We start from the raw sequence: 57,671 nt of genomic DNA on the forward strand, positions 1-57,671 counted from the left end.
ATAACGGTGAGCGTAAGATTTCATGGATGGAAATCTACACCGGTGAGAAGTCCACCAAGGTATATGGTGACGATCAGTGGCTGCCAGCTGAAACCCTCGACTTTATTCGCGAATACAAAGTGGCAATCAAAGGGCCACTGACGACCCCAGTTGGCGGTGGTATTCGCTCATTGAACGTGGCGCTTCGTCAAGAACTCGACCTCTACATTTGTGCGCGTCCGGTACGTTACTTCACTGGCGTTCCTAGCCCACTGAAAAAGCCAGAAGATACTGACATGGTGATCTTCCGCGAAAACTCAGAAGACATCTACGCGGGTGTTGAGTTTAAAGCCGGCACGGCCGAAGCGGATAAAGTGATTAAGTTCCTGCGTGAAGAAATGGGTGCCAACAAAATCCGTTTCCCTGAGCAGTGCGGTGTAGGCATTAAGCCAATCTCAGAAGAAGGCACCAAACGTCTGGTTCGCGCCGCTATCGAGTACACCATCGATAACGACCGTGACTCACTGACTATCGTCCACAAAGGTAACATCATGAAGTTTACCGAAGGGGCGTTTAAAGATTGGGCCTATGAAGTGGCCAAAGAAGAATTTGGCGCCGAGTTGCTGGACGGCGGTCCGTGGATGACGATGAAAAATCCAAAGACTGGCAAACAAATCACCATCAAAGACTCCATCGCGGATGCCTTCTTGCAGCAAATTCTGCTGCGTCCCGCGGAATATGATGTGATTGCCACCATGAACTTGAACGGTGACTACGTATCTGATGCGCTTGCCGCGCAGGTTGGCGGTATTGGTATTGCCCCGGGTGCCAACATTGGTGACGGTGTGGCGCTGTTTGAAGCGACCCACGGCACGGCGCCGAAATACGCTGGTCAAGATAAGGTGAACCCAGGCTCACTCATTCTGTCTGCAGAAATGATGCTACGTCATATGGGCTGGTTTGAAGCGGCTGACTTGGTGATCAAGTCAATGGAAAAAACCATCGCCAATAAGACAGTGACCTATGACTTTGAACGTTTGATGGAAGGCGCGAGCCTGCGTAAATGTTCTGAGTTTGCTGACGAGATGGTCAAGCAGATGTAATCACTGATTCTCAGTGAGAAACGAAACCCGGCTCAGTTGCCGGGTTTTTTTATGAATATGCTCCAGCTAGTCTTCGATATCTTCCCACGACAATGCGGTGCCTTTGGTTAACGCGCGTGTTGCGCGCTTTCCGAGCACGGCATCATAGTGTTTCGGTGCCAACCCAAAGCCAGGGCGAATACTGCGCACATTAGCGGGCGTCAGTGGCTCACCGGGCGCGATATCCTCACAGACGTACAGAGAGCGCCTAAATTGCCGGTTGCTAGACTCGGCCTCTCGTGTGGTTAGAGCGCTTTGTCCTAACGCTCGCCACGCCGCGTGGGTTTGCTCACAAAGCGCACTGAGTGCCGGTGGCGTAAGCGAGAAAGCAGCATCCGGACCTCCCGAATCTTCAGAGAGCATCACATGTTTTTCAATCACGCACGCGCCGAGTGCGACGGCTGCGATCGCGGCGGTGTTGGTCAGCGAATGATCGGATAAGCCCGCCAAGGTTTGATAGCGGGTGGCTAAGGTTGGAATGGTTCGCAGATGGCTCTGTTCAATCGGCGCAGGGTAGGCGCTGATACAATGAAGCAACACCAGCTCACGACAGCCGTTATCACGGGCGGTCGCCACCGCCTCGGCGATCTCTGTCTCGTCAGCCATGCCGGTTGAGATGATCATCGGTTTACCGGTTTGCGCGGCATACCGAATCAAGGGCAAATCAATCGCCTCGAACGAGGCAATTTTATAGGCGGGTGCGTTAAGATCCTCGAGCAAGTCAATCGCTGAGCAATCAAAGGGAGAAGAGAATAGAGTAATGTCCTCTTTTCTCGCGTGATCAAATAACGGCTTGTGCCACTCAAACGGGGTTTGTGCCCAGCGATATAGCTGGTGGAGATTATAACCATCCCACAGTCCGCCTTTGATCTGAAACTCATCGTGGTCGCAATCAAGGGTAATGGTATCGGCGGTATAGCTTTGCATTTTGACCGCATCGGCACCGCAGGCTTTGGCCATGGAAATGGTTTGTTTGGCAAGCTCAAGGCTACCATTATGGTTCGCCGACATTTCGGCAATGATATAGGGAGGATGCTGGGGGCCGATCAAACGGCCTGCAATCTTAATGTCTTTGTTCATAAACCGCGTCGATATTCAGTTTGGTTTGAAGGGCGCTGGCGCCTTGCTGCCACTCATCAGCGGACAAAGACAGGCACACAATCTCGACTGTTTTTCCCTCAGGTAGGGAAAAGGTGCGTTGCCGACTTTGCGGCGTCTCACGAAAGCCAAAGCGTTGATGCAGCCGAACCACTCCCTGATTATGACTGAGCACTTCACAGTTCAATTGGGTCACGCCCAAGGTTTCAAATGCTAAGCTTAATGCGCCAAACTCCATGAGCGCACCGCTGCCACGTGGTGCATCGGGGGCGGCGTAAAAAGCCCAGGTCGCACTTGTCCTATTCCCGCTATCGAGGTCAAGGTTGACCACGCCAAGTGGCTTCTCCGATTGGTCGTCTACGCGTTTGTAGACGATATAGAAATAACGGTGTGTGTTGGCGAGCATATGGCTGAACCATGCTTGGTGCTCATCATGGCTAATTTCATGTTGGGTGTACATAAACTGGCGGACAGCGGGACGATTGCGCCAATGCCATAAAGTGTCACTGTCCGCGTGAGTCACCGCGCTAAAAATCAGTTGCATAAGTCATGCTCCAAGGCTGCGACGACACGCTCTGCGCCTTTTCCATCAGTGATCGCTGGCAAGATAGGAAGCTGATGCCAGTTTGCCGCAAGATGCTGCAGTGCAGACGCGTAATCTTGCCAGCGGGTGTGCTCACCGCGTCCTAAGTATTGATAGCCCGGCTGTCCGGCGAGATACTCGGCCATGGCGTGTTGGTTTTCCGCCACACACACCAAGGTACTAGGCACTCCCAAGCAGCTGCGCTCAATGGCAGTAACGCCGGCGGCTCCAAATGCGTAGCGTGCCCGTGCCATGTGGGCATCAAAGTCCGACAGTGCTTCCACCACACGAACTCCATCGGAGACAGACGCTTTACACAATGCGTCGCGGTCTGGGTTACGCCGTCCGGTGACAATTAATAGCGAAAAAGGCAGCCTCTCGAGCTTCTGCTCTTGTTCTAGGTGTTTCACCGCGTCCACGAGCTTGACGCTTTCACCGGTCGGATCCGTGCCGGAGAAAAAGGCGATCACCTTGTTTTCTCGCGGCGGCGGAGACTGATGTAAGGCGGCAAATGCTGGACGCAATAGTGCATAGTCAGGCCCCAACAAGCATCGGGTCTGTGGATTTAAAAGCTGTGACGCGTAGCGCGTAGTCAGGTCAGGCCAAGGGTTTTGATCGAGCAAAAACGCGCAATCGTGGGGCCTATTGGCTAAATCATCAACCACCATCACCGGACAGCCCAATTGGGTGTGAATCGATTGTTCCCAGTGGGCATCGAGGGCGTAATGGTCCACTACCATCAAATCCACCGGCTGGTTAGCCACGTATGCGGTTGTCTCTTCGGCATCTTGCTGCTGGCTCACACCAAGCCAATCGGTGTTGCTGAGCGAGTTTTTTGGGGCAGGCAACACCGCCACCGTTAAGCCTTGTTCATGGCTGACCGCTATCAAATTGCCGGGCAGGTCGCGACATACCAAGGTTACCTGATGACCCGACGCTTGTAGCATGCTAGCCAACACGTGCATGCGGCTGACGTGCCCGGTGCCTATCGCTTGGGAGGCATCGACTCGAATGGCAATATGGCTCATAGCAAGGCCTGTTGCTCCAACAGTTGATACATTAGCTCAGCGCGTAGCCAGTCATCCGGCTCATCAATGTCTTGCACGCGGTAATGAGGGATCAACACAGCTTTCGAGTGGGGCGCAAAAACCGGCTCGCGCGCTAAAAACGCACTTGGCGTGCCCCAGTAAAACATTCCCGCATCGTGGTACGCCGGTTGTAGGTCTTGTGAGCGCGTAGTGAAGTGCTCCGGCCATAACATGCTGACACTGCCATCGGCATCGACATGAATACTGCGCTGAATCGGAAAGGCGTAGCGGGTGGCGGCAAAACTGTATTTGACGGTGTCGCCGTCCAGTAACGCTAAGCCTTGGCGCAAGTCATCCGAGGTGACAAAGGGGGTGGTAGCATACAGGCAGCATACCGCGTGCAAAGGCGTTTGCTCTGGCGACGGGTTGAGCCACTGGATAGCATGCTCAAGCACATCCAAGGTCGTAGCGTGATCGCCGGCAATCTCGGCGGGGCGCACAAAAGGCACCTCAGCCCCTGCATCGCGCGCCACACTAGCAATGTCCTCGCAATCGGTGGAAACCAAGACGCGATCGAATAGTCCACTTTGACGTGCTGTCGCAATGGCATAAGTAATAATGGGCGCCCCGTTAAACCGTTTGAGGTTCTTGCCCGGAATGCGTTTGCTGCCACCGCGGGCGGGAATAATACATACATTCATCGGTCACGCATCCTCAATGGCTTTTTGTAGCGCAGCAATCACTGTATCTTGCTGTTGCTCGGTTAAATCGGGGTAAAGCGGCAAAGTGAGTGCCCGCGCGTAATACTGCTCGGCAAGCGGGAAGTCTCCGGGCTGGAAGCCCTGTGCCTGATAGTAAGGTTGCGTATGCACAGGAATATAGTGCACGTTCACGCCAATGCCTTGCACACGCATTGCCTCAAAAACGGTGCGGCGTGTGTCGGCGTGCTCAAGCTCAATCAAATACAAATGCCATGCCGACTCAGGATCTAAAATGGGTTGCTTAACGGGCAAATCCGCCAGCGCTTGGTGGTAGCGTTCAGCGAGTGCAAACCGTCTGGCAATAAAGGAACGAAGCTGGGTTAATTGTGAACGGCCAAGCGCGGCATGAATATCCGAGAGGCGATAGTTCATCCCCAATGCATGCTGTTCATACCCCCAAGGTGGCAGGGCAGCGTGGCTGTCTTCTGCATCACGGGTGATCCCGTGGCTACGCAACTGACGCAGCGCTTTCGCCAATGTAGCACGTTGGGTGGTGGCAACCCCGGCTTCTCCCGCGGTAACCACTTTGACCGGATGAAAACTAAACACGCTAATATCGCTGTACTGGCACCCACCCACTGCCGCGCCTTGATAGTGTGCGCCCATCGCATGTGACGCATCCTCAATAATGGCCACCTGATAACGCTTAGCGAGCGCGGCAATCTCAGCCATTGGTGCACTGGCACCGGCCATATGTACCACCACCAGCACCTTGGGTAAGGTGTAAGTAGCAGCCGCTTGCGCCAGTTTTTTCGCGAGCTGCTGAGGGCATAGGTTACGCGTGTGCGGGTCGATATCGACAAAATCCACTTCGGCACCACAGTATCGACCACAATTGGCTGACGCGACAAAGGTAATGGGCGAGGTCCATAAACGATCGCCTGGGCCTAACCCTAACGCCAGACAAGCGAGATGCAGGGCAGATGTGGCGCTATTAACAGCGACCGCATGCGCAGCCCCGGTGAGTTCGGCGACGGCGGCTTCAAAAGCCGGAACTTGCGGGCCTTGCGTCAGATAATCACTTTTTAGCACCTCAAGCACAGCGGCATAGTCTTGCTCACTAAGATGCTGCTTTCCGTATGGGATCAACGCCATACTCCTTTACTGCTCGGTGTCGAGTTGCAAAATGGCCTCGACGGTTAACACATCTGGGTTAGTGCCTGATTGATACTCAAAGCCCTCTGGCACGGGCTGTCCTTTTTCGCCCAACGCATTTTCTCGATAGTCATCATCGGCATCGTAGAACTTGATGGTGGGACAAATCACGTAATGGTCGGCAAATTCGAGCGTCAGATGCGCATCGTCAGCCGGACACATCACTTCATGCATTTTTTCGCCGGGGCGAATGCCTATCACCTTGACGTGTGTGTTTGGGGCATAGGCGCTGGCGAGATCCGTCAGACGAACTGATGGGATCTTAGGAACAAATATTTCCCCGCCATACATGCGCGAAAAGTTTTTCAGCACAAAATCCACCCCTTGTTGCAAGGTAATCCAAAAGCGGGTCATTTCAGGATGGGTAATGGGCAAATGATCCGCGCCTTCCGCTGCCTTTTTCTTAAACAAAGGCACCACAGAGCCGCGCGAGCCGACCACATTGCCATAGCGCACCACCGAAAAACGTGTCTTTTGGCCCCCGGTCATATTGTTAGCGGCGACAAACAATTTATCTGAACACAGTTTGGTGGCGCCATAGAGGTTATTGGGGCTGGCGGCTTTATCGGTCGAGAGCGCAATCACCTTTTCGACTCCGTTGGCAATCGCGGCACGAATCACATTCTCTGCGCCGTGAATGTTGGTCTTGATACACTCCATCGGGTTGTATTCGGCGGCAGGTACCTGCTTGAGCGCAGCAGCATGAATCACATAATCAATGCCTTGCATCGCTTGCATTAAACGATCGCCATCACGCACATCGCCAATAAAATAGCGCATGCAAGGGGCGTTAAAGGTTTGCTGCATTTCATATTGCTTGAGCTCATCGCGAGAGAGCACCACGAGGCGGCGTGGTTGATAGCGTTCAAGCAGGGTGCGGACGTACTTTTTACCAAAAGAACCAGTACCGCCGGTGATCAGAATGGATTTGCCGTTAAACATAGGACGCCTTGTCACTAACTGTCGGGAATACAGGCAGTTTAACTGATCTGAGCAGGATTTGGCGATCTGCTACGGCTATGACGCGCGATTAAGCGACATCAAGCGGTTTTATTTTTGCTACCTCGTGTTTAATTGATTGCGACGCCTCCCAAAGATCAACGGCCCTTTGCGCATTGAGCCAAAACTCAGGCGAGTTACCAAACAGACGTGCGAGACGAAGCGCCAGCTCCGGGCTCACGGCTTTACGCTCATCCAATACGGCAGTCATCGATTGATGAGAGACGCCCAAAGCATCAGCCAATTGTTCTACGCTCAAGTCGTAATCGGGCAGAAAATCTTCGCGCAACATGGCTCCAGGATGCGTCGGTTGGCGTTGCATGCCAGCTGTGTTGAAAATCGTCATCACTGTTACCTCATTAGTGGTAGTCGCAAACCTCGACGTCATACGCGTCACCGTCTTCAAAACGAAAGCAAATGCGCCACTGTTTGTTTATCGCTATTGCATGTTGCCCTTGTCTGTTTCCTGACAAAGCGTGAAGGCGATTACCGGGCGGTACCGTGAGATCATCGAGTTGTGTGGCGAGATCGATATACTCCAACTTTCTTGCCGCACGTACCGCCAGCTCGGCAGGGAACCTCTTTGACGCTCCCTTTGAGTATAGTGCCTGCGTTCGTTTATCTGCGAATGATTTGATCATGCATCAAACGTATTTTCGCATGGGATGGGCGTCAATCAAAGGCGTGTATTATCTCTTAAATTGCGAGTGAGATAACTTGCGTCACACAAAGCGCCGCATGTGGGCGGCGCTTTGAAGGGGCCTTGTTTACGCTAACGTGCGTGGTCGTTAGCCTTGATGGCGAGAGGCGAGGACTTCGGTCACTTGATGGAGGCTAAGCTCTTGGTCTTGCAGCAATACCAACAGGTGATAGAGCAGGTCGGCGCTTTCGTTTAATAGCTCGGCTTTATCGCCTGCCGTGGCAGCGAGGGCGACTTCGACCCCTTCTTCCCCCACTTTTTGCGCGATACGCTTGGTGCCTTTGGCAAATAAGCTTGCGGTGTAAGAGTCATCAGGCGCGGCATCTTTGCGGCTGGCAAGCACTTGCTCTAGGCTCGACAAAAAGCCGGGCCCCGTGTGTGGTGGTTTATTATCACTGTCAAAGCAGGTGGTCGTGCCGAGGTGACAGGTGGGCCCGTGTGGTGTCGCCGTGACCAACAAGGTGTCTTGATCGCAATCGAGTGCAATGTGCTCAAGGCTTAATACATGGCCGGAGCTTTCGCCTTTTACCCAAAGACGCGATTTACTGCGCGACCAAAAGGTGACGCGACCGGTTTCGAGCGTCGCGTTCAGTGCATCGGCATTCATGTAGCCCAGCATCAATACTTGGCCGCTATCGCTGTGTTGGATAATCGCAGGCACCAAGCCGGCGTTTTTCTCCCAATCGATACGTTCTACCCACGTCGCCGTCATACTCTTACCTCGATCCCTTGTTGCTTTAATGTTTGTTTTAATTCGCTTATCGCGATGATTTGCTTGTGAAACACCGAGGCGGCCAGCGCGCCATCGACATTCGCTTGTAAAAAGGCGTCGGCGAAATGCGACATTTCCCCCGCACCGCCGGAGGCAATCAGGGGCACCTGACAGCGCTCTCTCACCATTTTGAGTTGGGTTAAGTCATAGCCTTGGCGCACGCCATCGCGGTTCATCATATTGAGTACGATTTCGCCTGCGCCTCGCTGTTGGACTTCCTCAACCCAGGCAGCGGTTTGCCAAGGCGTGGCCTGAGTGCGGCTTTCATCGCCAGTAAATTGATAGACGTGATATTGCCCGGTCGCTTCATCGAAGAAAGAATCAATCCCGACCACCACGCACTGCACGCCAAACTTATTGGCCAGCCGCGTGATCAAACTTGGGTCGGCCAAGGCCGGTGAGTTAACCGATATTTTATCCGCGCCGAATTCCAAGATTTGTTGGGCATCGGCTTCGGATTTAATTCCACCGGCGACGCAAAAGGGGATATCAATTACTTCCGCGACGCGACTAACCCAGCTTTTATCGACCACCCGGCTGTCACTGGAGGCGGTGATGTCATAAAACACCAACTCGTCAGCACCTTCTTCGGCGTAGCGTTTTGCGAGCGGGACGATATCGCCGATGATTTCGTGATTGCGAAATTGCACGCCTTTCACCACTTGTCCGTCGCGGACGTCCAAACAAGGAATTATCCGTTTTGCCAGCATGCGATCGCCTCCTCTGCGCTAAAGTTGCCTTCCAGTAGGGCGCGGCCGACGATCACGCCTGCGACGCCAGTGTTGCGTAAGGCGCGAATGTCTTCGAGACTGCCAATGCCGCCTGATGATTGAAACGCAATGCTCGGATAGCGCTGACACAAGTCGCGGTAAAGCGCCACATTACTGCCTTGTAAGGTGCCATCGCGGGAAATGTCGGTGCATAGCACATGCTTGAGCCCGACGGACAAATAATCGTCGAGGAGCGCTTCAATGGTGACGCCGGAGTCTTGTTGCCAGCCGGACACCGCCACGCGTCGCGTCCCGTCGCTGTCGATATGAATGTCGAGTGCCAATACAATGCGGTCAGGGCCGTAGGTTTGCATCCAGCCTTTGACTAAATCGGGGGATTTGACCGCGGTGGAGCCGATCACTACGCGCTGCGCGCCGGTATTCAGCAGCTCAATCACGTCCATTTCGGTGCGCACGCCACCGCCAATTTGGATGTTGGCAGGCGTTGATTGCAAGATCTCGGTGATTAAATCGACCTGACGCGCGGTCGGATCTTTGGCACCGGTTAAATCCACGAGGTGCAACCAGTCCGCGCCTGCTTGATGGTAACGTGCAAACTGCTCACGCGGGTCAAAACCGTAGTCGGTTTTTTGCTGATAATCCCCTTGATAAAGGCGCACCACTTGGCCGTCTATCAAGTCGAGTGCTGGTATAATCATCCTTGCTTACATCTCCAAAAAATTCTGAATCAAACGCGCGCCTACTTTGCCAGAGCGCTCAGGGTGAAACTGAACCCCGTAGTAGTTGCCTTGATTGATTGCTGCACTGAACGCATGGCCATAATGACATTGTGCCAAGGTGTAATCGCCGACCGGCATCGCGTAACTGTGGACAAAGTAAAAGTGGCTACCCGCGACAATGCCATCGAACAGAGGATGGTCATTAAAGGTGGCAACCCGGTTCCAACCCATATGAGGCAGAGGCTGCCCCGCGGTATCCATCAGTTTGGTGGGAGCGGGGATGTGGCCGAGGCACTCGACCGGGCTGTCGCCTTCATCCGAGTAAGTGCCTAGCATTTGCATGCCAAGGCAAATCCCCAGCAGCGGTTGCTCCACTTGCTTAACTAAATCCACCAAGCCGCGTTCGGTCAAGTTTTTCATCGCTTCGCTGGCCGTGCCGACACCGGGCAAAAAGAGCTTATCCGCCCCTAGCACCACGTCTGGATCGCGGCTTAATGTGGCTTGATACCCCAAACGCTCAACAGCAAAGCGCACCGAGGAGACATTGGCGCAGCCGGTATCGATAATGACAGTCTGTTTGCGCATTACAGCACTCCTTTACTGCTTGGCAGGGCGTCGCCCTCGACCTTGATGGCTTGACGCAGGGTGCGGCCAAAGGCTTTAAATAAGCTTTCCACCAAGTGGTGGGTGTTTTCGCCCGACACCGTCAGATGCAGGGTACAGGCCAAGGTGTCGGTCAATGAGCGGAAAAAGTGTCCCACCATCTCGGTAGACATATCGCCCACTTGTGGCTGTGGGAAGCTGGCTTCAAATTTCAAATAGGGGCGTCCGGACAAATCCAATGCACATTGCGCCAAGCATTCATCCATCGGCAGGCTAAAGCCAAAGCGGCCAATACCGCGTTTATCTCCCAGCGCCCGTTTGAGTGCGTCGCCCAACGCGAGGGCGGTATCTTCAATGGTGTGGTGGTCGTCGATGTGCAAATCGCCTTTGACGCGAACGTTGAGCTGAAAGCCGCCGTGGGTGGCGATTTGATCCAACATGTGATCAAAAAAGCCCAGTCCGGTTTCAATGCGACTGCCGCCACTCTTATCCAGGTTAACATCCACCTGAATATCGGTTTCTTTGGTGGTGCGAGTGACGCTGGCCAGTCGCGGCTGCTGGGTGAGACGCTCGACAATCTGTGACCAGCCCATCACGTCACGTTGATATTTGATGCCTTGTAGCGCCATATTGTTCGCTAAGGTGATATCGGTGTCGCGATCGCCAATCACAGCCGATTGGGCGAAATCAATCCGGCCTTGCTGCAGATAGTCTTTCACCAAGCCTAATTTGGGCTTGCGGCAGCTACAGTCATCGCTGTCAAAGTGCGGGCAAATCAGTACGTTTTCAAAATGGATCCCTTGCGAGCGAAACAGCGCCATCATCATGTTGTGTGGCGCATCAAAGTCCGCTTGCGGGAAGCTCTCGGTCCCTAAGCCGTCTTGGTTGCTCACCATCACCAAGGTGTAACCCGCCGCTTGCAGGCTCAGCAATGCAGGGATCACGCCCGGCTCAAGGGCCAATTTATCGAGGCGATCCACTTGATAGTCTTCAGGCGGCTCCACAATTAAGGTGCCATCACGGTCAATAAATAAAATCTTGTCTTTCACAGTGGTTGTCCTTATTCACTGAGTTGCTGGCGGATAAAGGCCAACACTTTTTCACATTCGTCACGGTTACCAATACTGATACGCAAGCTGTTGGCCACGGCGGTCTGGCGCACAATCATGCCTGCACGTCCTAAACGTGCGAACACCGCGTCGGCATCATCCAGCGTGATGAGTAGATAATTACCAAAGCCCGGATGTACCTCAACGCCCGGCAGCATACTAAGGCCGGCTTGCAGGTAGGCACGGTTGGCGGTCAAGTCCAAAACCTGATATTTCATCCGCGCCAAACCGGCCTCGGAGAGCGCTTGCTCGGCAATCTCTGCCACCGGTACCGGCACGGGATACGGCGGGATCACCTTAAGCATCAAGTTAATAATAGCGGGGCTGGCGAGGGTAAAGCCGCAACGCAGTCCCGCCAGAGCGAACGCTTTGGATAGGGTGCGCAAAATAGCCAGATTCTCAAAGCGTGCGAGCAAGTCGGTGCAGGTCGCTTCTGGACTAAATTCAATATAGGCCTCATCCAGCACCACAATCGCGCGATCTTGAGTGCGGGTGAGTAGCGCCTCAATGTCGTCGCGGTTAATCAGATTGCCGGTCGGATTATTGGGGCTACACACGAAGATAAGCTTGATGTTGGCATCTGCCTCCAATGCGCTATCAATACCTGCCATGTCCAGCTGCCAGTCGGCGGTGAGCGGCACTTGGGTGGTGGCGATCCCTTGATTTTCCGCACTGACCGCATACATGCCATAGGTAGGTGGACAAATCAGCACGCTATCTTGGTTTGGCTCGCAAAAGGCACGCAGCAACAAATCAATCCCTTCATCGGCGCCACGAGTGGTGATGACTTGGTTCGTTTCGACGCCTGCATAATCCGCATAGGCATTGATCAATGCATTGGGCTGACAGCTGGAGTAGCGATTGAGTCCCTGACCGCTTACGGTGTAAGCGTTGTCAAAGGGTGACTCGTTAGCATTGAGCCAAACATCCCCGCTACCGCCAATGCGGCGGGCTGACTGATAGGGAGTAAGCGCTTGTACTTGCTCACGGGCGAGTTTTTCGATGCTCATACTAATGGATCCTCCGAAGCTTGAGCTTGTTGCAGCTTAGTGAGACGAATCTCGACTGCTTGGCGGTGTGCATCCAAGCCTTCTGCTTCGGCAATACGCATCACTGTCGGGCCCAGTGTTTGCAAACCGGTGTCGCTAAGCTCTTGCACCGTCATTCGCTTGGTAAAGTCGGCTAGCCCAAGGCTGCTGTAGGTGCGCGTATAACCATAGGTGGGGAGCACGTGATTCGTGCCCGAGGCGTAATCGCCCACAGACTCGGGCGAGTATGCGCCCAAGAAAATCGAGCCAGCATTATCCAACAGGGGTAACAAATCCCTTGGTTGTTGGGTTTGCACAATCAAGTGCTCCGGCCCATAGCGGTTAGAAATCGACACGCATTGGGTGAGAGTATCGGCAATAATAATCACACTGCTGCCCAGCGCTTGCTTGGCAATTTCCGCACGGCTGAGCGTGGTTAACTGCTGCTGCACCGCATCCGCCACTTTCTCTGCCATCTCTGGCGCCGGGGTCACCAGCACCACTTGCGAATCGGGGCCGTGCTCCGCTTGGCTGAGTAAATCGGCGGCAACAAAGTCTGGATCCGCGCCGGCATCGGCAATCACTAACACTTCCGAGGGGCCGGCAGGCATGTCCATGGCCGCGCCATTGGCGGCAAGGCTCACTTGACGTTTGGCTTCGGTGACATAGGCATTACCCGGGCCAAAGATCTTATCCACCTTGGTCACGCTTTGAGTGCCAAAGGCCATCGCCGCCACCGCCTGTGCGCCGCCCAGGGTATAAATTTCATCAATCTCACACAGTTTGGCACAGTATAAGATTTCATCGGCCACCGGCGGTGGGGTACACAGCACTACTTTTCGGCAGCCAGCAATTTGTGCGGGCACGCCTAACATCAATACGGTCGAGGGCAAGGGAGCGCTACCGCCAGGAATATACAGCCCCACGCGGTTAATCGGGCGGGTAATGGATTCGCACACCACCCCCGGCATGGTTTCGACTTTCAATGGCTGCGCTTTTTGCGCACGGTGAAAGGTGCTGATGTTATCGTAGGCTTGGCGCAGGGATAGCTTGATATCTTCATCCAAGCGCGCTTCGGCGTCGGCCAAGGTCGCTTTGTCGAGTTTGATGCTATCGAGTTCGACACCATCGAACTTTTGGGTCAATGCTTTTAAGCTTTCATCTCCCCGCTCACGGACATCGGCGATGATCTCGCTGACACTGGCTTGGGTTTGCGCGCCGGTTGTGATAGCCGGACGGCGCATTAAGCCTTCTTTTTGTGATTCTCCGAGTGATTTCCAGACCACAGTACGCATCGTGATTTACTCCATCATCTTTTCAATCGGCAGGACCAAAATTGAGCTTGCACCCAACTGCTTCAGTTTTTCCATGGTTTCCCAGAACAGATTTTCGGTACTGACTAAATGCACCGCGACACGGCTCTTTTCGTGGGCTAATGGTAAGATGGTGGGATCTTCCGCGCCGGGGAGTAGCTCGACCACTTGCTCTAAGGTTTCGCTGGGCGCGTGGAGCATGATGTATTTGGACTCTTTGGCTTGGATGACACCTTGCATGCGGGTGAGCAAGCGTTCAATCAATGCGGTTTTCTCTTCACTGAAGCTGCCTTCACGCTGGATCAATACCGCTTTTGAGCGGAATATGACTTCGGCTTCTTTCAAGCCATTGGCTTCTAAGGTGGCACCGGTTGAGACTAAGTCACAAATCGCATCGGCTAGTCCCGCACGCGGCGCGACTTCGACGGAGCCATTGAGCATACAGGTGCTAAAGTTTACCCCCTGTTTGTCCATATAGGCTTTGAGAATATTGGGGTAGGTGGTGGCAATCCGTTGGCTGGCCAGATCTTGTGGACCGTTATAGCTTTGGTCTTTATCGAGGGCGATAGAGAGACGGCAGCCGCCGAAATCGAGTCGGCGCAGCAGTTGATATTGGCTCGGCTCGCCCAGCTTGATGCGCTCAAGGCGTACTTCTTCTAATTCGTTTTCGCCAATCACCCCTAAATCAACCACGCCGTCCATGATAAGGCCCGGGATATCATCGTCACGGACCAGCAGCAGATCGATGGGCATGTTTTCGGCGTGGACCACTAAACGCTCACCGGTGTAATTGATTTTTACCCCGCAGCGTTTAAGCAGCTCTTGGCACTCCTTGGCGAGGCGGCCCTTTTTTTGGATGGCGATACGTAAGCGTTGTGTTTGCATGTGTGCTTCCTTGTCTAAAAATGAAAAGCTAAAAAAGAAAAAACCCTCGGAAGACGGTGCTCCCGAGGGTCTGAATCTGTTAGCTGGCTAATGACCGACGGAAGCGCTTTTTACTCGTCTTCCAGTCGAAACCATTCCTCCCGAAAGACTAGTCAGGATGATGGTGGTGATGCATTGTCATTAGCGATGAAGTCATTTTTTGATGTCCATTTACGTTGGTCAATCTCGTTTCTTTTTTGACAATATCAAAGTCAGCTTAGATTGCAACTACAAACATGGAGATTTTTTCACCGCCTAGCATGACAAGCGGCGACGCCTAGACATAAACATCCAGCGAGCCATCATCTTTTTTGCGTGGCGCGCTCTCTTTTTCGGCCTGCGGCGACGCATGGTGATCCGATGGGTCATCTAAGCGACGCTGCTTGCGCTCTTCAATATGGGCTTGTTTTCGAATTGCCCATACTTTAGTTGGCGGTGCATGTGGTGTGCGATACACGGGACTGAGATTGCCGAGCCAATTCATGATTCATCCTCCTCTGGTCTTACTATCAGTATCGACCAAGGAAAAGAATTCTTGATTGATTTTTGACCAGCTTTTGGTCAGAGGGTGAAAGAAACTAGCCGCAACACTTTTTAAACTTACGTCCGCTGCCACACGGGCAGGGATCGTTGCGCCCCGCTTTGACATGGCCGGGAAACACACCATCGATATATCGCCACTGACGCTGTCCATCGATCGTCTCTTTGACAAAACGAGAGCGCTCATGCAGAGATTGGGGCTGGCCGTGCGCGATAAAGTGGGCTTTAAAGGTGACAAAGCCAAGTTCACCTTGTTGCAACACCTCGCTATCTACGACCTCGAGCGACTGCCACTGGTGCTGGGTCATGTTGGTGATGTCATCACGAAACGATTCGGCGCCGCATTCACTGTGGTAGGTCTCAACAATAAAATCCACCAAGCCTTTGGGGTGTGCGCTGTAACGTGCACGCATCAATTGCTCCGGATGGATAGCATTGGCGGGGTTCTGATGAATGGGCGCGCAGCAATCTTGATAGGGTTTATGGCTGCAACAAGGGCATAAATCAGTTTGCATAACTATCTCTTAACCAGTCGCTGAACGGTTTAAAAATGGGTAAAGTCGCGGGTTTGCAAGTCACAATCTTGTTCATTGCACACCAACACAGAGCCGTGTTGATACCAATCGCCTAGCACAATACGTCGGTACTCGGTGCCGTGTTGGTGCCACTGGTGGATATGAGGGCGATGGGTGTGGCCGTGAATCATATGGCGTACATTGGCGTTATCCAACTGGCGCTGCACCTCTTGCGGCGTGACATCCATGATGGAGGTTGACTTTTGTTGGTTGGCATTGGCACTGCCCGCGCGCATTTTGGCCGCAATCTTGCGGCGCCACGTCAGTGGTAGGCTCAGAAATAGTCGCTGCAACCAGCGCTGGTGGACTTTGCGTCGAAATGCCTGATAATCAACATCCTCGAGGCACAAGGTATCTCCGTGCAGGATCAGGGTGGGGGTGCCATATAAATCGATGCACTCAAGCTCGCTTAACAGCGTTACGCCGGTTTCTCTAGCAAAGCGTTGGCCAATTAAAAAATCACGATTGCCATGAATAAAGTACACTGGCACGCCTTGCTCAGTCACCGCGGAAAACGCCGCTTTAATCTGTCGATGAAACGGGCTGTTGTCGTCATCACCAATCCAAACCTCGAATAAATCCCCCAGAACATACAGGGCGTCGGCATTTATCGCCTCTTGCTTCATAAATCGTTCGAAGCAGTCAGTGATATCTTGCCGCGTCGGGCTTAAGTGTAAATCAGCAATGAAGAGGGTATGAGACATGCGTTGGTTTTATCATTAATAGAAAGCGGGTCGCGACGAAAAAGAAAGGGTAGCCTTGGCTACCCTTGCTCGATAGTGTCACTTCAGTCTTCAATAGTCACGCTATTGATCAACACTTCTTCGACCGGGACGTCCTGGTGAACATAACCCCAGTTACCGGTGGCAACACCTTTGATCTTGTTGACCACATCCATGCCGTCAACCACTTCTGCGAATACACAGTAGCCCCAGCCATCTGGCGTTTTAGCTTTGTGATCGAGGAACAGGTTGTCATTGACGTTGATAAAGAATTGCGAGCTTGCTGAGTGCGGCTCCATGGTGCGAGCCATCGACAAGCGCCCCGTCAAGTTGCTGAGGCCGTTATCAGCTTCGTTTTTAATTGGCGCACGGGTTGCTTTTTCTTCCATGCCAGAGGCCATGCCACCGCCTTGGACCATAAAGCCGTCAATCACGCGGTGGAACAGGGTTCCGTCGTAAAAGCCGTCACGGCAGTATTGTAAAAAGTTCTCGACCGTAGCCGGTGCTTCGTCTGCAAACATGCGAAGTTTGATGTCACCGAACGTGGTATGAAGAGTCACCATGATGTAATCCTGTCATTGGCTTGGCTAAAAAGGATCACAGATTTTAGCCGAAAGTACTCGCTGATCAAGCAAAGATCCCCTGGATGTGGAATTAATCATCATTCCTGAGTCGTCCTTATCTCAGGCGAGCCGGGAAAAAGCGATTAAGACACGGGCTCAACATGTGCGAGTAATTTTTTAAGCAACACGGCGAGTTCGGCTTGCTCATCGGCGGTGAGACCCGCCAAGAGTTGGTGTAAATTGTTGGTATGATCCGTCACCGCTTTATCGATTAATCCCATACCCGCGTCTGTCAGTGAGACATAGACGCCACGGCGATCGTTGGGATCAGGGCTGCGAGACACTAAGCCTTTTTGCTCGAGGCGATCGATACGGTTGGTCATTGCGCCCGAGGTGAGCATCAAGGCATCGAGCAGCTGGTTGGGTGTTAATGTATAGGGCGAGCCTGCACGACGTAGGGAGGCCAACACATCAAACTCCCCAGGGTTGAGGTTATATTGGCCAAATACTTGTTGCAGTTTGGGATTGATATTGCCCAAAACCCGCGCGAGACGGCCCGTGATCGCCATCGGGCTGGGGTCGATATCTGGGCGCTCGTCGTGCCATTGGCGTAAGATGAGGTCAACTTTGTCCTCTTGTAGAGCGGAAGGGGTTGCGTTATCAGTCATGATTCTGCCACATCGGTTAGTCTCAATAAGATCGGTGAGTGCCAATCAGTCAATGGGCCAGTTTGCCCAATAAATACTTATCGATAAAGATTCTTTATTGAAAAATAAATGAATAGACTTAAAAAGCTCAAGCGATAATCTCGGTTTTAGTAGTAACTTGTGAGCCCAGTCTTAATGTTTCACAGGCCTTGGCCGGCGTGAGAGGCTTGCGTCATGCCAGTAGAAAAGGTGTAATAGCTGCTTCACCTTACTCATTGTCACTATTGTAACGAGTCATCAAATTATTATGTCGACGCAAACCCCCCCGTTAAAGATCTACAACTCACTGACGCGAGATAAAGCTGTCTTTCAACCCATCACGCCGGGAAAAATTGGCATGTATGTGTGTGGGGTGACGATTTACGATCTCTGTCATATTGGTCACGGGCGTACTTTTGTTTCGTTTGACATGATTGCGCGCTACTTGCGCTACTTGGGCTTTGATTTGACCTTTGTCCGTAATATCACGGATATCGATGACAAAATCATTAAGCGTGCGGCGGAAAATGGCGAGAGCTGTGACGCATTGACCGAGCGATTGATCGGTGAAATGTACCAAGACTTTGATGCTTTAAACATGGCACGCCCAGATATCGAGCCACGTGCGACTGACTACATCGACGAAATCATCACACTGGTAGAAAAGCTGATTGAGCGCGGCTTCGCCTATGTCGCAGATAATGGCGACGTGATGTTTGAAGTGGCCAAATTTGATGATTACGGCAAGCTGTCAAAGCAGGACCTCGATCAGCTGCAAGCGGGTGCCCGTGTGGATGTTGAAACAGCCAAGCGCAGTCCTCTCGACTTTGTGGTGTGGAAAATGTCCAAACCTGGCGAGCCGACATGGGAATCCCCGTGGGGGCCAGGTCGCCCTGGCTGGCACATTGAGTGCTCGGCAATGAACTCTGCGATCTTGGGCGAACATTTTGATATTCATGGTGGCGGCTCTGATTTGCAGTTCCCGCACCATGAGAACGAAATTGCCCAGTCTTGCTGCGCCCATGACACCCCATATGTCAATACCTGGATGCACAGCGGCATGGTGATGGTTGATCGTGAAAAGATGTCCAAGTCCTTGGGGAACTTTTTCACCATCCGTGATGTATTGGCACATTATGATGCCGAAACCGTGCGTTATTTCTTGCTGTCCGGTCACTATCGCAGCCAGTTGAACTACAGCGATGAAAACCTCAATCAAGCCCGTTCAGCACTTGAGCGTCTGTACACCTCGCTTCGCGGTTTAGACACACAGGCCGTACCTGCCGGTGGCGATGAATACGTGGCACGCTTTGAAGCGGCGATGAACGATGACTTCAATACCCCAGAGGCCTATTCGGTGCTATTCGATATGGCTCGAGAGATTAATCGACTGCGCGGCGATGATCAGGCGGCGGCATCCGCGCTGGGCGCGCAAATGCGCAAGTTAGCGTCGATTCTTGGTTTGCTCGAGCAAGATGCCGATAGCTTCTTGCAAGGCGATGCAGGGGCTGATGATGAAGTGGCTGAAATCGAGGCGCTCATTCAAAAACGGAACGATGCCCGTAAAGCCAAAGACTTTGCCAGCGCCGATGCCGCGCGTGATGCGCTCACCGCGATGGGTGTTGTGCTGGAAGACGGCCCGCAAGGCACCACTTGGCGCCGTAAGTAAGCGACTGTTATTTGCCATTGAGCCACTAAAAACGGAGCCGACTAGCTCCGTTTTTTGTTATCGGTATCTCGTGCTTTTACTCGCAGCGACTGCCGTACCAATCAACGTGAAGCCAGTGTTACAGCCCAGGTGTAACCACGCGCTTATCGGCTTCTGGCAGCTCACTGCCACAATGCTTACAAAATGAGGCGTCGGACTCATGGCCGCTTTTTGAGCAGTTAGGGCATTTTACCAAGTTGCGATGTAGTGACATCTGCTGACCGATTTCGGCGGTGATAATCCCGGTAGGCACGGCAATAATCGAATAGCCCATCAACATGGTGAAAGACGCGAGTGCCTTGCCAATATCGGTTTGCGGCACAATATCGCCATAGCCGACGGTGGTGAGGGTGACGATCGCCCAATAGATGGCATAGGGAATACTGGTAAAGCCATTCTCTGGCCCTTCAATCACGTACATGAGTGCGCCGAAGACGGTGACTAGGATCGCCACGGAGAAGAAGAAAATCATCACCTTGCGCGATGACAGCATCATCGAGCGTAACAAGATGTTGGAGTCTTCCAAAAAGCGCATCAGCCTCAAAACACGGAAAATACGCAATACCCGCAATAGGCGTACCACCATCAGGTAAGTCGTCCCTGGGACAAAAATCGCGATATAGGTGGGCAAAATTGCGAGTAAATCCACCACGCCGTAAAAGCTTCGCGCATAAGCAGACGGGCGCGGAGAGCAATAAAGGCGCAGTAAATACTCGATGGTAAAGATGCCGGTAAAGCCCCATTCAATCCAATAGAGCCATTGCGACCATTGAGCGTGAAAGCTAGCAATGGATTCCAGCATCAACACCACCATCGAGGCCAAGATCATCACAATTAGCACCAAATCAAATGCTTTCCCGTGCTTCGTCTCGGTGCCAAAGATGGTGGTGTAGAGATAATGTTGAAGACGGCTTTGTGACTTATTCATTCGCTTACCTTGCTATAAACCTTCCATGATTGAGCCGCAAAAAACCGGCACGGCAACTGCCTGCGTGCCGGTTTGCTAGTACTACGCGCTGCGCGGGATGACCGCGCGTTTAGTTAAGGCCAGGAAACAAAGCGCGCATGCCAGAGGCGATAAACTCGATGCCTAATGAACCCAGAATAAGACCCATGATCCGCGTAATAACGTTGATACCCGTTTGGCCTAAAAATTTCACTACTGCAGGGCCGACTTTAAATAATCCCCAGATTCCTGCAGAGAACAGCACTAGGGTGGTGATTAATGTAATCGTACTCCAGGTATCTGGGTATTGAGAGCCATACACAATGGTTGAGCTGATCGCACCTGGCCCGGCGAGCAGCGGCATTGCCAGCGGCACGACGCCCACTTGTTCACGACTAATGGTTTCGGATTGCTCCTGCTTGTTTTGCTTACCCTCACCCAACTTACCGTTCATCATGGTAAAAGCGATACTGAGCAGCAACATGCCACCGGCCACCCGGAATGAGTCGAGGGAAATACTAAACAAATCCAGCAACATCTGACCGGCAAGCAGAGAAACAATCAATATGATCGCCACCGCGATGGCTGCGGTGTATGCCGTGCGGTTTCGTTCTTGTTTATCAAGATGTACGGTGAGGGTGACAAAAACGGGCATGATACCGATAGGGTTAACGGCGGCAAAAAGCCCGACAAAAAACTGCACAAAAATCATGGTGTCGAAAGCGGCCATGGTGACTCTCGTAATGCTGTGAGGAAGTCCAGTTTCTCTCGGGTTTAATCAATGGCGCCAGTATAGCGATATCAGTTTAAAAACCAACCACTCAGCCATGTATTTTCTGCATGCAATGGTTGCACGTTTTGAACCAACTTAAGATGGCTCACTCAAACGATTTGTCGTCATGCAACTTTCGCACGGCAAACTATACTGAGGGTCGGTGTCGTGGATATAAACAACCGTCTTCAGGCGTTTTGTTGAAATTTACATACAGTATCGACATATAGACTTGTCTTGCCATGTAAAAAACATGTTACTGTGATGAAAATTTTAGACACATACATTCTGTGCTACAAAAATATTAAACCCAGTAACTGTGGGGGTTAAGCGTAAAGTTTATTGCGGTTGATTTGATAACAACTGATCGAGATCAAGTTACTCATGCTGTGAAAACTTATACTCAGTTTTGAAAGTTATTTACTAAATGCCACGCACCGAATGGCAACACTAACCAAAGATAAACATGGCTTAGTAAGCAAAGACGCGGCGTTAAGCAATTACTAAATGATTTTCAAATATGAACCAGGAGACGACTATGCCTGTCACTAATATTGCTGAACTCAACGCGATGGTTGAGCGTGTCAAAAAGGCACAACAAGAATTTGCGACCTATTCACAGGAGCAAGTAGATAAGATCTTCCGTGCCGCATCTCTGGCTGCAAACAACGCGCGTATCCCACTGGCGAAACAAGCGGTTGAAGAGTCAGGCATGGGTATCCTCGAAGACAAGGTTATCAAAAACCACTTCGCCTCTGAGTTCATCTACAATAAATACAAAGACGACAAAACCTGCGGGATTCTCGAAGAGAATGACGAATTCGGCACCATGACTATCGCCGAGCCCGTTGGCCTTATCTGCGGTATCGTGCCAACCACTAACCCAACCTCTACTGCGATCTTCAAATCACTGATCTCACTGAAAACGCGTAACGGCATCATCTTCTCGCCACACCCACGTGCGAAAAACTCGACCAATGATGCCGCGAAACTGGTTCTCGATGCAGCAGTGGCTGCGGGCGCACCGAAAGACATCATCGGCTGGATTGACCAACCTTCAGTCGAGCTTTCTAACGCACTGATGAAGCACGACGACATTAACCTGATTCTGGCGACCGGTGGCCCAGGCATGGTGAAAGCGGCATACTCATCAGGTAAACCTGCGATTGGTGTGGGTGCGGGTAACGTGCCTGTAGTTATCGACGAAACCGCGGACATTAAACGTGCTGTCGCGTCTGTACTGATGTCAAAAACCTTCGATAACGGCGTGGTGTGTGCGTCAGAGCAAGCGGTTATCGTGATGGACGAAGTGTACGATGAAGTGAAAGAACGCTTTGCGTCGCACAAAGGCCATGTATTGAGCAAAGCAGACGCCGATAAAGTGCGTAAGGTACTACTTATCAACGGTAACCTTAACGCTGATATCGTGGGCCAACCTGCCACTAAGATTGCAGACATGGCCGGTGTAAGCGTGCCATCAGACACTAAAATCTTGATTGGTGAAGGGCTGGAAATCAGCATCGAAGAAGAGTTTGCTCACGAGAAACTCTCGCCAACCTTGGGTATGTTCCGTGCCAAGAGCTTTGAGCACGCGGTCGATATGGCGTGCAAAATGGTAGAAATGGGCGGTATCGGCCACACCTCTGGCCTATATACTAACCAAGACGTGAACCAAGACCGCATCAAATACTTTGGTGACCGCCTGAAAACGGCTCGTATCCTAGTCAATATTCCAACCACGCACGGTGGTATCGGTGACTTGTACAACTTTAACGTTGCACCATCACTGACATTGGGCTGTGGCTCATGGGGTGGTAACTCAATTTCTGAGAACGTTGGGCCTAAACACCTGATGAACAAGAAAACCGTAGCGAAGCGAGCTGAGAATATGCTGTGGCACAAACTACCAAAATCTATCTACTTCCGTCGCGGCAGCTTGCCAATCGCACTGAGTGACCTAGAAGACAAGAAACGCGCGATGATCGTGACTGACCGCTTCCTGTTTAACAACGGTTATTCAGAGCAAATCGAGTCAATGCTTAAAGCGCAAGGCATGGACGTGAGTACTTTCTTCGAAGTAGAAGCGGATCCAACCTTAAGCGTGGTGCGCAAAGGTGCGGAAGCAATGAAGAGCTTCCAGCCAGACGTGATTATTGCCCTAGGTGGTGGTTCACCGATGGACGCGGCGAAAATCATGTGGGTTATGTATGAGCACCCACAGACAGCCTTTGAAGAGCTAGCGATGCGCTTTATGGATATCCGTAAACGTATCTACAAATTCCCGAAAATGGGTAAAAAAGCCGAGCTGGTTTGTGTGACAACCACATCAGGCACCGGTTCAGAAGTGACTCCGTTTGCGGTAGTAACGGACGATGAAACTGGGGCGAAATACCCACTGGCCGACTACGAGCTGACACCACAAATGGCGATTGTTGATGCCAACCTGGTGATGAACATGCCGAAGTCACTGACAGCCTTTGGTGGTTACGATGCGATTACCCACGCACTGGAAGCCTATGTGTCTATCCTTTCTAACGAATATTCAGAAGGGCAAGCACTGCAAGCGCTGAAATTGCTGAAAGACTATCTGCCAGCGAGCTATGCGCACGGCGCAAACGACCCAATTGCACGTGAGAAAGTGCACAATGGTGCCACCATTGCCGGTGTCGCATTTGCTAACGCCTTCTTGGGTGTGTGTCACTCAATGGCGCACAAAATCGGTGCTGAGTTCCACTTGCCACACGGTTTGGCGAACGCGCTGCTGATTTCCAACGTGGTACGTTTCAACGCCAATGACAACCCAACCAAGCAAACGGCATTCTCGCAGTACGACCGTCCACAAGCACGTCGTCGTTATGCAGAAATCGCTGACCACCTTGGCCTGGCACAAGACGGCGACCGTACCGCACAGAAAATCGAGCGCCTGCTAGCATGGCTTGAAGAAATGAAGCTGAAACTGGATATCCCAGTCTCAATTCAGGCAGCCGGTGTACCAGAAGCGGACTTTATGGCCAAACTGGATGAGCTTGCGGAAGAAGCGTTTGATGACCAATGTACAGGCGCTAACCCACGCTACCCACTCATCAAAGAGCTGAAAGAAGTGTTGGTTGCGTCTTACTACGGTAAGCCTTACATGGAAGGTGAAACCTTCGAAGGCACCACGGTTATCAAGAAAAAAGATGACCAGCCAGCCGCCGCGCCGACTAAAGCCGCGAAAGCAGCGAAAAAAGACGAAAAAGCAGACGCCTAATTTAACCTAGGTCACCGCTTAACGACAAAGACCCGCTCCGGCGGGTCTTTTTGATTTTATCCACGTGATTGCTTAACCTTATGATGAGACGTGTTGATGTAAGGATGAAGGCATGCCAAGAACAACCCGTGTGACGATTGGATCAGAATTCGATGACTTTGTTAGCCAGCTGATTGCATCTGGTCGCTATGGCACGACTGATGAAGTTGTCGATTCCGCATTACGATTATTAGAAAGGCAAGAGCAGCAGACCTCTGCCCTTAAAGTTGCTATTGAGGAAGGTGAAAAGAGTGGCGAGTGTGGCTTATCGCTTCACGATATCGCTGCAAGCGTAAAGCAAAAACATAATGTATAAACTTTCCAATCGTGCTGCGAAAGACTTTGAGAAAATCTTTGAATATACCTTGTTAAACTTTGGTGTCGAACAAGCAGACGATTACACGAATGCTCTTCATCAAACATTGCTTACGATAGCGGATCAGCCTTTAATGGGACATGAATGTCTAAAAATTGCATATGGACTTCGGTGTCACGATCATGCCAAACATGCCATTTATTATCGTCCTCAATCAGACGGCATATATATTATTCGTATTCTTCATCATCAAATGGACCCTCTGTTGCATTTCAGTCGATAGATGCGAGAACATGCCTCGTATATCGATAAATTAATCCCTTGTTACTCGTTCCCACGCTCCTGCGTGGGAACGCATACAAAACTCGAACCCTGAACAGAAGTCGTGACAAAACCATCTATCCGCACTTCCTACGCCTGATTTATACATCGATGGTACCATTGGCGACGATGACACAAGCCCCGGCACGATGATGGATAGGTACACATTGCCAACGGGCGCCAGTTGCACTGCGCCAGTCACGATCGGGGTTAATCGTTGGCCCCGGAGTCGGAGGCGCGCAGGGCACATCAATGCACGAGGTATACATCGTAATGGCGCTTTTCCGGCCTACGCGATATTCGGGATCTTGAATACGGAGCGCTTCGCTGACGGAATACGGAAAGGACTGCTGCATACTGGCATCGGGAGTTTTGCTCTTTCTGTACTCTGTATTCCGTCGTCGGTATTCGGGAATGGGAATACAGAGCGCTTCGCTGACGGAATAAGGGAAGGACTGCTGCATACTGGCATCGGGTTTTTTGCTCTTTCTGTACTCTGTACTCAGTCATCTGTATTCCTAGCCCCCTCTCACCCACTTGCCTCTAACAACCGGCCGGTAAAAGAATCGTTGGAGACGATGTACTCGGCATTGCGGATAAACTCATCATCGACACCGCGACTCGGCTGGCTTCGGTGACGCGGGACAATACCGCCGACACGAATTTTCAGCGCGGAAAGCTCTTTGGCCCACCGCTGGGTCAAACCGCCAATCATGGCGTTGGCAACCGTATCGGGCGTGAGATGAGTGCCCGCGACATTAATGATCACACCTGGCCGGCCGCGTTGCTGCATGCATTCTGCTGCACGTTGGACGACCAAAAAGTATTGTGATGTGGTATCACTGAGTGTTTTGGGTGTGTCCCATTGATTATCACTGTCGAAAAGCTTAGGCAGGATATCCCCTTGCCAATGATTAATGAGCACATCAATGCCACCAAAAAGCCGAGTAACTTGGCTGAACGCATCGTGAATAGATTCAGGCTCATGGTCAGCTAAACAAATAGGCTGAACGCGCCCCGGATAGTTGCGGCATTGATCGGCACTTAAGCGCAGCGCTGGCCACTCGGTATCGAGCAGCACCACGTTGGCGCCAAGCGAGCAAAAATGCTCAGCCATGGCGCGTCCAGACGGTGAACCACCTGCGGTAATGACGACCACTGCGCTATCGATCTTCATGAGAGTTTCCTCATAATTATCAGTCTATTAAAACAACATGATGCATTTATTTACCCAAGCAAGTCACGAGAAAGTGACAGCTTACTCACACCTTATTCAGGCATGGGAATGTAATACTGGACCATAAATACGAGGACTGCGAAAAAAAGACTAAAAACGTCAGGTGGAATGGCAAAAAGAATATCGGGAATCTATAGAGGATCACAGTTTGATAAAGGATCAATAAATGTCATCAAGATCGACTTGCGATCTGACGCATTATGCGCTCACACGCATTTTATCAAAGCAATGTGAGGTGGTGAGCTTTTCATACAAAGTGGCGGGGTTATACGCAGGGCGCTTGGGCTCGGTATCGGTCAAATGACGGCGCTCGTGGCCAGATAAATTATGATAGACCGCTTCGTCAAAACCGTGTGTACCTTGAGGGGGATAATGCATGGCCGCGGGGGCAAGCTGAAAGCGCAGGTTGGCGCTGGCAATGCCGCCTCGATGAAAGGCATCGGCTTGCGCACTGGCGCGTTGATAGTCTTCTTCATTACTGGCGGCAAGAGGTTGTGGGTCGGGCAGTTGGAACTGCTGACGGAGCACATGATCATTGCTGACGGGCGCATCAATCGGCGTCAGCGGGGTCGACTCGTTGGCATCACCAGACAATAGCGCCATCATCAGGGCAAAGTCGGAACGACGCCCTTGTACCACCGCATGGTTTAGGTTGTCCCCAAACTGAACGTCGCTAATCAGCTGCGCTTTGTCGATGGTATGGATAGTCACTGTGGTTACCCTAGTTATGACGTGGTCGATACGGTAATAACTAGGCTATCGGCAGCAGACGAGAAACTTTAACGCTTTTCTTTGGTTTGGCTTAAATATCTTTGGCTGGTGACCATGTCTCCTATAAGGTCGAGTGAGCGCTGTACCAACTCATCCTGCCTCCGCAAGCCTGGGTTGCAAGGGCTGCGTGCTCTGACCCGCAAAATGCTGCATCGAAAACGCCACCCGGTCTTCCGGTAAAGGCGGGTAGCGACAAGGTGGCAGCGATTCGATTAGGGCAAGACGCGGAAGCAGGCCACATCCATTGGCAATTTGAATGGCGAGGCCTGGGCGAGCATTGAGCTCCAGTACCATTGGACCTTTATCTTTATCCAGCACCATATCGGTGCCCATATAACCCAAATCTGTCATTTCCCATGCGCTGGCGGCGAGGGTAAGAAGCTGCTGCCACTGAGGCACTTTAAGGGTATAGAGATCTTGATGGGTATCTGGATGATGCGTAATAGGGCGATTAAACTGGACTGCTTTTAGTGCTTTACCTGTCGCAATATCTAACCCGACGCCGACGGCACCTTGGTGTAAGTTAGCTTTGCCATCAGACGCCGAGGTCGATAGACGCATCATTGCCATCACTGGGTAGCCTTGAAAAACAATCACGCGGATATCGGGCACACCCTCATAGCTAAATCCTTGAAAGCTATCATCAAACGCAATTAAGTTTTCGACCACGGCGACATCGGCTTTGCCTCCCAGCGAGAAAAGGCCTGCCAAGGTATTGGTGATATGGCGCTCCACATCATTATGGCTGACCGCTTTCCCCGAGGCTTTGGTATAGACACCTTGGTGGTTTTTTGTCACCACTAAGATGCCTTTTCCGCCAGAGCCCTGTGCAGGCTTAATCACAAAGCCGGGCCAATTGGCGACCATGGCGTGGATGCGTTTGACATCCGCTTGGCTGTCAATCACCCCAATCAGTTCAGGCACCGTGGCCCCCGCTTGTTGGGCGATGAGTTTGGTTTGTAGCTTGTCATCAACCAATGGATACAAACGCCGATCATTGTAACGTCCAATATAGCGAATGTTGCGCTGGTTCATGCCCATGATCCCCGCTTGGTTAAGCCGAAACGGAGAGGCTAGCTTATCGAGGAGTTTGCGCATCATCGCCTCCTGTGGTGGTAGCTAACCCAAGTGGCTTATTACTCGGTTCCGCTAAAGGGCGGAAGCGCTTGAGTTCAGACAAGCGATAGCCCGTGTAATTACCCAGTAGCAAGATAAGTGCAAGGATAACCAGCTGCAGGCCAATAAAGTTAAAGGTGAGATGGCGAATCAAATCATTGGTCATCGCTAAATATACCAGTACGGCAGTGAGCAGTGAGCCGCCACCTTGAATCACCACTTCCTTCGCTCCTTCTTCTTCCCACAAAATCGACATTCGCTCGATGGTCCACGACAAAATGATCATCGGGAAGAAGGTAATGGTGAGTCCCTCCATTAAGCCAATGTGGAAAGCAATCACGCTAAAGACGGAAATAATCAGGATCACGGTAATAATCACGGCCGATATTCGTGCTACCAAGAGTAAATTGAGCCGCGATAAGTAGCTTCTGATCACCAGCCCCGTGCCCACAATCAACACAAAGCCCACGATACCGGTGATGAGCTGGGTTTGGACAAAGGCGACGGCAATGAGCACTGGCATAAAAGTACCAGAGGTTTTGAGTCCCACAATCACCCGCAAGAACACCACAATGAGCGCACCGATTGGGATCAGCATGATGGTTTTGAACATTGCCTGCTCTTCAATGGGCAAACTATGGATGGAGAAGTTGAGCAAATCGTCGGCCGACACCTTGGCCGAGGTGGCCTGCTGCGGACTGATGTCTTGCGAAATGATGGAGAAATGCACCTGGCTGTGCTCACCGCCCATAACTTCTAGCAGCGGCCCGCCATGCTGGTTCCATAACAGCGTGTTATCGTGATGGCCATTTTGGCCGCTGACTAAATCAAACAAGTGCCAGCGACTGTCTTGCCACACTTGCAACATGGGGGAAATACTTTGGCGGCGCCGGCCATCCTCAAGCTCTAAACCGCCCACTACGCGCGCATGAATGCCTTCAAGGGCCAAGGTTTTGCGTAGGGCGTCGGGTTTATCCAGTGTGTTGAGCAGCAGCGCCGCGTTTTGACTATCAGGACTATTAAGCTGCTTGATCAGCTCGCGGGTCAAAGTAATGTTATCGGCAGAGCGAGCACGAGCACGGTCAAGCAAAGCGAGTGCGGCGTTTTTAGCCGCATTATCCATGACAGGCGTCGCCACCGCGTCATCCTCTGGTGGGGTCATAGTGTAGCGCGCACTGTCATCGACCAGCATCTGGTTTTTAAAATAAAGGGTTTGCTCACCACTGGCGTGACGTGCCGACCATTGTGCTTGGCGGCCATGCTCTGTATCGAGCAAGGAAAACCCGTACCCGGCCGATGAAGTGCTTTCATCAATCAGGGTCAGACCGGGTTGGCTATCAGGTGCGGCCAAGCTGACTTTGACCGGCCCGTTGGTGGCATCAAAATTGATTCTGGCCTCGATTTGCCACACTTGGCGCGTTTCATCTGCCAGCCATGGCACGCCATAAACAAGATGGCGGTAGGCACTGAGTGCGATGCCAGCGACGACCAAAAAGCCAATCAAAAAATAAAAAGGAACCCGTGAAACCATATCGATTACCTACTTGTTGGGGGTGTCGTCATCGCCTGGCTCCGTTGGCGTGTCCGGCTGATATTGCGGATGAATATGAACTTGGCTGACATCAACCACCGCCAAGTCTTTAAAAAATTCGCGGCCAAGCAGCACTGGGTATTCCATGTTGGTGCGATCGGCGAGGGTGAATTCGGTTTTCTCATGGATGTTACCGACACGAATCCAGGCTTCGACCACCGGGCGGCGCTCGGTGCTATCGCTCGACGACTGACGGATACGCACCCAACGTTTCACTGGCATTTCCATAAATACCGGCTGGTCATTGTTTTCACTATGATTGACGTTGAACTTGACCCAGGTATCGCCGTCACGCTCAAATTCTTGGATATCCACAGCATTCAATGAAGATGTTTCGGCACCGGTATCCACACGGGATTGGAAGGTGTTTTCGACCGCGTCAAACCAGACAAATTCGCGTCCACCGAGAATAACCTTGCCGTCGTTAACCGGCACCCGCACCACCTTTTCTTTCACTTTGACGTCAGCGGTGTCGGTCGCCACATTGGCGTAAAGCTTGGCTTGGGTACGCTGAATCACGGTCAGTTGGCTTTCGAGCGCACTCACTTTGTCGGCCAACTGATTTAACGCTGTGCCATGTTGAGCGAATGTCTCGGTGATGGTTTGTTGTTGCTGCTGGTGTTGGGCAGCCAGGTTATCAAATTTACTGAGCGTTTCCTGGTGTTGGTGCTGCGAAGTTAATGTGCAGCCGGACACCGTAAGTAAAAGCGCACTGATCAGTGAGCAACGAAATAGCATCTAAATCTCCACAGCGTAAGAAGGGTTGCGGCTAGCCATGTCACAGGCAGTAAAGCGCTGATCGCGACGGCGAGAGCAAATTCTAAAGGATGCGACAAAGATGGGTAGGGGGATTCTGTCAAATGTTAGTCAGAATTGACTAAACGCTGATTTAATCGACGGTAATAAAGCAAAGTCGTTAGCAAACAAGCACTCAGGCGGTGAAATAAAACACAGCCGTCAATACATGCGTCGCGATTGCGAGCGTGGTGTCAGCGTCAGGTGTGAGGTCGGTAAGCGGCGTTCACCGCCATGTTCACCCTTATCACCGCCTAGTGAGGCGGCGAGTAAGGGCGGTGGTATGGGGGAGCGGTGTCCGGGCTGTTGTTTAATCCGGGTTGCGAGCCACTAAGATCGCGCGTTTGGGGGCTGGATACCCTTCGATGGTTTGCGCCGGATCATCTGGGTTGAGGTACTCAGGCAGCGAGTTATGAGTCATCCACTCGGTACTGCGCTGCTCATCCGTGGTGGTGACGCACTCGTCGACAATACGCACATCGACAAATCCGACTTTCTCCAGCCACACTTTTAACGCGCGGGCAGACGGGAAAAAGTAGACGTTACGCATTTGTGCATAACGACCGGCAGGCACCAATACCGCGTTTTCATCGCCATCGATAACCAAGGTTTCCAGCACCAGCTCGCCATCTTTACGCAATTGATCTTTGAGTTGCATCAGATGATCGAGAGGGGAGCGGCGGTGATACAACACACCCATACTGAACACGGTGTCGAACGCGCGTAGCGCAGGCAGTTTTTCAATCCCTAAAGGCAGCAGGTGCGCACGCTGATCGTTACCCATCAAGCGACGAATGGCGTCGAATTGCATCAAAAAGAGCTCGGAGGGGTCGATGCCCACTGTCAATGCGGCCTCTTCGCCCAACATGCGCCACATGTGGTAGCCATTGCCGCAACCGACATCAAGCACATACCGCCCTTTTAGCGGCGAGATATGCGGGAGTACGCGATCCCATTTCCAATCTGAGCGCCACTCGGTATCAATATCAATGCCGTGTACCTGGTACGGGCCTTTACGCCAAGGGTGCAAGGTGCGCAATAAGTTTTCTAATTTTTTGCGCTCGCCATTAGGTAAGCTACTGTCATCACCAATACGCACTGCGTCTTTCAGCTCAACCGTCTCGGGCGCGGTGGTTGGGATCTTGTTGAGCACTTTTATCCACTTGGGCATATCGCCATGCGGCTGGTTTTGCCACTCGGCTAATTGTGCTGGCAACACCTCGAGCCAATGGCTTAGACGGTTTTTGGCGATCAGCTGATAAAAATCGGAAAAATCAAACATCAGATTACTCGTACTGTCAGGCTCGTCTTACTTAATCGCGAGCATCGAACCAAAGTTAAAACACTGGAACCACATGGCGACGCTGCTAAAGCCAATGGCATGGAGCCGCGCTTGGTGGGTGGCAATACTGTCCGGGCGCATCACATTCTCCAGTGCACTGCGCTTTTGGCTGATCTCAAGCTCGCTATAGCCATTGGCACGCTTGAAATCGTGGTGTAAATCGATCAGCAATTCATTGGCGGTTTCGTCTTCAAAGCGGTACTTTTCGGACAGAATCAGGATCCCACCTGGCTTCAAGCCTTGATAAATGCGAGTGAGTAGGGCTTGGCGATCGTCAGGGCTTAAAAATTGTAGGGTAAAATTGAGCACCACCATCGAGGCATTGGTTATCTCGACATCGCGAATATCGGCTTCGCGAACCTCAACATCGGCGGCGCCGCGATACGCATTAACATGCAAGCGACAACGCTCAACCATGGCTTGTGAGTTATCCACCGCGATGATTTTGCAGCTGTCATGAGGAATGTGGCGACGCATCGATAAAGTGGCAGCACCCAGCGAACAGCCAAGATCGTAAATATGACTATCAGGCGCAGCAAAACGCTTGGCCAGCATGCCGATGGCCGAAATAATATTGCTGTAACCCGGTACCGAGCGCTGGATCATATCCGGGAACACCTCAGCGACATTTTCATCGAAGGTGAAATCGCCCATTTTTTCGATAGGCGCTGCGAAAATTTTATCCTGATTAGCCATGTAAGCCCCTACAAATCAGCCAAGCTGGCAGGCTTTCGTGCGTTTTGCACCCAAAGCTTGCCACAAAAGCGGCGTATTGTAGTGAATTTTTCTGCGTCTGTCTGCACGGTGAGAACGCGTGCTAGCGGCGAGATTAAAACAACGCGCCCTGTTGACTTTGTGCGGCGCGCGTGACGGAAGCCAATGGCGATGATAAATCAAGACGTTGATATAACTGGGCGGCCAACGCAGGGGCCTGATCGTTATCTGAGGTATGAATCATTAAATAGGGCGTTTTGCCCGCGGCTATCCATTGAGATAAGCGTGAGATCCAAGGGTCAAAAAACGCGGTGTTTTCGGGCAAATCAGGATGGCCAATAAAACGCACCATGGGCGCTGCGCTGGTGGCGATGGCATGCACGGGCACCCGGGGCTTTTTCTTTTGCGCATCAATAATGGCAGGGGTGTCGGGGTTAGCCGCAAATACCGGGCGACTGTCCATGATTACACGGTTGGCGTTATGATCGATCAACAGTCGGTTGAGCGCTTTTTCTGCGTCGCCTTTGGCAAAAAAGGCCGGGTGACGCACCTCTATCCCAAGGGAAAACTCGCGGGGTAGCGATTCAAGAAATGTCGCTAAGCTTGCTAACCCCTCTGGGCCAAAACGCGCTGGCAGCTGAATCGTCCACTGGCCAATATGGTCATGGAGCGGGGCCATCAGCTTAATAAAGTCGGCGGTTAAGTCTTGCGCATGACGCAGCTGGCATTGATGGGTAATGGTTTTCGGCAGCTTAAAGGTAAATTGAAAATCGTCTGGAATGGCGGCCGCCCAATTATTCACCGTTTGCGGCGAGGGGGAGGCGTAAAAGGTCGTGTTGCCCTCGACGGTATTAAACACCTCGGCATAACGGGCTAAGCGCTCGCCCGACTTGGTGCCTGGCGGATAAAAGTGATGCTGCCAACTGGGATGAGACCATTGCGTCAGCCCCAACCGCAGGGGTGGAGAGGGGAGTTGGTGTAATAAGGAGGTCATGCCCGTGCTGATGCGTTGCGAACCAATAAAGTAATAGCCTAAAAGGATTTGGATAAAAAAACTACCGGTTTTAAGTACGATCGCTTTACCAAGAGCGGGGCTTTTCCTTTATAATGGCAGGTCTTTGACAGTAACGGCACTCATGGGGGCGTACCGTCAGGTACGACAGACGCTGTTACCCGAATTCCCCTCAGTATTTGGCAGGCTTGTGCCCCAGGGGGCAAGCGGAATCATCAGAACAGATCAGGAATAATCTATGCGCACCCAATATTGTGGTCACCTGAATAAAGCCCACGTCGGGCAAGAAGTAAGTCTTTGTGGTTGGGTTAACCGCCGCCGTGATTTGGGCGGCTTGATTTTTATCGACATGCGCGACCGTGAAGGTCTGGTGCAAGTTGTGATTGACCCTGATATGGGTGATGTTTACGAGCAAGCAAACAAATTGCGTAACGAATTTTGCCTGACCATCCGTGGTGAAGTGCGTGCGCGTCCAGAGAGCCAGATCAACAGTGATATGGCCACAGGCGAAGTCGAAGTGGTGGCGAAAGGGTTGGAGATCATCAACCGAAGTGCGCCGATGCCGATTGACTTTAACCAGTTTATTTCCGAAGAGCAGCGCCTGAAGTATCGCTACCTTGACTTGCGCCGCCCTGAAATGAGCGATCGAATTAAACTGCGTGCTAAAGCCACCAGCTTTGTCCGTCGTTTTCTCGATGACAATGACTTTTTAGACATCGAAACCCCGGTACTCACCAAGGCGACCCCAGAAGGCGCGCGTGACTACTTGGTGCCAAGCCGTGTCCACAAAGGTAATTTTTATGCGTTGCCGCAATCACCACAGCTGTTCAAACAGTTGCTGATGATGTCCGGGTTTGATCGCTATTACCAAATCGTGAAGTGCTTCCGTGATGAAGACTTGCGCGCCGATCGCCAGCCAGAATTTACCCAGATTGATATCGAAACCTCATTCATGAGCGCCGACCAAGTGCGCGAGGTGACCGAGCAATTGATCCGCGAAATGTGGCAATCGCTGCTCAATGTGGACTTGGGCGCGTTCCCCACCATGAAGTATGAAGAAGCGATGCGCCGTTTTGGCTCCGACAAGCCAGATTTGCGTAACCCGCTCGAAATCGTCGATGTAGCAGACATCGTCAAAGATGTTGAATTTAAAGTGTTCTCTGGCCCGGCAAACGATGAAAAAGGCCGCGTGGCTGTGATTCGTGTACCAGGCGGTGCCAGCTTGTCGCGCAAGCAGATTGATGAATACACCAACTTTGTTGGCATTTACGGCGCCAAAGGCTTGGCGTGGATGAAAGTCAACGACCGCGACGCCGGTTTTGATGGCATTCAATCGCCGGTGGCCAAGTTCCTCAATGCCGAAGTGGTAGAAAGCATTCTGTCACGCACTGAGGCGCAAACCGGTGACATTATCCTTTTCGGTGCCGACAAGAAATCAGTGGTCACTGAAGCGCTGGGCGCGTTGCGTGTGAAGCTAGGCCTAGATCTGGAGCTGACCGACACCCAAGCGTGGGCACCATTGTGGGTGATTGACTTCCCAATGTTTGAGGAAGACGACGAGGGTAACTTGCATGCGATGCATCACCCGTTCACTGCGCCGACCGACGTGACACCTGAAGAGCTGGTGGCAAACCCAGCGGTGGCGAACTCCAACGCCTACGACATGGTGATTAATGGCTATGAAGTGGGTGGTGGCTCGGTCCGTATCCATAACCCAGAAATGCAAGCCGCGGTGTTTGAGACGCTGGGCATTGATGAGCAAGAGCAGCGCAAGAAATTTGGCTTCTTGCTGGATGCGTTGCAATACGGCACCCCACCACACGCGGGTCTGGCGTTTGGTATGGATCGCCTGGTGATGTTGCTATCCGGCACCGAAAACATTCGCGACGTGATTGCCTTCCCGAAAACCACTGCAGCGGCCTGCTTGATGACTGATGCGCCAAGCCTGGCCAATGACGCGGCGCTTGAAGAGCTGGCTCTCAGCATTACCGCGGCGGCAGAGCAAAACGAACACAGCGAATAAATTCGCCTGATGACGGGCAAATAGCCTTGCCCGTCTTATCCTTGGGGCCGATAACTGCCGTCACTAGGCGGTCGTATCAAGGCGCAAGGTCAATGTCTCAACGCGCCTCAGACTGAAAAGCCAAGGCGCGTTTTTTCTTATTACTCCTTTCACGTGAGGGGAGCGCAAAAAACGGAGAGTCGATATGGCAGGTCACAGTAAGTGGTCGAACATTAAACACCGTAAAGCCGCTCAAGACGCGAAGCGCGGTAAGATTTTCACCAAGCTTATCCGAGAAATTGTGGTGTCAACCAAAGAGGGTGGCCCCGAGGCGGAAACCAATCCACGCCTGCGTGCCGCGGTGGATAAAGCGCTGTCAAATAACATGACACGCGATACCATCAACCGTGCGATTTCACGCGGTGCGGGCGGCGAAGGTGACGAGAACATGGAAACCGTCATCTATGAAGGTTATGGCCCTGCGGGCACGGCGGTGATGGTGGAGTGCATGACCGATAACCGCAACCGTACTGTGTCAGGTGTGCGCCATGCGTTTTCAAAATCCGGTGGTAACCTGGGTACCGATGGCTCAGTCAGCTTCTTATTCGATAAAAAAGGGGTGATCACCTACCCATCCGGCCTTGAAGAAGATGCGGTGATGGAAGCGGCACTCGAAGGCGGCGCGGACGATGTGGTCACCTATCACGACGGTTCAATGGATGTGTACACCACCCCCAATGACTTTGGCTATGTAAAAGATGCCTTAGATAAAGCTGGGTTTGAAGCTGAGCGAGCAGAGGTGACTCAGGTGCCATCCACCAAAGCGGAGTTAGATGCAGACACGGCACCGAAGCTGCTGCGCTTGATCGATATGTTAGAAGACCTTGACGATGTGCAAGAAGTCTACCATAACGGTGATATCTCGGACGAAGTGGCAGCGAGTTTAAGCTAAATGGCAGTGATACTGGGGATTGACCCAGGTTCGCGGATCACCGGTTATGGGGTGATCCGCCAACATGGTCGGCATCTTGAATATCTCGGTAGTGGCTGTATTCGCACCGAGACAGACGACTTACCCGGTCGACTGAAACATATCTATGCAGGGGTGAGCGAAGTCATCACCCAGTTTCAACCGGATAATTTTGCCATTGAGCAAGTGTTTATGGCCCGTAACGCGGATTCAGCGCTTAAACTGGGGCAAGCGCGCGGCAGCGCCATTGTTGCGGCGGTAAACGCCGATTTACCGGTGTCTGAATATGCCGCGAGGCTTATCAAGCAAGCAGTGGTAGGGAAAGGCAGTGCGGATAAAAAGCAAGTCCAGCATATGGTCACCCACATGTTAAAGCTCAGTGCCACCCCGCAAGCCGATGCAGCCGATGCCCTCGCGGTTGCCATTTGCCATGCCCACACCAATCACACCCTCATCGCCATGGCCGGCAAAGCCAACGCCGCCCGCCGCGGCCGGTATCGATAAAAGCGCTTTTTGCTCTTGAATACAGAGCGCTTCGCTTACGGAGTACGGAAAGAGACGAGGCGCTTCGCTTCTAGAGACTAGAGACTAGAAACTGGATAAAGTAGATCATGCTCGCACTGAGGCTATTGCTTTTTCTGTACTCTGTATTCCGTCATCGGTATTCGGGATCTTGAACACAGAGCGCTTCGCTTACAGAATACGGGAAGAGCAGGAAGTAGTGCCTAGGTCCTAGGATCCTAGGCCCTAGGAACTTTTTCTACAGGGACAGACACGTTACGCTTTTCCGTAATCCGTAATCCGTAATCCGTAATCCGTAATCCGTAATCCGTAATCCGCCCGTCGTCAATTCGACTGGATATAGATCCAGTTATTCTTTATCCTTGGGGGCAAAGTAACAAACTGAGATGCGATTGTGATAGGCCGATTACAGGGAACCCTGATAGAAAAGCAACCTCCTGAGATTTTGATCGATGTGAACGGCGTCGGCTATGAAGTGAGCATGCCGATGAACTGTTTGTATCAATTGCCGGAGGTGGGTGAAACCGCTACCGTGTACACGCATTTTGTAGTGCGTGAAGATGCGCAACTTCTCTATGGTTTTAGCGGTAAACGTGAGCGAGCGCTGTTTCGGGAAGTGATCAAGGCCAATGGCGTGGGACCTAAACTGGGGTTAGCGATTTTATCGGGGATGACGGCTAACCACTTTGTCGACAGTGTCGAGCATAATGATGTCTCGACCTTGGTGAAAATCCCTGGCGTGGGCAAGAAAACCGCGGAACGTTTGGTGATTGAAATGCGCGACCGGCTTAAAAACTGGGAAGCGTTCGATCTCTTTACTCCGCACACGGATGCCGCGACGGCTGAGGGCGCAGCCCTGCGTGCAGCGCCAACCACGATTTCGTCTGCCGCGGATGAGGCGGTAAGCGCCTTGGTCGCACTGGGTTATAAAGCGGCGCAGGCGGAGAAAGTGGTTAAACAAATTGCAACTGATGACATGAGCAGCGAAGACGTGATCCGTCACGCGCTGCGTTCAATGGTGTAACCCATGATAGAAGCTGATCGTTTAATCTCGGCGCAAACCACCCCTGATCGGGAAGAAGAGGTGATCGACCGCGCGATTCGTCCTAAGTTATTGGAAGACTACCAGGGGCAAAATCACGTCCGTGATCAAATGGAAATCTTTATCCATGCTGCGCGTAAACGCCAAGAGGCGCTCGATCATCTGTTGATTTTTGGCCCGCCGGGTCTGGGTAAAACCACCTTGGCCAATATTGTTGCCAATGAAATGGACGTCAATATTCGCACTACGTCGGGCCCCGTGTTAGAAAAAGCCGGCGATCTGGCCGCCTTGCTCACCAACCTTGAGCCTCACGATGTATTATTTATTGATGAAATCCATCGCTTAAGCCCAGTGGTAGAAGAAGTCTTGTACCCGGCGATGGAAGATTATCAACTAGATATTATGATTGGTGAAGGGCCTGCCGCGCGCTCAATCAAAATCGATTTACCGCCGTTTACCCTGATTGGTGCCACCACCCGCGCCGGCTCGCTGACATCGCCCTTGCGTGACCGCTTTGGCATTACCCAGCGTTTAGAGTATTACAGCGTGGGGGATCTAACCGGTATCGTGAAACGCAGCGCCCATTGCTTGGCGTTATCAACCGATGAGGAAGGGGCGATGGAAGTGGCGCGCCGTTCTCGCGGTACGCCACGTATTGCTAACCGCTTACTCCGTCGTGTGCGTGATTATGCTGAAGTAAAAGGCACGGGTGACATCAGTGCTGACATTGCTCAGCGCGCGCTCGATATGCTTGATGTTGACAGCCAAGGGTTTGACTACATGGATCGCAAGCTACTCAATGCCATTATTGAGAAGTTTGATGGCGGGCCGGTGGGGCTTGATAACTTAGCGGCGGCGATTGGCGAAGAGAAAGACACCATCGAAGATGTGATTGAGCCTTATTTGATTCAACAAGGCTACCTGCAACGCACACCACGTGGCCGGATTGCCAGCCAGCGTGCCTATTTGCACTTTGGCTTTGATTTGCCGAAAACCTAGTCGGCTAAGACTGAGCGGAAAATCCTCGCAAACCTTAATCAAGATCAAGACGTTTTTTGCTAAAACAGCCCCATTGGCCGACAACCAATGGGGTTTTTTGATCTAGATTAAGGTTATGTAGCACGTGAACCCTTATCGTAACCCCATCTGCTAGCGGTTGCTGGTGACGAGACAATGAGAAGTGGCTTCCGTTAATGCCTCCGTCTCACCCAGTTTCTTCGCGGTTAATCACAGTTTTGTATCTTGGTTGGTTCGCCTTATTGTTTTTGCAGCCGAGTCGACAAACCGAGCAAAACGCGATTAACACCCCATTGTTGTACCTATAATATTAGTTATGCCTTAATTAGATAAAATTTAACTATAGAATAACCTTGGTGTTTCAACTGTGTAACATGCAAGCAGTCAATTAAGAAGTGTGTAGCTTTCCCCGCGCCAGCCAGTTGTTTTGACTGCCGTGTTGGGTGAGAGAGTAAAACGAGCGATACGCCAGTATCGGCACCGAAAACGGTGTAAAGGAGTGACCATGATTACCGATATCGTCGATTTATCGCGGCTGCAGTTTGCGCTGACCGCGATGTATCACTTCCTGTTTGTTCCTTTAACTCTGGGCATGGCATTTTTGCTGGCCATCATGGAATCGTTATACGTGATGACCGACAAGCAAATCTACAAAGACATGACCAAGTTTTGGGGCAAGCTTTTTGGAATTAACTTTGCGCTTGGGGTGGCCACTGGCCTCACCATGGAGTTTCAATTCGGAACCAACTGGGCCTACTATTCCCACTATGTCGGGGATATTTTTGGGGCCCCGCTTGCCATTGAAGGGCTGATGGCCTTCTTCCTTGAATCCACTTTTGTGGGCCTGTTCTTCTTTGGTTGGGATCGTCTCAGTAAGCGTCAACACTTGGTCACTACCTGGCTGGTGGCGTTAGGCTCTAACTTTTCCGCGCTATGGATTTTGGTGGCCAACGGCTGGATGCAAAACCCCGTGGGCTCAGAGTTTAACTTTGAAACCATGCGTATGGAGATGGTGAGCTTTGCTGATGTGGTCTTTAATCCCGTGGCACAGGTGAAGTTTGTTCACACCGTTGCTGCTGGCTATACCACAGGGGCGATGTTCATTCTGGGGATCAGCGCTTACTACCTGCTCAAAGGCCGTGATATTGCCTTTGCGCGTCGCTCGTTTGCGATTGCTGCCTCGTTTGGCATGGCGGCCATTTTATCGGTAATCATCTTAGGTGATGAGTCCGGGTACGAGCTGGGTGATGTACAAAAGGTCAAACTGGCAGCGATCGAGGCTGAGTGGCACACCGAAGAAGCGCCGGCGGCCTTCACCGTGGTGGGGCTGCCGAATCAAGAGACCATGCAGACCGATTATGCGATCAAAATCCCTTATGCGATGGGGATCATTGCCACGCGCTCACTGGATAAAGAAGTGACAGGCTTAAGCGATTTGATTGCTGAGCATGAAACCCGCATCCGCAATGGTATGCAGGCGTACGCATTGCTGGAAAAACTGCGTGCCGGCGAGAAATCACCGGAAACCAAAGCCGCGTTCAACGAAGTGAAAAACGACCTCGGTTATGGCCTGCTTCTTAAGCCGTATACCGACAAGGTGGTGGATGCGACTGAAGGGCAAATTCAGCAAGCCGCGCAAGACTCTATCCCGCAAGTGGCGCCTTTGTTCTGGAGCTTTAGGATCATGGTAGCGTGCGGCTTTGCGATGCTGTTTATTTTTGGCATGGCGTTCTGGCAAACCTGTCGCCAGCGTATCGATGAAAAGCCCTGGCTACTGAAGCTTGCGCTGATTGGTATTCCTCTGCCATGGATCGCCTGCGAAGCGGGTTGGTTTGTTGCCGAATACGGTCGCCAGCCTTGGGCGGTGGGGGAAATCCTCCCCGTGCACGTGGCCGCATCGAATCTGGCCGCTGGCGATATTATTTTCTCGATGGTGGCGATTTGCTCGCTCTACACCGTTTTCCTCGTCGCTGAGCTTTATCTGATGTTCAAGTTTGCCCGCCTTGGGCCCAGCAGCCTCAAAACCGGCCGCTACCATTTTGAACAAAAAGGCAATCCAGAAGCGGATTTCAGCCGCCAGATTGAAGCATAAGGAGAGAGAGCATGTTTGATTATGAAATGTTACGCCTGATCTGGTGGGTACTGATCGGTGTGTTGCTGATCGGCTTTACCGTCACTGATGGCTTTGACATGGGGGTGGGCGCCTTGCTCACCCTGATCGGCAAAACCGACAGCGAACGTCGGGTAATGATTAACGCTGTCGCGCCCCATTGGGAAGGAAACCAAGTCTGGTTAGTGACCGCAGGCGGGGCATTATTCGCCGCTTGGCCGTTGGTGTATGCGGTTTCCTTTTCTGGTTTTTATATCGCGATGGTGGTCACACTGGCGGCGCTTTTCTTCCGTCCCATGGGCTTTGACTATCGCTCAAAAATCGATGACCCACGCTGGCGCACCGCATGGGATTGGGGCTTGGTGCTGGGGGGCTTTGTACCACCGGTCATTTTCGGGGTCGCCTTTGGTAACCTCTTACAAGGGGTGCCGTTCCAGCTTAGCGATCTCTTGATCCCAACCTACACCGGTGGCTTTTTTGCACTGCTTAATCCCTTCGCACTGGTGTGTGGATTGGTGAGCCTGTTTATGGTGGTGTTGCAAGGCGCAACCTGGTTGCAACTAAAAACTACCGATGCGCTGCATGTACGCGCACGTAATGTCGCGCAACTGTGTGCATTATTGACCACTGTACTCTTTGTGGCAGCAGGCTTCTGGGTACAAAATATAGATGGCTTTGTGGTGGTCAGTGAGGCGGCGAACCAAGCAGCCTCTAACCCACTGGCGAAAGAGGTCGCGGTACAAAGCGGCGCTTGGATGCGTAACTATCAAGCGATGCCAATCCTCTGGTTAGCACCACTGGTCGGCGCTGTCATGCCATTGTTGGCACTGCTGGCGTCACGTCTTGAGCGCGGAGGTTGGGCTTTCTTGTTCTCGAGTTTAGCCGTGGCGGGCGTGATTTTGACCGCGGGTATCGCAATGTTCCCCTTTGTGATGCCATCGAGCACTTTCCCGGGTCACAGCTTGACCATGTGGGATGCCACCTCAAGCGAGCTAACCTTGTCGATCATGACCATCGTCGCGGCGGTGTTTGTGCCGATTATCTTGGCTTACACCCTGTGGTGCTACATTAAGATGTTTGGTCGTTTAGACGCGCAATATATTGAAGACAACACCCATACACTGTACTGATTAAGGAGCTTGCATATGTGGTATTTCACGTGGATTCTTGGTGTGCTGCTGGCATGCGCCTTTGGCATTATCAATGCCTTATGGTTGGAGCACACCGAAGCGATGGATCACGACAATGAGTGAGCGCCAACCTGCTCCCTTAGGCCAGCACTTTTCTGGCCTTTGGCGGCTGCTCTCATTGGCCAGTGCCCTGTGCTGGGGCGGCCAAGTAATGTGGGCGCCAGAAGCCTTTGCTCAGCGCATGGGCGGGGTGACGTTTCCGATGGGCGTGGGGCTGCTCTACGCGACCTGTGTCGGGGTGATCCATGCCGTCGGTTTCACGGCGCAAGGCAAATGGAGCCGGTGGCTCACCTGGCCGCCATTCGGGTGGGGCGTATCCCTTCTGTTGCTCGCCTTGATGTGGCTGCGCTAGTTGAGTTAGGCGCTCGGTGAGCAAGCGCAAAGTGACAAACGAATGACAAAGGCACCCGAGTGGTGCTTTTTTCATCACTCTAGCGTGAGTAATTGCGCGTTTTTTGCAGCACATCACTTCTCGACGGCTTGATGGGCGACCAATGCGCCAGCCGCGCTGTCTCAGCATTTCTATACATCCACAACTTAGGTATAGTAATTGCCTATCGTAAACCGATCATGGGTAAAGACATGACAGAATCAACGCCGTTTCGCTGGCCGATTCGTGTGTACTATGAAGACACAGACGCCGGGGGAGTGGTTTACCACGCCAATTATCTCAATTACTTTGAGCGGGCACGCACTGAACTGTTGCGTGAGATCGGTGTCAATCAACAAGCGCTCTTTGCCGATCGCACCGCCTTTGTTGTGCGCCACATGGATATTGACTTTCACCGCGGTGCACGGCTTGATGATGCACTGGAGGTTGTCACTACAGTGTCAGCCATGGGGCGCGCCAGCATGACCTTTTGTCAAAGCTTGGTGAATTCTGATCAAAAAGCATTGTGTGCGGCGACGGTTAAGATAGCCTGTGTCGACCCAACAACCATGAAACCCAAATCGATTCCAACACAGATTAAATCGGAGATGATGACGTGACCGCTGAACTTTCCATTCTCGACCTGTTTTTGCAAGCAAGCTTGCTTGTCAAGGTAGTGATGCTGATATTACTGGGTATGTCAGTGGTATCTTGGGCGATGATCATCAAGCGCTCCAAGGTCATGCAGCACGCGTTTAGCAAAGCTGAACGGTTTGAAGACAGATTTTGGTCTGGGATCGATCTTTCTCAACTATTCCAAGAAGTGCAAGCGCGCAAAGACAATTTGACGGGCAGCGAGAAAATTTTTTACGCCGGCTTTAAAGAATTCGCGCGTTTGCATCGTAGCAACGACAAAGTGCCCGACGCCGTGATGGAAGGGACTTCGCGGGCGATGCGCGTGTCGTTATCAAAGCAAGTGGAAGAGCTGGAAACCCATCTGCCATTTTTGGCGACGGTGGGGTCGATCAGCCCTTACATTGGCCTGTTTGGTACCGTATGGGGGATCATGCATGCCTTTATCGCCCTAGGCGCGGTGAAGCAGGCGACGTTGGCCATGGTCGCCCCCGGGATTGCTGAAGCCTTGGTGGCGACAGCCATGGGTCTGTTCGCTGCGATCCCAGCGGTCATGGCGTACAACCGTTTGACCGCCAAAGTCAGTAAGCTCGAGCATAACTACATGAACTTTATGGAAGAGTTCTCTAGCATTCTTCATCGTCAAGCGTTTGCGGCAACCCAGGAGTGATCCATGGCGTATCAACCTAAACGGCGCAAGATGACGGCGGAAATCAATGTCGTCCCCTACATTGATGTGATGCTGGTACTGCTGATTATCTTTATGGTGACCGCCCCATTTGTGACCCAGGGAGTGGATGTCGATCTGCCACAAACGGCACAAGCGAAAACCGCCGCAGAGCTGGCAGAAGAGGAAGACAGCGGCGCTTTTATCATTGTGGAAGTGGATAAAGACGGGCAATTAGGGCTCAGTGTCAATAATGGCGATATGACCCGCGGTTTGAGCTTGGAAGAAATTCTAGTACGCGTCAAAGCTGAGCTGCAGCTCAATCCTAAGTCCCCTGTGCTGGTGGGCGGCGATGGCCGGGTGCCCTATTCAGAAATCATCCTGACGCTTGATGCATTAAACCAAGCTGGCGTGTCGTCGGTGGGCTTAATGACAGAGCCTTACGAGTCGTAGGTGAGGGTGATGAACGAGCCAAGCGATAAACCAACCCATAAAAAATCAGGCAAAGACTCGCTGATGCCCGCGCTGGCAATATCTGCCGTGTTGCACCTGGTCTTAGTGATTGTACTGTTATGGGGGGCAGAATTTAGTTCTGACTCAACGCCAACCCCTAAAGCGGGTCGCGCGATTGATGCCACAGTGATAGATCCGGCCGTGGTTAATGCACAGGCGAAGAAAATTCGCGAGCAACGCGATCAGGCTAAACGCGAAGAAGCGGAGCGACTCAAACGGTTAGAGCAGCAAGCCAAGCAGCTCGAACAGCAGCGTGAGCAAGAAGAGCAGCGCCTTCGTGAAGTGAAGCGACAAAAGCTAGAAGCTGAGCGCCAAGCACGGGAAGAGCAAAAGCGAATTGCCGAGCAAAAGGCCAAAGCGCAAGAGCAGGCGCGTATTGCCAAGCAACAGGCCGAACAAGCCGAACGCGAACGTCAGCGTAAATTAGAAGAGAAGCGCAAAGCGGAACTCGCGGCGGAGAAAGCGGAAAAAGCACGGCAAGAAAAGCTCGCCGCGCAACGTAAAGCCGAGGAAGAAGCGAAAAAAGCCGAAGCCGAGCGACAGCGCAAGCTTGCCGAGCGTAAAAAAGCAGAAGAAGAGGCACGTAAAGCCGAACAAGCGCGCCAAGAGGCAGAGCGAAAAGCCCAGGAGGCGAAGCGACGACAACAAGAGCAAGAGGCGGCGCTGAACGATTTGTTCTCGGGCCTCGAGTCGGAAGCCAGCCAACGGCAAACCGCGCGCGGGCAATTTATTCAAGATGAAGTGGCGCGGTACGGCGCCATTTTTACACAAATGATCCAGCAACGGCTCATCGTCGATGATGGCTTAAGTGGGCAAGAGTGCGTGGTGAATATGCGCTTGTCACCGACCGGCCTGTTGCTTAATGTGGAAGAAAAGGCAGGCAATACGCGGCTGTGTCGCGCGACAAAAACCGCGGTGGCGTCTGTGTCTCAGTTTCCAATGCCGGAAGATGGCGACATTATTGCCAAACTACGTGATATTGAGTTGACCGTTAGACCTAACTAAACGACAGGATACCAAACATGATGGAAGTGAGCCCCTGCGGTGGCACAAGCAGTGTGACAAGCAAGAGTCAGGATCGTTTGCGAACATGGCGTATCGCCGCGGTTGTGATGCTTTTAGCCTGTCTGTCGATACTGACTCAACCGGCACATGCCGCGCTGAAATTGGTAATCACCGAAGGGGTGAATACCGCGCGCCCGATTGGCGTGATCCCGTTTCAATGGAAGGGACAAGGCGAATTGCCGGAAGATATTTCCGGCGTGGTCGGCTCCGATTTACGCCGCAGTGGTAAGTTCAACCCGCTGGCGGTCAGTGACATGCCGCAAACCCCATATAGTGATGCGGATGTAGATTACAACGCTTGGACCTCGCTGGGAGTGGATGCGGTGGTCACAGGCACCATTACTCCGACTTCGGACGGTCGCTATCAAATTGATTATCAGCTGATTGATATCGTTCGAGGCCAACTCACCGGCGGTGACAGCAAAGGCTTAGGCGCCGATGGCGAGTTGGTACAAACCGATGATCACTTACTCGTGAATAACCGCGCCACGGTCAAAGAGAGCGACCTGCGCCGCTATGCGCATCGCATTTCCAATATTGTCTATGAGCAGCTCACTGGCGAAAAGGGCGCGTTCTTAACTCGTATCGCTTATGTGGTGATTGATAAAGAAAACGACTACCCCTACCAGCTGCGTTTGTCAGACTATGACGGCTATAACGAGCGCTTGATCCTGCGTTCCAAACAGCCATTGATGTCGCCGTCTTGGTCACCGGATGGCCGACAGCTCGCCTATGTCAGCTTCGAAAATGGTCAGGCAGAAATCTTCATCATGAACATTTACACCGGCCAGCGCGAGAAAATTGCGTCATACCCTCGTCACAATGGATCGCCACAGTTTTCCCCTGATGGCAGCAAGTTAGCCTTGGTACTCTCCAAAACCGGTAGCTTGCAGGTGTATACCTTCGATTTGAACAGCAAAAAATTGACGCAAATTACCCACGGTCGTGCCAATAGCACCGAGCCATTTTGGGATCCTGATGGTAACTCGCTCATCTATACCTCTGACCGGGGTGGCAAACCACAGATTTATCGCGTAAATTTAGACGACGGAACTAGCCGACGGATCACGTGGCAAGGCAATCAGAACATGGGTGGGCAACTGACACCGGATGGCCGTCACTTGATTATGGTAAATCAATCATCGTCTGGCTACAACATTGCAAAGCAAGACTTAAACAGCGGGGCGGTGCAAATCCTAACCAAAACCTTGTTGGATGAGTCGCCAAGCATTGCGCCTAATGGCAGCATGGTGATTTACAGCTCGGTATATGGACGTAAGAATGTGTTGTCACTCGTCTCTGTAGACGGCCGCTTTAAAGCGCGGTTACCGGCAACTAACGGGCGCGTGCGTGCACCAGCCTGGTCACCTTACCTGTAGTTTTTTAATTTTAAACAACGTGCGCTAACTTTCTAGAAAAGGAAAATAGAATGCAAATCAATAAAGTACTGAAAGGTCTGGCGGTGGCACTGCCGATGTTTACTCTGGCTGCGTGTAGCTCACACGATAGCTCAACAGGCAGTGGTTCTGGCCAATCAACCAACCAAAACGGCACCACGGTTGTTTCTCCTGTTGACGGCCAAGGCTCAATGACAGAGCAACAAATTCGTAACCAAGAACTGCGTCAGTCGCAAACCGTTTACTTCAACTTTGACGACTCATCAGTACTGCCACAATACGAAGATATGCTGGATGCCCACGCCACTTACCTGCGTGCTAACCCAGCGATGGAAGTGGTCGTAGAAGGTCACGCTGACGAGCGCGGTACCCCTGAGTACAACATCGCACTGGGCGAGCGTCGTGCCGAAGCGGTTTCTAAGTACCTACAAGCGCTGGGCGTACCGGCGAGCCAGATCTCTATCGTGAGCTACGGTGAAGAAAAGCCGTTGGTGCTTGGCCAAAGCGAAGAAGCTTACGCCAAAAACCGTCGTGCGGTATTGGTATACTAATCCAGCCTTTTGGTAATGGATAAAGGATATGACAATGAACAGTAACTCTGTGCGAACCCTCGCGCTGGCGTTACTGGTGAGTGTGGCAGCCCCCGTGGCTGCCACACCTGCTCCGGTGACAGAAGTAGGGGCGGGCGGCACCGCCGTCGATCGCTTAGAGCGCATGCTCCAAGCACGTAACCAAATGCAGCTGGATATGCAGCGCCAGCTTGACCAAATGGCGCAAGAGCTGAGCAATTTACGCGGCAACGTTGAGCGTAACAGCTATGACATTCAACAAATGGTTGAACGTCAACGTGACCTATATCGAGAAATTGACACCCTAAGAACAGCCAAACAATCGGCCCCCGCAGAGCCAGAGAAAGCGCCAGAAGATAAGCCAGCGGTTAACTTCACCGCCGATCAAACCGAGAATGCAGCCTATGAAGCCGCAGTCAACCTGATCTTAAAAGAGAAAGATTACCAAGGCGCAACCAAGGCATTCAAAGCGTTCCTTTCAACATACCCAGAATCGGTATACACCGCTAATGCCCACTATTGGCTCGGCCAGCTTTATTTCTCCAAACGTAAGTTTGAACAAGCGAGCCAAGAATTTACGGCAGTGAGTGAGTTTGAAGACTCCAATAAACGCCCTGATGCCTTGCTGAAACTGGGTCTGATTGCACAAAAACAAGGTAACGGCGACCAAGCCAATCAATACTTTCAACAAGTGATTGATACCTACCCAGACTCAACCAGCGCCAAACAAGCCAAAAATGCGATGTAGGCAATAAGGTCCTAGGATCCTAGGGCCTAGGATCCTAGGAAAATGAATACAGAGCGCTTCGCTTACAGAGTACGGGAAAAGGCAACTCGTGCGCGCATTGTCCTTTTGCTCTTTCTATAGTCTGTACTCCGTTATCGGTAATCGGGGCTTTTGAATACAGAGCGCTTCGCTTACGGAATACGGGAAAAGCAAAATCTGGCACGATATGCTTTTTCCGTAATCCGTAATCCGTAATCCGTAATCCGTAATCCGTAATCTGTCGTCTAGGACTCTAGCTCTACTCGCGTTATACTACCCAGACTGGAAGTTCCGGACTGGAAGTAAGCATGAGTAATCCCATGAGCCAAGTGATTGAAACGTCGCAAAGGGTCTACCCCTTTCCGCCGAAACCTGTGGCATTGACTGACACTGAGAAAAAACAACACGTTGCGCGCATCAAACAATTGTTAGAAGAAAAAGACGCGGTACTTGTTGCTCACTATTACACGGATCCAGAGATCCAAGCCCTTGCCGAAGAAACCGGCGGATGTGTCGCTGATTCGTTGGAAATGGCTCGCTTTGGCAACCAACACTCAGCAAGTACCTTGATTGTCGCTGGTGTACGCTTTATGGGGGAAACTGCCAAAATTCTCACCCCAGAAAAAACCGTGCTAATGCCGACACTAAACGCGGAGTGCTCGTTAGACTTAGGCTGCCCAGCGGACGAATTTACCGCGTTTTGTGATGCCCATCCGGATCATACTGTGGTGGTATACGCCAACACCTCAGCCGCCGTCAAAGCGCGTGCCGACTGGGTGGTAACGTCGAGCATTGCGTTAGAAATTGTCGAACACCTAGACAGCCAAGATAAGCCGATTATCTGGGGCCCCGATCGCCACCTTGGTGCCTATATTGAGAAAGAAACCGGCGCGGATATGCTGCTATGGCAAGGTGAATGCGTGGTGCATGATGAATTTTCAGCTCAAGCGCTGGAAAAAATGAAGCATCTTTATCCTGATGCCGCGATTCTCGTTCACCCAGAATCGCCTGCCAGTGTAGTAAAAATGGCTGATGCCGTCGGCTCAACCAGCCAGCTGATTAAAGCGGCACAAACGCTGCCGAACGAAAAGCTGATTGTGGCCACGGATAAAGGCATTTTTTATAAGATGCAGCAAATGGTGCCGGAAAAAGAACTTGTCGAAGCCCCAACCGCCGGCGCGGGCGCGACCTGTCGAAGCTGTGCCCATTGCCCATGGATGGCGATGAACGGCCTCAAAGCGATAGAGAGCGCACTTGAAGTCGGTGGTGAAGAGCATGAGATCCACGTTGACGACAAGATGCGCGAAAAAGCGCTAATCCCGCTCAACCGCATGCTCAACTTTGCCGCTGAAATGAAGGGGTAACACCGTTCCTAGTTCCTAGGGCCTAGGATCCTAGGACCTAGGAACTAGGCACTGCTTTCTGCTCTTCCCGTACTCCGTAAGCAAAGCGCTCTGTATTCATTTTCCTAGGGCCTAGGATCTAGGGCCCTGCTTTTATGCCCCTTCCTGATCTTCCGCCAACGCCGCGCCGTGGAGGCTTAACCCACACAACATGGTAGGCATGGCGTTAAAGATTTCCTCAAACTGTGCCAGCTCTTCCGCGCCTTGCGCTTCCATGGTGGAAAGCGCGGTTTCTGGGTCGTAAAGCAAGCTAATAGACAGCACTACGCCACCGAGTAGGGCATTACCATCAGTGTTTTCCGGCATCAGCGTTTCCCAGTCATCACGGGTCAGGCTCCAGCCTTGCAACAATCCTTCGGCGAAATCGCGCGTCGCTTGGTTGACAATTTCAGCGTCATCCAGCAAACAGCCTTCCGGCCATTGCCAAGTTTTCTCCAACAACTGTTGGCGCTGTTCATTCCAAATATCCACAATCAGATTGGTGTACTGCTCAAACTGCTCATGGCTCTCAAACGGCGCTTGTTCCTCGCCACCCCACATCACAGGAAGCCACTCGCTAGGGCTAATAACATGAGGAGCGGCCGCCATCGCGGTGACCACACCACGGGTTTGCATGTCATTAAGTAGCTGGCTGCTATCGGCATGTTGGGAGAGAAAATCTGATAATTTCATAACACTCTTATTTGTATTTTGATCAATGCCATGAGTTTAACAGCTTTCGCACTCGCGTGCTTCTATCGCTCGTACACTGTTGCTTAACACGTTGGCGACTGAATCGGGGTGGTTAACTCAGTTTTTCCAGACATAGTGATGCTTTTGGTGATGGAATAGCCATTTAAACCCAAAGCCATCACCAACCGCTTGACCGCAAAGCGGCAACTCTCTATAGTACGCCCCGTTAACGCGACAGCGGGTAAGTCAATCACCCATAATAAGTAGCTCGCGTAACACACAATATGGTGAGGTGTCCGAGTGGCTGAAGGAGCACGCCTGGAAAGCGTGTATACGGCAACGTATCGAGGGTTCGAATCCCTCTCTCACCGCCATTATTAAAAAACCGCCCTCGTGGCGGTTTTTTGCTATCTATCGCTCACCAAACGATGATCTCAAACCCCTTTCACCCTCACAGCCATTGCCCAAGTTGCTTTTATCCCTTATCCAAAAACGCTAACCTAGCCGCAGTGGACAACCAAATAGATCCGGCTCACTTTTTGCATCGCCCACGCCATCACGCATTCAAAGGCAAACACTTGCCGTTAGATTGGCACCAAGACCCAAAGAGTATCAACCATGTTTAACAAACAGCTTTTAGCGATTCTTATCCCTTTAACCTTATCCGGCTGCGGCGGCAGTGACGACGGCGGCAGCAGCCAGCCCAAGCCAAAGCCTAAGTATACCTTTGACTTCGCACAATTTTATACCGAGGCAAGCGCTGGTAATTGCTCAGTTTTTGGGAAAAGAATGGCAGGAGGGGAAGAGTTAAGCGTACTGGCTAACACGGATGTTAGCTTGAGCTTAGATCGTGACAAACTGCTTATTCAATATGCTGATGGAGTAGTAAAAGAAGAAGTACCATTGGATGGTAGTCGGCAACAAATAAACCAAACAGATGTGCCAAAAGGTGGTTACGTTACTTTTTATATTGAATTGTTGGATAAATATTTTGCAACATCCATCCAAAGAAAATACTTAAAATCGAATGGTATAAATTGGTTAGGGTATGAGAAAGTGGATGCGCCAAATAACCCTCGTTGTGTAACGGGGAAAAATGCGCCTGATGCCAACCCATATACTGGTATCGATATTAAAACGGCTGACCCTTCTGATATAAAAGGTGTAGTCACATCAGACAAAAGAAAGCTGACTGAAAACGGTTCAAAGGATATTGATATACAATCACGTTTTTCTCATGCTTTAGCGGTCGCCTATCAATACGGTAATGGTGAAAATGATAGTAACTTGACGCCAGACGAGGATGGGTACGTTTCTGATGCTGATTTAGATACTCCTCGTGAAATCACTGAATATAAATTCTTTGATTTAGCGAATAATACTGAAGTGGAACTTGATCCTCTTTCCGAAATGGGTAACTGGACAGCTCCTGCAAATACCTACGACTTAACCTCTGCCGCCCTTTATGTTGACTACCAGCAAACGCCTTATATTTGGCAAAACTTGCCCCACAGTGCCAGTGAGATCATTGACTACCGCTATGATGCCGATAACGACAACCTGTCGTACTATTTAACCGCCGAAGGAACAGTTAAAGCGTCAAGTAGTCCAAGCGATGAGTGGCAACTGAGTGCGGCGAGACAGGTTTCAGCATTAGATTTGGCTGAAGATTTGAATAACGACACCTTAGATTCGGATAACGCTATTAGCGTTCCTGAAAAGCGCACGTCCGTAGAAATTAACAACGATGTGTTATCAGCCTATGGCAACGGTGCTGGCGGCCAAGCGGGGATTCAACGTATTGCTTATCAAGTCGCAGACGGTTCGACAACAGTCACACACGTTATCTATGCTGAAGCAAATGCTCAGCAAACCGTCCCATTGTTCGACAACAATACTATTGATTCACTAGTAAATGGTGCAGGTACATTATCTAATTATGATATCAGCGTGATGTACACAGAAAACGAACAAGCTTTGGCAGCGCTAATGGCAGAACACACCAATCCAAGTATTACTGATAATAGTGACCTAAGTGTGGATCCATTGCCCGTGCTCTTGACCACTTACGAGAGAGAGCAACTGGCTCGAAAAAAGAAAATCATCGATCACTATCAAATATCGACGAGTAATCCTTAGGATCTAGAGCCTTTCTTGCTCTTTTCCGTTATCTGTAAGCGAAGCGCTCCGTATTCAATTTCCCGAATGCGGAGTACAGAAAGAGCAAGAACCCTTATGTGCTCACGGTCTGCTTTTTCCGTAATCCGTAACCGCAGCACTCTGTATTCAAGATCCCGAATACTGATTACGGAATACGGAATACAGAAAGAGCAAGAACCCTTATGCGCGCACGGTCTGCTTTTTCCGTCATCTGTAAGCGAAGCGCTCTGTATTCAAGATCCCGAATACTGATTACGGAATACAGAGTACGGAAAGAGCAAAGGCCCCGATGCGAGCACGAGGCTGCTTTTTCCGTATTCCGTATTCCGTAATCTTTTCCCTAGCCCCCCCACGTGATACCATTTTTCCAGACATTACTTAAGGAAAACCAATGAAAATTGCAGTTGCTGGAACAGGTTACGTCGGCCTGTCAAACGCCATGCTACTGGCGCAACATAATGAAGTGGTCGCACTCGACATCGTGGAAGAAAAGGTCAACCTGCTTAACAACCAACAATCACCGATTGTTGATGCCGAAATCGAGCAATTTCTCGCCGAAAAGCCACTCAACTTTACCGCGACGCTCGACAAAGAAAAGGCCTACCAGAGCGCGGACTTTGTGGTAATTGCCACCCCCACTGATTACGATCCCGAAACCAACTACTTTAATACCCGTTCAGTCGAGGCGGTGATTAAAGATGTGATGGCGATTAACCCAGAGGCGGTGATGGTGATTAAATCGACGGTACCCGTGGGTTACACGGAAAAAATCAAGCAGCAAATGGGTTGTGAGAATATCCTCTTCTCCCCTGAGTTTTTACGCGAAGGCAAAGCGCTTTACGACAACTTATATCCATCACGAATCATTGTCGGCGAACAATCCGAGCGCGCGCGCCAATTTGCCACCTTGTTGCAACAAGGCGCAGTTAAATCAGGTATTTCCGTTTTGTTCACCCATTCCACCGAAGCGGAAGCGGTAAAGCTGTTCTCCAACACCTACCTGGCAATGCGCGTGGCCTACTTTAACGAGCTGGATAGCTACGCTGAATCCCACGGTTTGGACGCGCGTCAGATCATCGAAGGGGTAGGGCTAGACCCACGGATTGGCGATCACTACAACAACCCTTCGTTTGGCTATGGCGGCTATTGCCTACCGAAAGACACCCGCCAATTGTTGGCCAACTACCAAGACGTGCCTAACAACATTATTCAAGCCATTGTTGATGCCAACACCACCCGCAAAGACTTTATCGCTAATGCAATCATCAAGCGCGAGCCTAAAGTCGTCGGCGTCTATCGTTTGGTGATGAAATCCGGCTCAGACAACTTCCGCGCTTCAGCCATCCAAGGGATCATGAAGCGGATTAAAGCCAAAGGCATTGAAGTGGTAGTGTACGAGCCCGTGCTTGAAGAAGATACCTTCTTTAACTCTGAAGTCATCAAAGACTTGGACACCTTCAAACAACGCGCCGATGTGATTGTCGCCAACCGTATGGTTGACGAGATCCGCGATGTAGAAAGCAAAGTCTACACCCGCGACTTATTCGGCGCAGATTGAGGGAAAAACCACAGTACGGGCTCGGTCTGCTCTTTTCCGTACTCCGTAAGCGCAGCGCTCTGTATTCCAATTCCCGAATACCGATGACGGAATACAGAGTACGGAAAGAGCAAGAGCCCCAATGCCCGCGCAGTGTGCTCTTTCCCGTACTCCGTAAGCGCAGCGCTCCGTATTCCCATTCCCGAATACCGATGACGGAATACAGAGTACGGAAAGAGCAAAGGCCCCGATGCGAGCACGAGGCTGCTTTTTCTAATCTCTTTCCGCCTTCTCCCTCGCAAAATCCCCCAAACACCATACAACGCAACGACCGACCTCGCTTATCCTCACCCGCACATTCATAACCGGTGGATGATGCCATGTTATTTATTACCAGCCGTATACCCGAACAAGGGCCGACCAGTGAGGCTGGCCGTTGGCTCAGCTTTGATAACCAAAACACCGATATCTCAAAGTGGGTGTATTTTTGCCAACGCGCCGGACAGGGTGAATACCAAGAGATCACCGCTACGCCGTTTATGGCCAAACTGAAAGCCTTACCCACGCATACCCAAATACTCTTTTTGCTCCATGGTTATAACAACCAAATGGAAAGCCATATTTTCCCAATGGCGCAGACCTTGCAACACCAATGTGATCGCCTGACACTCAACGCCATACTGGTGGTGCCGATTATCTGGCCGTGTGATGAAGATGGCCAGCTCGGTGTTATTGATGATTACTGGGATGATCAACTTGCTGCCACCGCGTCAGGCTTGGCGTTTAGTCGTTTACTGGCGATGTTTGATGACTGGCGTCGCGCCCCCGAGCAACAAACTGATCCGTGCAAACGGCGCATGAACCTACTCGCGCACTCCATGGGTAACCGCACGCTCATCAGCACCTTTCACCATTGGCACCAACATGCTGGACTCGACACCATGCCACAATGGTTTCGGCATATCTTTATGATGGCCGCCGATGTTGATAACCAAGCCCTAGAGCCGCACCAGCCAGGGAGAGCCGTCCTCGATGCCGCCAAACAAGTGCATATTTACTATGCCGCCGACGATTTAGCCATGGCCGCGTCAAAAGTGGTGAACGTCCGTCACCGCACGGTCACCCGCCGCCTAGGCATGACCGGCCCTGAAAACCTCGACGCGCTTCCCGCTAACAAAGTGACGGTAACCGACTGCGACGCGTTTAATGATCACTTCGATCCCAACTGGGGACACACATACTTTCTCACCGACGACAACAACCACCCAAGCCCATTGATAGGACAGATGATGGATAAGATGATAAGAGATTGAATACGGAATACAGAATACGGAAAGAGCATAGAGCCTCAATGCGAGCACCGGCTGCTCTTTTCCGTACTCTGTAAGCGAAGCGCTCCGTATTCAAGATCCCGAATACAGATGACTGAATACAGAGTACAGAATGAGCAAAGGCCCGGATGCGAGCACGAGGCTGCTCTTTCCCGTATTCCGTATTCTGTAATCTTTCCCTAGGACCTAGGACCCTAGGCCCTTCCCAACAAGGACGTTATTATGCCCAACACCTCACTAAACACCTCACTAAACACCGACACCCTCACTGTCACCCACCATGGTGGCTATCAAACCGTGACGGGCTCGTGTCACCAAGTAGATATAAAAACAAGCGGCTTACGTTTGTTGATTGACTGCGGCCAATACCAAGGTGATGACGCGCGAGAGGCGAGGGTGAACCTCAACGGCAAACGCATTGACGCGCTGATCCTCACGCATGCCCATATCGACCACTGCGGTTTGCTGCCTTGGCTATTGGCGGCTGGCTTTAATGGCCCCATTTATTGCACCGAAGCCACCGCCGCTTTGGTGCCGCTATTGATTGATGACACCTTAAAATTGCAACTTAATATGGATTATGGTCATCGTCAGCGGGTAATCGAACGTATCCGCCAGTTAACAGTGACATTGCCTTACAACAGCTGGCACCGGCTAAAGCCCAAGCAAAAAGGGCAGCCAGCGACCTACTTGCGCTTGCAACCGGCGGGGCATATTTTGGGCTCGGCCTATGTTGAATTAAAACTGCCCGACGAGCAGCGCGTAGTGTTCTCGGGGGATTTAGGGCCTAGTAATACGCCATTGTTGCCCGATCCAACTCCGCCAAGCCGTGCCGATATCTTATTTTTAGAGTCCACCTACGGCGATAAAACCCATGAGTCCGTCGCCACGCGCGCCCAGCGGCTCGAGGCGATTATTCAACGGTCACTCGAAGACGGTGGCGCGATATTGATCCCCGCGTTCAGTGTCGGTCGCACCCAAGAGCTATTGTTTGATATTGAGCAGCTGATTCACCAAAAGCAGCTTGATGATACGCTCCCTATCATTCTCGACTCTCCCATGGCGCAAAAGGTGACGCGTCACTATCGCCAGTTTAAAAAGCTGTGGAGCAAAGAGGCAAAAACCAAACTGAACCAACACCGCCACCCGCTAGCCTTTGAGCAGTGCATCACGATTGATGAACACAGCCAGCACATAGCACTGGTGAACCGCCTAAAACAAACCGGCGAGCCGGCCATTGTGGTCGCCGCCTCCGGCATGTGCCAAGGTGGGCGCATCATGAACTACCTTACCGCATTACTTGAAGACAAACGCACCGACGTGATCTTTGCCGGCTACCAAGCCCAACAAACCCTTGGCCGCGATATTCAGCAAGGCAACCAACAAGTGTGGATAGATAACACCCCAGTCACGGTCAACGCGCAAATCCACACAATCTCCGGCTACTCCGCCCACGCCGACCAAAATGACCTGGTCAACTTCGTGCAAGGCATCCAACCGCCACCCAAGCAGATCCACTTAATTCATGGAGAACCAGATAGTCAACGGGAATTAGCTGCTCTTCTCCGTAATCCGTAAGCGCAGCGCTCCGTATTCCCATTCCCGAATACAGATGACTGAATACAGAGTACAGAAAGAGCAAGAACCCCAATGCGAGCACGAGGCTGCTCTTTCCGTATTCCGTATTCCGTAAGCGCAGCGCTCCGTATTCCTATTCCCGAATACAGATGACTGAATACAGAGTACAGAAAGAGCAAGAGCCCAATGCGAGCACGAGGCTGCTTGGGCGCCTGTCACGATCAATGCCAATATTTGACCGCCAATGTCGGATGGCGCGCAGGGCAGTTCCTAGGACCTAGGATCCTAGGCCCTAGGAACTTTAGCTACCAGAACTGGCACGATACGCTTTTTCCGTATTCCGTATTCCGTATTCCGTATTCCGTATTCCGTAAGCGAAGCGATCCGTATTCCCATTCCTGATAACAGAATACAGAAAAGAGCAGATGTACCACCATGACGATCTTTCCCTTAATCTTTCCGCCTAAAAACCCACCACACCACCTGCGTAACCTCGA

Annotated in this window: 58 protein-coding genes, 1 tRNA gene, 1 pseudogene and 1 other annotated feature (1 of these 61 cut by a window edge); of the genes and pseudogenes, 27 read left to right on the forward strand and 33 right to left on the reverse strand. The window is 51.7% G+C overall.

From position 1 onward, the window contains the following. A protein-coding gene (gene icd, locus EHW56_RS11555) for an NADP-dependent isocitrate dehydrogenase (protein WP_077638817.1) crosses the window boundary here: on the forward strand, positions 1-1,082 show its 3' portion. The gene continues 169 nt to the left of window position 1, outside the view; 1,082 of the gene's 1,251 nt are visible here — the last part of the coding sequence; the start codon falls outside the window, past its left edge; it ends in the stop codon at positions 1,080-1,082. A gap of 66 nt (positions 1,083-1,148) precedes the next feature. Here icd and pseI read toward each other — a convergent pair whose 3' ends face one another. From pseI to EHW56_RS11660, 21 genes are all read right to left on the reverse strand, one after another. Next, complete coding sequence (gene pseI, locus EHW56_RS11560; protein ID WP_152795718.1) at positions 1,149-2,201, reverse strand: pseudaminic acid synthase; 1,053 nt, start codon at positions 2,199-2,201, stop codon at positions 1,149-1,151. Beyond that, positions 2,185-2,763 carry a UDP-4-amino-4,6-dideoxy-N-acetyl-beta-L-altrosamine N-acetyltransferase gene (gene pseH, locus EHW56_RS11565; RefSeq protein ID WP_152795720.1) on the reverse strand — a complete coding sequence of 193 codons (579 nt, stop codon included), beginning with the start codon at positions 2,761-2,763 and terminating at the stop codon, positions 2,185-2,187. The genes pseI and pseH overlap by 17 nt, the downstream gene beginning before the upstream one ends. Continuing rightward, entirely contained in the window at positions 2,754-3,830 is a 1,077-nt protein-coding gene (pseG, locus tag EHW56_RS11570) for a UDP-2,4-diacetamido-2,4,6-trideoxy-beta-L-altropyranose hydrolase (protein ID WP_152795722.1), read from the reverse strand. Before pseG ends, pseH begins: the two co-directional genes overlap by 10 nt. After that, complete coding sequence (pseF, locus tag EHW56_RS11575; RefSeq protein ID WP_152795724.1) at positions 3,827-4,531, reverse strand: pseudaminic acid cytidylyltransferase; 705 nt, start codon at positions 4,529-4,531, stop codon at positions 3,827-3,829. Before pseF ends, pseG begins: the two co-directional genes overlap by 4 nt. A gap of 3 nt (positions 4,532-4,534) precedes the next feature. Continuing rightward, entirely contained in the window at positions 4,535-5,680 is a 1,146-nt protein-coding gene (gene pseC / locus EHW56_RS11580) for a UDP-4-amino-4,6-dideoxy-N-acetyl-beta-L-altrosamine transaminase (protein ID WP_152795821.1), read from the reverse strand. Between the two features lie 12 nt (positions 5,681-5,692). Further along, positions 5,693-6,688 (reverse strand): UDP-N-acetylglucosamine 4,6-dehydratase (inverting), encoded by a 996-nt coding sequence (gene pseB / locus EHW56_RS11585; RefSeq protein WP_152795726.1) that lies wholly within the window; start codon positions 6,686-6,688, stop codon positions 5,693-5,695. A gap of 88 nt (positions 6,689-6,776) precedes the next feature. Next, positions 6,777-7,091 (reverse strand): HigA family addiction module antitoxin, encoded by a 315-nt coding sequence (locus EHW56_RS11590; protein ID WP_046075332.1) that lies wholly within the window; start codon positions 7,089-7,091, stop codon positions 6,777-6,779. A gap of 13 nt (positions 7,092-7,104) precedes the next feature. Further along, positions 7,105-7,386 (reverse strand): type II toxin-antitoxin system RelE/ParE family toxin, encoded by a 282-nt coding sequence (locus tag EHW56_RS15705; RefSeq protein WP_046075333.1) that lies wholly within the window; start codon positions 7,384-7,386, stop codon positions 7,105-7,107. A 147-nt stretch (positions 7,387-7,533) separates the two neighbouring features. After that, entirely contained in the window at positions 7,534-8,157 is a 624-nt protein-coding gene (gene hisIE / locus EHW56_RS11600) for a bifunctional phosphoribosyl-AMP cyclohydrolase/phosphoribosyl-ATP diphosphatase HisIE (protein WP_046075334.1), read from the reverse strand. Further along, the gene (hisF, locus tag EHW56_RS11605) at positions 8,154-8,927 is read right to left on the reverse strand and encodes an imidazole glycerol phosphate synthase subunit HisF (RefSeq protein WP_152795728.1); all 774 of its coding nucleotides are present in this window, start codon (positions 8,925-8,927) and stop codon (positions 8,154-8,156) included. Before hisF ends, hisIE begins: the two co-directional genes overlap by 4 nt. Next, entirely contained in the window at positions 8,909-9,646 is a 738-nt protein-coding gene (gene hisA, locus EHW56_RS11610; protein WP_077667747.1) for a 1-(5-phosphoribosyl)-5-[(5-phosphoribosylamino)methylideneamino]imidazole-4-carboxamide isomerase, read from the reverse strand. The genes hisF and hisA overlap by 19 nt, the downstream gene beginning before the upstream one ends. Positions 9,647-9,652: 6 nt before the next feature. Then, entirely contained in the window at positions 9,653-10,252 is a 600-nt protein-coding gene (gene hisH, locus EHW56_RS11615) for an imidazole glycerol phosphate synthase subunit HisH (RefSeq protein ID WP_152795730.1), read from the reverse strand. Further along, a complete protein-coding gene (hisB, locus tag EHW56_RS11620; protein WP_077662197.1) occupies positions 10,252-11,319 on the reverse strand; it encodes a bifunctional histidinol-phosphatase/imidazoleglycerol-phosphate dehydratase HisB in 1,068 nt (355 codons plus the stop codon). The genes hisH and hisB overlap by 1 nt, the downstream gene beginning before the upstream one ends. Positions 11,320-11,330: 11 nt before the next feature. Further along, positions 11,331-12,383 carry a histidinol-phosphate transaminase gene (gene hisC, locus EHW56_RS11625; RefSeq protein WP_172970024.1) on the reverse strand — a complete coding sequence of 351 codons (1,053 nt, stop codon included), beginning with the start codon at positions 12,381-12,383 and terminating at the stop codon, positions 11,331-11,333. Positions 12,384-12,385: 2 nt separating this feature from the next. Next, complete coding sequence (gene hisD / locus EHW56_RS11630; RefSeq protein ID WP_077578094.1) at positions 12,386-13,702, reverse strand: histidinol dehydrogenase; 1,317 nt, start codon at positions 13,700-13,702, stop codon at positions 12,386-12,388. A 6-nt stretch (positions 13,703-13,708) separates the two neighbouring features. Beyond that, the gene (gene hisG / locus EHW56_RS11635; RefSeq protein WP_077606935.1) at positions 13,709-14,605 is read right to left on the reverse strand and encodes an ATP phosphoribosyltransferase; all 897 of its coding nucleotides are present in this window, start codon (positions 14,603-14,605) and stop codon (positions 13,709-13,711) included. 34 nt (positions 14,606-14,639) lie between these two features. Continuing rightward, positions 14,640-14,778 (reverse strand) — a sequence feature (His leader region). A gap of 143 nt (positions 14,779-14,921) precedes the next feature. Further along, positions 14,922-15,128 carry a hypothetical protein gene (locus EHW56_RS11640; protein WP_046075342.1) on the reverse strand — a complete coding sequence of 69 codons (207 nt, stop codon included), beginning with the start codon at positions 15,126-15,128 and terminating at the stop codon, positions 14,922-14,924. A 94-nt stretch (positions 15,129-15,222) separates the two neighbouring features. Then, on the reverse strand, positions 15,223-15,699 hold the full coding sequence (locus tag EHW56_RS11645; RefSeq protein WP_152795734.1) for a YchJ family protein: 477 nt from the start codon (positions 15,697-15,699) through the stop codon (positions 15,223-15,225). 29 nt (positions 15,700-15,728) lie between these two features. Continuing rightward, a complete protein-coding gene (gene lpxH / locus EHW56_RS11650; protein ID WP_152795737.1) occupies positions 15,729-16,463 on the reverse strand; it encodes a UDP-2,3-diacylglucosamine diphosphatase in 735 nt (244 codons plus the stop codon). An 83-nt stretch (positions 16,464-16,546) separates the two neighbouring features. Continuing rightward, positions 16,547-17,044 (reverse strand): peptidylprolyl isomerase, encoded by a 498-nt coding sequence (locus EHW56_RS11655; protein WP_077578097.1) that lies wholly within the window; start codon positions 17,042-17,044, stop codon positions 16,547-16,549. A 143-nt stretch (positions 17,045-17,187) separates the two neighbouring features. After that, entirely contained in the window at positions 17,188-17,712 is a 525-nt protein-coding gene (locus EHW56_RS11660; protein WP_077578098.1) for a MarR family winged helix-turn-helix transcriptional regulator, read from the reverse strand. 286 nt (positions 17,713-17,998) lie between these two features. Between EHW56_RS11660 and cysS the strand changes: the two genes are divergently transcribed. Further along, positions 17,999-19,399 carry a cysteine--tRNA ligase gene (cysS, locus tag EHW56_RS11665; RefSeq protein WP_152795739.1) on the forward strand — a complete coding sequence of 467 codons (1,401 nt, stop codon included), beginning with the start codon at positions 17,999-18,001 and terminating at the stop codon, positions 19,397-19,399. Positions 19,400-19,517: 118 nt separating this feature from the next. Here the strand turns inward: cysS and EHW56_RS11670 are convergent, their stop codons facing one another. Together EHW56_RS11670 and EHW56_RS11675 are read right to left on the reverse strand one after the other, a co-directional pair. Continuing rightward, positions 19,518-20,366 carry an ion transporter gene (locus EHW56_RS11670; protein WP_046075348.1) on the reverse strand — a complete coding sequence of 283 codons (849 nt, stop codon included), beginning with the start codon at positions 20,364-20,366 and terminating at the stop codon, positions 19,518-19,520. Between the two features lie 109 nt (positions 20,367-20,475). After that, positions 20,476-21,114, reverse strand: a complete 639-nt coding sequence (locus EHW56_RS11675; RefSeq protein ID WP_046075349.1) for a YchE family NAAT transporter — start codon at positions 21,112-21,114, stop codon at positions 20,476-20,478. 562 nt (positions 21,115-21,676) lie between these two features. On the opposite strand from EHW56_RS11675, the gene adhE reads away from it, so the two are divergent. The 3 genes from adhE to EHW56_RS11690 all read left to right on the forward strand — a co-directional run bounded on the left by adhE (position 21,677) and on the right by EHW56_RS11690 (position 25,044). Beyond that, the gene (adhE, locus tag EHW56_RS11680; protein ID WP_255424393.1) at positions 21,677-24,406 is read left to right on the forward strand and encodes a bifunctional acetaldehyde-CoA/alcohol dehydrogenase; all 2,730 of its coding nucleotides are present in this window, start codon (positions 21,677-21,679) and stop codon (positions 24,404-24,406) included. Between the two features lie 112 nt (positions 24,407-24,518). Continuing rightward, a complete protein-coding gene (locus EHW56_RS11685; RefSeq protein WP_152795743.1) occupies positions 24,519-24,761 on the forward strand; it encodes a type II toxin-antitoxin system ParD family antitoxin in 243 nt (80 codons plus the stop codon). After that, on the forward strand, positions 24,754-25,044 hold the full coding sequence (locus EHW56_RS11690) for a type II toxin-antitoxin system RelE/ParE family toxin (RefSeq protein ID WP_152795745.1): 291 nt from the start codon (positions 24,754-24,756) through the stop codon (positions 25,042-25,044). Before EHW56_RS11685 ends, EHW56_RS11690 begins: the two co-directional genes overlap by 8 nt. A 139-nt stretch (positions 25,045-25,183) precedes the next feature. On the opposite strand, the gene EHW56_RS11695 is transcribed toward EHW56_RS11690, so the two are convergent. The 9 genes and pseudogenes from EHW56_RS11695 to EHW56_RS11735 form a co-directional block, all read right to left on the reverse strand. Further along, on the reverse strand, positions 25,184-25,438 hold the full coding sequence (locus EHW56_RS11695; protein ID WP_152795747.1) for a hypothetical protein: 255 nt from the start codon (positions 25,436-25,438) through the stop codon (positions 25,184-25,186). Between the two features lie 173 nt (positions 25,439-25,611). Then, complete coding sequence (locus EHW56_RS11700; RefSeq protein WP_152795749.1) at positions 25,612-26,259, reverse strand: SDR family NAD(P)-dependent oxidoreductase; 648 nt, start codon at positions 26,257-26,259, stop codon at positions 25,612-25,614. 258 nt (positions 26,260-26,517) lie between these two features. Further along, on the reverse strand, positions 26,518-27,030 hold the full coding sequence (locus EHW56_RS11705) for a VC2046/SO_2500 family protein (RefSeq protein ID WP_172970018.1): 513 nt from the start codon (positions 27,028-27,030) through the stop codon (positions 26,518-26,520). A gap of 150 nt (positions 27,031-27,180) precedes the next feature. Continuing rightward, on the reverse strand, positions 27,181-28,188 hold the full coding sequence (locus tag EHW56_RS11710; protein ID WP_152795825.1) for an alpha-L-glutamate ligase-like protein: 1,008 nt from the start codon (positions 28,186-28,188) through the stop codon (positions 27,181-27,183). Between the two features lie 46 nt (positions 28,189-28,234). Further along, positions 28,235-29,737 (reverse strand): annotated as a pseudogene (locus EHW56_RS11715) (inactive transglutaminase family protein); the annotation flags it as partial. Positions 29,738-29,746: 9 nt separating this feature from the next. Continuing rightward, a complete protein-coding gene (locus EHW56_RS11720; RefSeq protein ID WP_152795753.1) occupies positions 29,747-30,535 on the reverse strand; it encodes an ATP-dependent zinc protease in 789 nt (262 codons plus the stop codon). A 367-nt stretch (positions 30,536-30,902) separates the two neighbouring features. Beyond that, a complete protein-coding gene (gene cmoB / locus EHW56_RS11725; protein WP_077605452.1) occupies positions 30,903-31,874 on the reverse strand; it encodes a tRNA 5-methoxyuridine(34)/uridine 5-oxyacetic acid(34) synthase CmoB in 972 nt (323 codons plus the stop codon). A gap of 27 nt (positions 31,875-31,901) precedes the next feature. Next, positions 31,902-32,630, reverse strand: a complete 729-nt coding sequence (cmoA, locus tag EHW56_RS11730) for a carboxy-S-adenosyl-L-methionine synthase CmoA (protein WP_077578106.1) — start codon at positions 32,628-32,630, stop codon at positions 31,902-31,904. Positions 32,631-32,763: 133 nt separating this feature from the next. Beyond that, positions 32,764-33,642, reverse strand: coding sequence for a DUF72 domain-containing protein (locus EHW56_RS11735; protein WP_152795755.1), 879 nt, complete (start codon positions 33,640-33,642; stop codon positions 32,764-32,766). Positions 33,643-33,898: 256 nt separating this feature from the next. On the opposite strand from EHW56_RS11735, the gene aspS reads away from it, so the two are divergent. The 17 genes from aspS (at position 33,899) to nadA (ending at position 49,857) form a co-directional block, all read left to right on the forward strand. After that, positions 33,899-35,683 carry an aspartate--tRNA ligase gene (gene aspS / locus EHW56_RS11740; protein WP_152795757.1) on the forward strand — a complete coding sequence of 595 codons (1,785 nt, stop codon included), beginning with the start codon at positions 33,899-33,901 and terminating at the stop codon, positions 35,681-35,683. 184 nt (positions 35,684-35,867) lie between these two features. Continuing rightward, on the forward strand, positions 35,868-36,614 hold the full coding sequence (locus tag EHW56_RS11745) for a YebC/PmpR family DNA-binding transcriptional regulator (RefSeq protein ID WP_152795759.1): 747 nt from the start codon (positions 35,868-35,870) through the stop codon (positions 36,612-36,614). Next, positions 36,615-37,136: a crossover junction endodeoxyribonuclease RuvC gene (gene ruvC, locus EHW56_RS11750; RefSeq protein WP_046075360.1), complete on the forward strand. Its 522-nt coding sequence runs from the start codon at positions 36,615-36,617 to the stop codon at positions 37,134-37,136. A gap of 412 nt (positions 37,137-37,548) precedes the next feature. Then, positions 37,549-38,178 carry a Holliday junction branch migration protein RuvA gene (ruvA, locus tag EHW56_RS11755; RefSeq protein WP_046075361.1) on the forward strand — a complete coding sequence of 210 codons (630 nt, stop codon included), beginning with the start codon at positions 37,549-37,551 and terminating at the stop codon, positions 38,176-38,178. 3 nt (positions 38,179-38,181) lie between these two features. Next, positions 38,182-39,195, forward strand: coding sequence for a Holliday junction branch migration DNA helicase RuvB (gene ruvB, locus EHW56_RS11760; RefSeq protein WP_046075362.1), 1,014 nt, complete (start codon positions 38,182-38,184; stop codon positions 39,193-39,195). Positions 39,196-39,721: 526 nt separating this feature from the next. Further along, positions 39,722-41,305, forward strand: a complete 1,584-nt coding sequence (gene cydA / locus EHW56_RS11765) for a cytochrome ubiquinol oxidase subunit I (protein WP_172970023.1) — start codon at positions 39,722-39,724, stop codon at positions 41,303-41,305. Positions 41,306-41,316: 11 nt separating this feature from the next. Continuing rightward, complete coding sequence (cydB, locus tag EHW56_RS11770; RefSeq protein WP_152795763.1) at positions 41,317-42,453, forward strand: cytochrome d ubiquinol oxidase subunit II; 1,137 nt, start codon at positions 41,317-41,319, stop codon at positions 42,451-42,453. Between the two features lie 15 nt (positions 42,454-42,468). Further along, positions 42,469-42,576: a cytochrome bd-I oxidase subunit CydX gene (gene cydX / locus EHW56_RS11775; protein WP_021024361.1), complete on the forward strand. Its 108-nt coding sequence runs from the start codon at positions 42,469-42,471 to the stop codon at positions 42,574-42,576. Further along, complete coding sequence (locus tag EHW56_RS11780; RefSeq protein ID WP_158010012.1) at positions 42,569-42,865, forward strand: cyd operon YbgE family protein; 297 nt, start codon at positions 42,569-42,571, stop codon at positions 42,863-42,865. Before cydX ends, EHW56_RS11780 begins: the two co-directional genes overlap by 8 nt. 230 nt (positions 42,866-43,095) lie before the next feature. Then, a complete protein-coding gene (ybgC, locus tag EHW56_RS11785) occupies positions 43,096-43,503 on the forward strand; it encodes a tol-pal system-associated acyl-CoA thioesterase (RefSeq protein ID WP_046075472.1) in 408 nt (135 codons plus the stop codon). After that, the gene (gene tolQ, locus EHW56_RS11790) at positions 43,500-44,186 is read left to right on the forward strand and encodes a protein TolQ (protein WP_077606951.1); all 687 of its coding nucleotides are present in this window, start codon (positions 43,500-43,502) and stop codon (positions 44,184-44,186) included. Before ybgC ends, tolQ begins: the two co-directional genes overlap by 4 nt. Positions 44,187-44,189: 3 nt before the next feature. Then, positions 44,190-44,636 carry a protein TolR gene (tolR, locus tag EHW56_RS11795; RefSeq protein ID WP_046075367.1) on the forward strand — a complete coding sequence of 149 codons (447 nt, stop codon included), beginning with the start codon at positions 44,190-44,192 and terminating at the stop codon, positions 44,634-44,636. A gap of 9 nt (positions 44,637-44,645) precedes the next feature. Further along, entirely contained in the window at positions 44,646-45,701 is a 1,056-nt protein-coding gene (tolA, locus tag EHW56_RS11800) for a cell envelope integrity protein TolA (protein WP_370517146.1), read from the forward strand. A gap of 107 nt (positions 45,702-45,808) precedes the next feature. After that, positions 45,809-47,140 carry a Tol-Pal system beta propeller repeat protein TolB gene (gene tolB, locus EHW56_RS11805; protein ID WP_077578154.1) on the forward strand — a complete coding sequence of 444 codons (1,332 nt, stop codon included), beginning with the start codon at positions 45,809-45,811 and terminating at the stop codon, positions 47,138-47,140. Positions 47,141-47,190: 50 nt separating this feature from the next. Beyond that, the gene (gene pal, locus EHW56_RS11810; RefSeq protein WP_069361240.1) at positions 47,191-47,709 is read left to right on the forward strand and encodes a peptidoglycan-associated lipoprotein Pal; all 519 of its coding nucleotides are present in this window, start codon (positions 47,191-47,193) and stop codon (positions 47,707-47,709) included. A gap of 34 nt (positions 47,710-47,743) precedes the next feature. Continuing rightward, positions 47,744-48,475, forward strand: coding sequence for a tol-pal system protein YbgF (ybgF, locus tag EHW56_RS11815; RefSeq protein ID WP_077578113.1), 732 nt, complete (start codon positions 47,744-47,746; stop codon positions 48,473-48,475). Between the two features lie 338 nt (positions 48,476-48,813). Beyond that, positions 48,814-49,857 carry a quinolinate synthase NadA gene (gene nadA / locus EHW56_RS11820; protein WP_152795832.1) on the forward strand — a complete coding sequence of 348 codons (1,044 nt, stop codon included), beginning with the start codon at positions 48,814-48,816 and terminating at the stop codon, positions 49,855-49,857. Between the two features lie 132 nt (positions 49,858-49,989). Here the strand turns inward: nadA and EHW56_RS11825 are convergent, their stop codons facing one another. Continuing rightward, positions 49,990-50,568 (reverse strand): UPF0149 family protein, encoded by a 579-nt coding sequence (locus tag EHW56_RS11825; RefSeq protein WP_152799662.1) that lies wholly within the window; start codon positions 50,566-50,568, stop codon positions 49,990-49,992. A gap of 286 nt (positions 50,569-50,854) precedes the next feature. Between EHW56_RS11825 and EHW56_RS11830 the strand changes: the two genes are divergently transcribed. The 5 genes from EHW56_RS11830 (at position 50,855) to EHW56_RS11850 (ending at position 57,174) form a co-directional block, all read left to right on the forward strand. Then, positions 50,855-50,942: transfer RNA gene (locus tag EHW56_RS11830), tRNA-Ser, on the forward strand. Positions 50,943-51,186: 244 nt separating this feature from the next. Then, complete coding sequence (locus EHW56_RS11835) at positions 51,187-52,707, forward strand: hypothetical protein (protein WP_152799660.1); 1,521 nt, start codon at positions 51,187-51,189, stop codon at positions 52,705-52,707. 412 nt (positions 52,708-53,119) lie between these two features. Next, positions 53,120-54,286, forward strand: coding sequence for a nucleotide sugar dehydrogenase (locus tag EHW56_RS11840; RefSeq protein WP_152795769.1), 1,167 nt, complete (start codon positions 53,120-53,122; stop codon positions 54,284-54,286). 359 nt (positions 54,287-54,645) lie between these two features. After that, positions 54,646-55,578, forward strand: a complete 933-nt coding sequence (locus EHW56_RS11845) for an alpha/beta hydrolase (protein ID WP_152799658.1) — start codon at positions 54,646-54,648, stop codon at positions 55,576-55,578. Between the two features lie 240 nt (positions 55,579-55,818). Further along, positions 55,819-57,174: an MBL fold metallo-hydrolase RNA specificity domain-containing protein gene (locus EHW56_RS11850; RefSeq protein ID WP_152799656.1), complete on the forward strand. Its 1,356-nt coding sequence runs from the start codon at positions 55,819-55,821 to the stop codon at positions 57,172-57,174. Positions 57,175-57,671: the final 497 nt, after the last annotated feature.

Source organism: Salinivibrio sp. VGrn1, assembly GCF_009377995.1.
Taxonomy (GTDB): Bacteria; Pseudomonadota; Gammaproteobacteria; order Enterobacterales; family Vibrionaceae; genus Salinivibrio; species Salinivibrio siamensis.

Bases quoted from the DNA above. Each gene is read 5' to 3' on its own strand.
- pseI (WP_152795718.1), bottom strand. From the start codon at position 2,201: ATGAACAAAGACATTAAGATTGCAGGCCGTTTGATCGGCCCCCAGCAT.
- pseH (WP_152795720.1), bottom strand. From the start codon at position 2,763: ATGCAACTGATTTTTAGCGCGGTGACTCACGCGGACAGTGACACTTTA.
- pseG (WP_152795722.1), bottom strand. From the start codon at position 3,830: ATGAGCCATATTGCCATTCGAGTCGATGCCTCCCAAGCGATAGGCACC.
- pseF (WP_152795724.1), bottom strand. From the start codon at position 4,531: ATGAATGTATGTATTATTCCCGCCCGCGGTGGCAGCAAACGCATTCCG.
- pseB (WP_152795726.1), bottom strand. From the start codon at position 6,688: ATGTTTAACGGCAAATCCATTCTGATCACCGGCGGTACTGGTTCTTTT.
- EHW56_RS11590 (WP_046075332.1), bottom strand. From the start codon at position 7,091: ATGACGATTTTCAACACAGCTGGCATGCAACGCCAACCGACGCATCCT.
- EHW56_RS15705 (WP_046075333.1), bottom strand. From the start codon at position 7,386: ATGATCAAATCATTCGCAGATAAACGAACGCAGGCACTATACTCAAAG.
- hisIE (WP_046075334.1), bottom strand. From the start codon at position 8,157: ATGACGGCGACGTGGGTAGAACGTATCGATTGGGAGAAAAACGCCGGC.
- hisF (WP_152795728.1), bottom strand. From the start codon at position 8,927: ATGCTGGCAAAACGGATAATTCCTTGTTTGGACGTCCGCGACGGACAA.
- hisA (WP_077667747.1), bottom strand. From the start codon at position 9,646: ATGATTATACCAGCACTCGACTTGATAGACGGCCAAGTGGTGCGCCTT.
- hisH (WP_152795730.1), bottom strand. From the start codon at position 10,252: ATGCGCAAACAGACTGTCATTATCGATACCGGCTGCGCCAATGTCTCC.
- hisD (WP_077578094.1), bottom strand. From the start codon at position 13,702: ATGCGTACTGTGGTCTGGAAATCACTCGGAGAATCACAAAAAGAAGGC.
- hisG (WP_077606935.1), bottom strand. From the start codon at position 14,605: ATGCAAACACAACGCTTACGTATCGCCATCCAAAAAAAGGGCCGCCTC.
- EHW56_RS11640 (WP_046075342.1), bottom strand. From the start codon at position 15,128: ATGAATTGGCTCGGCAATCTCAGTCCCGTGTATCGCACACCACATGCA.
- EHW56_RS11645 (WP_152795734.1), bottom strand. From the start codon at position 15,699: ATGCAAACTGATTTATGCCCTTGTTGCAGCCATAAACCCTATCAAGAT.
- lpxH (WP_152795737.1), bottom strand. From the start codon at position 16,463: ATGTCTCATACCCTCTTCATTGCTGATTTACACTTAAGCCCGACGCGG.
- EHW56_RS11655 (WP_077578097.1), bottom strand. From the start codon at position 17,044: ATGGTGACTCTTCATACCACGTTCGGTGACATCAAACTTCGCATGTTT.
- EHW56_RS11660 (WP_077578098.1), bottom strand. From the start codon at position 17,712: ATGACTGATAACGCAACCCCTTCCGCTCTACAAGAGGACAAAGTTGAC.
- cysS (WP_152795739.1), top strand. From the start codon at position 17,999: ATGTCGACGCAAACCCCCCCGTTAAAGATCTACAACTCACTGACGCGA.
- EHW56_RS11670 (WP_046075348.1), bottom strand. From the start codon at position 20,366: ATGAATAAGTCACAAAGCCGTCTTCAACATTATCTCTACACCACCATC.
- EHW56_RS11675 (WP_046075349.1), bottom strand. From the start codon at position 21,114: ATGGCCGCTTTCGACACCATGATTTTTGTGCAGTTTTTTGTCGGGCTT.
- adhE (WP_255424393.1), top strand. From the start codon at position 21,677: ATGAACCAGGAGACGACTATGCCTGTCACTAATATTGCTGAACTCAAC.
- EHW56_RS11685 (WP_152795743.1), top strand. From the start codon at position 24,519: ATGCCAAGAACAACCCGTGTGACGATTGGATCAGAATTCGATGACTTT.
- EHW56_RS11690 (WP_152795745.1), top strand. From the start codon at position 24,754: ATGTATAAACTTTCCAATCGTGCTGCGAAAGACTTTGAGAAAATCTTT.
- EHW56_RS11695 (WP_152795747.1), bottom strand. From the start codon at position 25,438: ATGCAGCAGTCCTTTCCGTATTCCGTCAGCGAAGCGCTCCGTATTCAA.
- EHW56_RS11700 (WP_152795749.1), bottom strand. From the start codon at position 26,259: ATGAAGATCGATAGCGCAGTGGTCGTCATTACCGCAGGTGGTTCACCG.
- EHW56_RS11710 (WP_152795825.1), bottom strand. From the start codon at position 28,188: ATGCGCAAACTCCTCGATAAGCTAGCCTCTCCGTTTCGGCTTAACCAA.
- EHW56_RS11720 (WP_152795753.1), bottom strand. From the start codon at position 30,535: ATGCTATTTCGTTGCTCACTGATCAGTGCGCTTTTACTTACGGTGTCC.
- cmoB (WP_077605452.1), bottom strand. From the start codon at position 31,874: ATGTTTGATTTTTCCGATTTTTATCAGCTGATCGCCAAAAACCGTCTA.
- cmoA (WP_077578106.1), bottom strand. From the start codon at position 32,630: ATGGCTAATCAGGATAAAATTTTCGCAGCGCCTATCGAAAAAATGGGC.
- EHW56_RS11735 (WP_152795755.1), bottom strand. From the start codon at position 33,642: ATGACCTCCTTATTACACCAACTCCCCTCTCCACCCCTGCGGTTGGGG.
- aspS (WP_152795757.1), top strand. From the start codon at position 33,899: ATGCGCACCCAATATTGTGGTCACCTGAATAAAGCCCACGTCGGGCAA.
- EHW56_RS11745 (WP_152795759.1), top strand. From the start codon at position 35,868: ATGGCAGGTCACAGTAAGTGGTCGAACATTAAACACCGTAAAGCCGCT.
- ruvC (WP_046075360.1), top strand. From the start codon at position 36,615: ATGGCAGTGATACTGGGGATTGACCCAGGTTCGCGGATCACCGGTTAT.
- ruvB (WP_046075362.1), top strand. From the start codon at position 38,182: ATGATAGAAGCTGATCGTTTAATCTCGGCGCAAACCACCCCTGATCGG.
- cydB (WP_152795763.1), top strand. From the start codon at position 41,317: ATGTTTGATTATGAAATGTTACGCCTGATCTGGTGGGTACTGATCGGT.
- cydX (WP_021024361.1), top strand. From the start codon at position 42,469: ATGTGGTATTTCACGTGGATTCTTGGTGTGCTGCTGGCATGCGCCTTT.
- EHW56_RS11780 (WP_158010012.1), top strand. From the start codon at position 42,569: ATGAGTGAGCGCCAACCTGCTCCCTTAGGCCAGCACTTTTCTGGCCTT.
- ybgC (WP_046075472.1), top strand. From the start codon at position 43,096: ATGACAGAATCAACGCCGTTTCGCTGGCCGATTCGTGTGTACTATGAA.
- tolR (WP_046075367.1), top strand. From the start codon at position 44,190: ATGGCGTATCAACCTAAACGGCGCAAGATGACGGCGGAAATCAATGTC.
- tolA (WP_370517146.1), top strand. From the start codon at position 44,646: ATGAACGAGCCAAGCGATAAACCAACCCATAAAAAATCAGGCAAAGAC.
- tolB (WP_077578154.1), top strand. From the start codon at position 45,809: ATGCTTTTAGCCTGTCTGTCGATACTGACTCAACCGGCACATGCCGCG.
- pal (WP_069361240.1), top strand. From the start codon at position 47,191: ATGCAAATCAATAAAGTACTGAAAGGTCTGGCGGTGGCACTGCCGATG.
- ybgF (WP_077578113.1), top strand. From the start codon at position 47,744: ATGAACAGTAACTCTGTGCGAACCCTCGCGCTGGCGTTACTGGTGAGT.
- nadA (WP_152795832.1), top strand. From the start codon at position 48,814: ATGAGCCAAGTGATTGAAACGTCGCAAAGGGTCTACCCCTTTCCGCCG.
- EHW56_RS11825 (WP_152799662.1), bottom strand. From the start codon at position 50,568: ATGAAATTATCAGATTTTCTCTCCCAACATGCCGATAGCAGCCAGCTA.
- EHW56_RS11835 (WP_152799660.1), top strand. From the start codon at position 51,187: ATGTTTAACAAACAGCTTTTAGCGATTCTTATCCCTTTAACCTTATCC.
- EHW56_RS11840 (WP_152795769.1), top strand. From the start codon at position 53,120: ATGAAAATTGCAGTTGCTGGAACAGGTTACGTCGGCCTGTCAAACGCC.
- EHW56_RS11845 (WP_152799658.1), top strand. From the start codon at position 54,646: ATGTTATTTATTACCAGCCGTATACCCGAACAAGGGCCGACCAGTGAG.
- EHW56_RS11850 (WP_152799656.1), top strand. From the start codon at position 55,819: ATGCCCAACACCTCACTAAACACCTCACTAAACACCGACACCCTCACT.